Source organism: Pseudomonas sp. ok272 (assembly GCF_900109995.1).
In the GTDB taxonomy this organism is placed as follows: domain Bacteria; phylum Pseudomonadota; class Gammaproteobacteria; order Pseudomonadales; family Pseudomonadaceae; genus Aquipseudomonas.
The window spans coordinates 1-56,570 of record NZ_FOCB01000004.1; the positions used below are offsets into that span (position 1 = coordinate 1).

Below are 56,570 nucleotides of genomic sequence, written 5' to 3' on the forward strand. Positions count from 1 at the left end.
ATCTCTCGTCAGCGGGAGGCGAATTCTACAGCGTTACACGCTGCTGTCAACACCTCTTTCTCGCCGCTTTCGACCGAGAAGATCGAACCGTTGATAGTGTCAAACCAGCCGACCCTAACAACTCCTTCCAGGCCTCGATGAACCGAAGCAACCTGCTGCCGAAAACTGCATAACTCTTTGTTTACCAAGGAGTTTTCCGTTTCGACTGCGCCGGAAGTGGGGCGAATTATAGACTTCCAGGATCTGCCGTCAAGCATTGATTTGATTTATCTATCAGAAACCCAGAATCGCCCCAAAACCCTGCCTATATAGAAGCAGACGTGCGCGTCATGCAGCGCTGATAACGCTCATCGACTATATAGAAGGTGGCAGCCCACGCCTCGACTCTCCAGAAAGCGCCAGCGGTGCTGTTCTATCGTAAGCTTGGGCTCCGCCCACCCGACATCGCCATGGAGCGCCACGATGCTGACCCTGGACTTTTTGATGACTTCATTAATAGTCGTTCTGATCCCCGGCACAGGGGTGGTGTTCACCCTTTCGACTGCGATCACCGCAGGTAAACGCGCCAGCGTGTACGCCGCACTCGGTTGCACGACAGGCATCATCCCTCACCTGCTGGCTTCGACGCTCGGCCTATCGGCCATACTGCATGCCAGCGCGCTGGCCTTCCAAGGCCTGAAGTTCGCCGGGGTCGCCTATCTGCTCTATCTGGCCTACGCCACCTGGCGTGATCGCTCGGCATTTGCCATGGCGGATGTGCCTGTGCACCTGAGTGCAACACGCATCATGCTTCGCGCCTGCCTGCTGAATGTGCTCAACCCCAAGCTGACGATCTTCTTCCTGGCCTTCCTCCCACAGTTCATTACCGCGAACGGCCCGGCAACTTCTGTGCAGATGATCACACTTAGCTCGGTGTTCATGCTCATGACCTTTGCGGTGTTCGTGATCTATGGCTTACTGGCGAACATTTTTCGCACTGCCGTTGTTGAGTCCCCGCACGTCCAGAACTGGATGCGTAGAAGCTTTGCCGCTACGTTCGCAGCGCTGGGCCTGAACCTGGCATTTGCCCAACGCTAAGCTTCCCGCTGTCGCACCGCCCACTTTTCCGGCGGGGCTACGTGGCGTAACACCCACACATTCAAAAACGCGAGACCAAGAGATCCACAATGACAAGACTTTCGTTCGCGCCCCTGCCACTGACCCTTGCGTTGCTCAGTTGCAGCCCATTGGCACTGGCTACCGAGGGCAGTGTCGGACGGCCCATTACCGGCCAGATCATTTTCTCCAACGCCGGGATCATTCCCCCGGAGCCCGGCTGGGTCATTTCGACGACCAGCATCTACTACGACGGCAAGCTCAGCAAAAGCAAAGCCGCGCCGGTTCGTGGTGAAGTCGGTTCCGACCTGAAGATGAAAGTCTCCTACACCATGACCAACATCACCCGAGTCTGGGACACCGGCAAAGGCCCATGGAACTTCGCATCGGCCGTCGGCCTGCCCGTGCAGTACACCGATGCCAGTGCCAGCGTGACGGGCCCCCGCGGCAGAACGGTTGGAGAAAGCGACTACGGCACCCAGTTCGCCGACGCCTTGATCACCCCGATTGCCGCGGGTTACCACTTCAGCGCCACCGATCACATCTCGATGTCGCTGCCGATCTATGTCCCCACCGGTGGATACGACAAGGATCGCCTGGCCAACGCCGGGCAGAACACCTATACCTTCATGCCGACCCTGGCCTACACGCATCTCTATGAAAAAGGCGGTGAGTTCAGCCTGCTGGGGGCATTCGAGTTCTATACCCGCAACGATGCCACCGACTACCAGAACGGCAGCATCTTTCGCCTTGATGGCCTCTGGACCAAGGGGCTGGGGAACGGCTGGGCCGCGGGCGTGGTAGGTGGCGTAATCAAGCAAGTGACCAACGACACCGGTGATACCGCCGATAAGCTCAACGGGTTCCGCGGGCACTCGGCCGGCGTCGGTCCGTATGTCGGCTGGAGCGGCAAGTTCGCCGATGCCCAGGCGAGCGTCAGTGCTCGCTGGGTACCGGAGTTCGACTCCGTCAACCGCCCGGAAGGTGACGGGATCAGCGTGAACCTGACGCTGGCGTTCTTCTAGAGCACCGGCCAACGCTGCGCGGGACTCAGATCCCGCTCAGCGCCAGGTCCATCGCAAAGTACGTGAAGATCAGGTCGGCGCCCGCCCGCTTGATCGCCCCCAGGCTCTCGCGTACGACACGCTCTTCATCGATGGCGCCGGCCGCCGCGCCGAACTTGATCATCGCGTACTCGCCGCTGACCTGATACGCCGCCAATGGCAAGCGTGACGCCTCGCGGATATCGCGAATGATGTCCAGGTACGCACCGGCTGGCTTGACCATCAACGCATCAGCCCCTTCCTGCTCGTCCAGCAGCGATTCGCGCACCGCTTCTCGGCGATTCATCGGGTTCATTTGATAGCTCTTGCGGTCGCCCTTGAGCGCACTGCCGCCCGCCTGCGCGGCCGCCACGGCTTGCTTACCGAGGTTGATCAGGGTCTGGTCATTGTCGACCTCATGGTGATGCAGCACGCCGCAGTGGCCATGATCGGTGTACTCGCAAAAGCACGTGTCGGACATGACGATCATCTCCGGCACCGCGTCCTTGCAGATCCGCGCCATGCGCGACACCAGGCCGTTTTCCTTCCAAGTGTCGCTGCCGGCACCGTCCAGGTGATGGGACACACCGAAGGTCATGACCGACTTGATGCCCGCCCGGGCGTAACGCTCGATTTCACCGGCCAATTTCGACTCGGGTATCCGCCGCACACCGGGCATGCTGCTGATGGGCACGAAGTCGTCGATCTCTTCCTCGACAAAGATCGGCAGCACCAGGTCATTGAGGCTGAACTCGGTTTCCTGGAACAGGCTGCGCAATTGCGGGGTACGGCGCAAACGCCGTGGACGGACTTCGGGGAACTGGCTGGACATGGAGTTTCCTGGCAGGAGGCCAACGGCCTGGACAAGATGAAAGTCGCAAAGCGCAGGAGCTTATGCCCCCCGCCCCTCAGGAGACAAATCCGCGTTCGGCAAGAACCTGTTGCAGCCCCGGCAACAATCGGGTTTCCAGCGCAGAGCAAACGCCAGCGCAACGCCTTGCGCTGGCGTCGAGCACGATCTACCTGGGCACCTCCAACCCACGGATGACCGCCGGGCGCGCGACAAAGCGCTCCAGCACACGCAGTACATTGGGGAAGTGGTTGATCCCCACCAGATCCCCGGCCTCATAGAAGCCAATCAGGTTGCGCACCCAAGGAAAGATGGCGATGTCGGCGATGGTGTAGCGCTCGCCCATGATCCAGTCGCGGTCTTGCAGGCGATTTTCGAGCACGCCGAGCAAGCGCACACTTTCCGCGACATAGCGATCACGCGGGCGCTTGTCCTCGTACTCCCTGCCCGCAAACTTGTTGAAGAACCCCAGTTGGCCAAACATCGGCCCGATGCCGCCCATCTGGAACATCAACCACTGGATCGTCTCGTAGCGCGCCGCCGATTCCTGGGCCAGCAACTGCCCGCTCTTGTCCGCCAGGTAGATCAGGATCGCGCCGGACTCGAACAGCGCCAGTGGCTGATCACCCGGACCGTGGGGGTCGAGGATCGCCGGGATCTTGTTGTTGGGGTTGAGCGACAGGAACTCGGGCGACATCTGGTCCTGGGTCTCGAAACTCACACGGTGCGCCTCGTAGGGCAGGCCGATCTCTTCGAGCATGATCGACACCTTGACCCCATTGGGGGTGGGCAAGGAGTACAACTGAAGCCAGTCGGGGAACTGGGCGGGCCACTTAGCGGTAATCGCGAATGCAGACAAATCGGTCATGGTGAGCGTCCGGTGACAGGTGAACCACTGAAGGTCGGCCTGGATGACAGCACAGGCCAGATTCGATCTTTACGCCGGCCAGATTACAAGCGAGACCGCGCCCACTGCATCTTAAATCGGAAACATTCTGTCGCTATCCTTCCCCACACCCCAGCCAACGCCCCGGATAAAGTGCAGCCCGCAGATTCAGATGGAACCCATGGGCAGCAACGAACTCTGATACCTGCCCTGGCATCAGACGCATCACCCCACGACATGGAAACCCATCCGTAGCCACACACACGAGATGCAAAGGTTTGTCAGCCTTAACCACCTGCGCCGAAGACCTTATTTTCATGACAAACACCACCTACTTCACCCTGCGCCTGAAGCATCGCGCCTTGGTGTTCCTGCCCGCGCTGCTGGTGACCTGCGGCCTGTTCCTGTCACTGGAGTCCAGCGAGAGCCGTGCGACGCCGGCCGATGGCACCCAGACCCTGGTGTTCTTGCGCCATGCGGAAAAGCCCGCCGGCGGCCTCGGCCAGTTGAACTGCCAGGGCCTGAACCGGGCGCTGAACTTGGCGCAACTGCTGCCGGAGAAGTTCGGCAAGGCCAACTACGTGTTTGCCGCCAACCCGACCCGCAATGTCGAGGAAGGCGAGTTCGACAACTCCTACAGCTACATTCGCCCGCTGATGACCATCAGCCCCAGCGCCATCAAGCTCGGCCTGCCGGTCAATATCAACTTCTCGGCCAACGACACCAGCGACCTGGCTGACGAGTTACTCCACGACAAGTACCACGACTCAATCATCTACACCGCCTGGTCCCACGGCTACCTGCCGGAGCTGATCAACGAGGTGGCGCAGGACGCGGTGGGTGGCACACACACCATCACCGAAGACTGGCCATCCGGCGACTTCGACTCGCTGTATGTGCTGACCCTGACCTGGCACAACGGCAAGGCCACCTTGCAGAGCGAGCACGTCAAACAGGGATTGGACAACGGCAGCGACACCTGCCCGAGCTGATCCGCCCGGACATCTACGGCAACGGGCGAAACCGGGCTGGTCTATACTCCGCGCCTTGTCCTCATTGTCCGGAACCTTTCGATGTCCAACTCCCTGGCAGCCCCTATCCGGGGCTGGTCGTTCTGGTGGAAACCCGCCCTGTTCGTGCTGGTCGCCTGCGTCGGCCTCTACTACGTCAAGTGGTCGCCCTACTACCTCAAAGCCTTCGTCGCCGCTGACAACCACAGCATCGGCGCCTCGATTCTCAACGATGAACAGACCGCGCCCCTGGCGGCCGCACTGGCGTATGCCAAGGTGTACTTCCTGGCGATCTGGAAAGCCGCGGTGCTGGCGGTGATTCTTGGCTCCCTCCTGCAAGTGCTCATCCCGCGGGACTGGTTGCTGCGTTTGTTCGGACGTGCCGGATTCGCCTCGACCCTGCGTGGCGGCCTGTTCGCCCTGCCCGGCATGATGTGCAGTTGCTGCGCCGCGCCCGTGGCGGCCGGTATGCGTCGACAGAACGTGTCGGTAGGCGCGGCCCTCGCCTTCTGGATTGGCAACCCGGTACTGAACCCCGCCACGCTGGTGTTCATGGGCTTTGTCCTGGGCTGGGGCTTTACCGCGTTGCGGCTGGTGGCAGGGATTGTGCTGGTGTTCGGCGTATCGATGGTCGCCCAGCGCATTTCACGTCCCGAGCAAGTCCCGCAAGCGGCGCTGGAAGCCGTGGCCAACGCCAGCGTCGACAACGACCAGCCGTTCCTCGCCCGCTGGGGACGCACGTTGTGGCAACTGTTCTGGAGCACCATCCCGATCTACATCCTGGCGGTGCTGGTGCTGGGGGCTGCGCGGGTCTGGCTGTTCCCCCATGTCGACGGCGCCATGGCCAACAGCTTGGTGTGGCTGGTGCCGCTGGCCATCGTCGGCACGCTGTTCGTGATCCCCACGGCGGCAGAAATCCCCATCGTGCAGACCATGATGGCCCTGGGCATGGGCACCGGCCCGGCGGTCGCGTTGCTGATGACCCTGCCGAGCATCAGCCTGCCGTCGCTGCTGATGCTGCGCAAGGACTTCGACACCCGGGTGTTGGTGACCGTGGCCGTGCTGACCATGCTGATTGGCGTGGTGTGCGGGCTGATCGGCGCGCTGGTGTTGTAAGTACCCTTGCGCCAGGCCTGTCGGATTGCGTGGGCGCGAGCAGGCTCGCGCCCACCGCGTTAGCGGCCGGCGCGCTCGCGCAGGTACGCCAGCACGGCGGCCTGCTCACCGGCGAACTCGATGCGTGCGCCTTTCTTCTCCCGTTGAAAGGCGTACATCGGGTCGTAGTACTCGCACAACAACCCTTCGATCCAGCCACGGTGCAAGTCCACCGCACCGCTGCGTGCCTGTTCGGCCAGGGCCGCCTCCATCAACAGCAACAGCCGCCCATGGCGCTCGCCCCCCAGGCGTTTGCTGATGTTGTTCAGGCTGGCCAGCAAGCGCTCGGAGAACAGGGCAAATCCTGGCTCACCGTGCACGGCGATGAACTCGGCGCACAGGTCCACCACGTAGTCGCGCAAGATCCGCTCGACCCGCCCCTGCACGCTGTCTTCCAGCCACACCATGGGGAAACGCTGCATGCCCTGGTACAGCGGCAACGGGAGCGCACAGCTGCCGACCATGCGGCTTTCATCTTCCAACACGAACTGTTCGATCCCTCGGGCACGCTTCTTCAGCACGTCCACCGCCAGGGCGTTTTCGAAGTCGATGTTGCAGGGTTGCCCCGTCGCACGCTTGCCAAAGCTGGACCCGCGATGATTGGCGTGGCCTTCCAGGTCCAGGCCATTGTCGAGTTGGGCCAGCACCTCGGTCTTGCCGGTGCCGGTCATCCCGCCCAGCAAGACAAAGTCACACTGCGCGACGGCCTGGTCCGTTGTGTCTAGTAGGAAGGTACGCATTGCCTTGTAGCCACCACCGACCCTTGGGTAGTCGATGCCCGCCTCGTCCTTGAGCCATTGCTGGACGATCTGCGAGCGCAGCCCACCGCGAAAGCAATACAGCAACCCGTCGGGATGGGCCTGGGCAAACTCGGCCCAGGCCTGGACGCGCTCGGCCTTGATCGGCCCCGAGACCAACTGGTGCCCCAGGACAATCGCCGCCTGCTGCCCATGCTGCTTGTAGCAGGTGCCGATACGCTGGCGCTCGTTGTCGTTCATCAGCGGCAGGTTGACCACCCCTGGGAACGCGCCCTTGCTGAACTCGACCGGCGCCCGGGCATCCATCATCGGCCGGTCGTTGAGGAAAATGTCGCGGTAGTCGGTGACATCGATGGGCATCAGATCACCTCAACCGCGTGGCTCTGTCGCTCCACCAGTTCACCGATAGGCGCCAGGTTCAGGCCCAGCTCGGCGGCCACCGCGAGGAACGCCGCGTTGCCTTCGGGCGTGACGGCCACCAGCAGGCCACCGCTGGTCTGCGGATCGCACAACACCCGCTTGTGCAACTCCTGCACACGGCCCAACTTGCTGGCGTAGCTGTCATAGTTGCGCAGCGTCCCACCTGGCACACACCCCTGGTCGAGGTAGTACTCGACACCCGGCAAGCGTGGTACACGGTCATAGTGAATCTGCGCGGTCAGGCCGCTGCCGTCGGCCATTTCCACCAGATGCCCAAGCAGGCCGAAGCCGGTGACATCGGTCATGGCGGTCACGCCATCGAGCTTGCCGAAGCAGCTGCCGGGCTTGTTCAAGGTGCACATCCAGTCCCGCGCCAGGCCCACGTCGCTGTCGCGCAACTTGCCCTTCTTCTCGGCGGTGGTGAGGATGCCAATGCCCAGCGGCTTGGTCAGGTACAGCAAGCAACCGGCGGTGGCGGTGTCGTTGCGTTTCATGTGGCGCTTGTGCACCAGTCCGGTGACCGCCAGGCCGAAGATGGGCTCCGGGGCGTCGATCGAGTGACCGCCCGCCAGGGGAATACCCGCCTCGTCACACACTGAACGCCCACCGCGAATCACTTCGCGGGCGATTTCCGGGGCCAGTAGATTGACCGGCCAGCCGAGGATCGCAATCGCCACCAACGGGTCACCGCCCATGGCATAGATGTCGCTGATGGCATTGGTGGCGGCGATGCGGCCGAAGTCGAATGGGTCGTCGACGATTGGCATGAAGAAGTCGGTGGTCGAGACCACGCCACGCTCCTCGTCGATGGCGTACACCGCCGCATCATCGCGCGAAGCGTTGCCGACCCAGAGTTTCGGATCGAGGTTCTGCGCCCCGCTGCCGGCCAGAATCACCTCCAGCACCTGGGGCGAGATCTTGCAGCCACAACCTGCGCCGTGGCTGTACTGGGTCAGGCGGATCGGTTCGCTCATGGGGGGCACCTTGTCTAGTCAAGGTGGCGATTCTAACAGAGCAAACCGAAATATCTGACAGAGATAAAGCCATCACCCTACATGCGCAAGCATTGGTCAGGTGGCGCTCGGGGGGCCGCCGCTCGTGTCAGCGTCAACCATCGATCAAGGCATCAGAATGATCTTGCCGGTGCTCCCCTGGTTCACCTCGTCATAGCGCGCCAGCCCATCGGCCAGGGGTGATTCGATCAAGCCCTGGGGCAGCGGCAGCAGGCCCTGATCGAACCAGCCGCCGAACCGATCGAGCATTGCCGCGCAAGCCTGGACGCCGTACAGCAGCGTGTTGACCCCCACCACCGAGCCGCCTTTGCGATACAACCCCAGGGCCGGCAGTTGCACGTGACCGTCCACCGGGGCAGCGATGATGGCGATGCGCCCGAATGTCGCCAGGGCCGCGACCGAGGCTGGCAACCAGAAACCGCTGGTGTCGAAGATCACTTCGGCACCACCGGCATACACCGCGTCGACCTGGGCGCCGAGGTCCTCAGGCTGCTCCAGTAGCAGGGTGGGATAGCCCAGGGCTTGCAGCGCCTTGGCCTGCTCCGGGCGTCGAACGGCTGCCAGCAGTTGCGCACCTCGGACCTTGGCCAGCGCCAAGGCGGCCGTGGCAACCGCCCCGCCGCCAATCACCAGCAAACGCGTGCCGGCCTTGACCAGGCTGCGTTCCAGCGCATCCCAGGCCGTGGTGTAGGGCACGCCGAGGCTCGCCGCCTGGGCGAAACTCAGGTGGGTCGGCTTGAGCGCCACGCCACTGGCCGGCAACTTGACGAACTGTGCGTGGGAACCGTCAGCGAAAAAACCCAGCTCGCGCCCCGTCCCCCACACGTCCTGGCCGAGCAACGCTGGCGGGCCTTCGATCACCACCCCGGCGAAGTCCCGGCCGGGAATCCGTGGCAACGTGGTGTAGGGAAAACGCCCCAGCACGTTCTTCACATCGCTGGGGTTCAACCCGGCCGCCTTGATCTGCACCAGCACTTCGTTGGCGCCGGCCACCGGGGTCGGCACCTCCACATAGCGCAGGGACGAGAGGTCGCCGGTCTTATGGAACTGCAGTGCTTTCATCGGTACTTCCACCTGATCAATAGAGGGTTTCAAGAGCACCTGCCGGCGAGCAGGCCGACGACCCAATAATTGAGGTCGTTCCGGTTCGACGCCGCGCAAGGGACAGGGGCAGAGTGTAAGGAGCAGCAACCCAGGAGATCGGCCAAGTGCTTCAGGATTTCGGCCACTTTTTTTGGGGGGCTTCAGCCCATGGGGTCTTTTGCCTGGGCGAACTGCGACGGTGCAATCCCCAGCTCACGGCGGAACATGTCGCTGAAGCTGCTCGGCGAATACCCCAGCTCGCGGGCGATGGTGCTGACGGGGACTCCCTGGATCAGTTCGGCGGCGGCCACGGCCAACTGTACCTGGCGACGCCACTGCGCAAAGCCCATGCCCACGTCCTCCTTGAACAGGCGCGCGAGGGTGCGCACGCTGGCGCCGGCCTGTTCGGCGTGCTGCTCGAACGGGATGTCCAGTGATGGCGCGACCATCACCGCCTGGCACACATGCACCAAGCGCCGCTCAGTGGTGCCCGGCATGGGGATTTTCAACAGCGAACGCTTGGCTCGCTTGAGTTCCAGCAAGGCCAGGCCCACCAGCGCGTTGTAATACTCGGCAGGCTCCTGGTCGCCCTGCTCCACCAGCCCCAGGATCAGCTCACGCAACAGGCCACCGACCTCGATCACCTGGACATTGGGGTCCAGCGTCGCGGCCAACGCCGGGCGCAAGTAGATGTTGCGCATTTGCAGGTCCGAGACCACCCGAATGCCATGCGCCACCCCCGGTGGCAACCAGACCGCCCGTTGCGGCGGCACCACCAGGGCTTCGCCGGGCGTCTCGACCCACATCACCCCGCTCATCGCATACAGCAACTGCCCCCAAACGTGTTCATGGGGCTCGATGTACAAGCCACGCGGATAGGTGCGCGCCAGCGGTTGCACCGGGATGTCGGTGTCGCTCAGGTCAGGGGGAACGGCAAGGGCCATGGGCGAGGGTCATGTGTGGGGGGGCCTCATGGTATCGGGGCGTAGCGCGAACTGCCAACGGCTCGGGGCACGTGCGGAACGTGGACGCCAGGGCGCCACGCTCCGGGCATGTTGGTCAGGCATGCGCCCCCTTGGCGCACTTGCAGTCCGCCGAGGTGCAGGCTTCGCCGTGTTCGTGATGCTTGGCGCAACCCTCGCAGCAGTAGTGCTTGCCGTGACGGACAATCGAGTGCTCGCCCAGCTTGCAGTTGCAGTTGGGGCAGGCGCAGGTCGTTGCTTTCATCGGTTTGACTCCGTAAGTGAGGTCGTCCAGGTGCGACACCCATGCCGCACCTCAAGCAGTGACCGCGCCAGCGAACCTTCGCATGCACCACCCTGACTACGGCCCTCGCTCAAGGAAAGAGGTTAGACGATCCCGGACACCTCGCCCGGGCCGCTGCACAATCAACCAGGCATACGCGGTGCGGATCACCCAAGGCTCGGCCCCGCGGACCTAATGCTGTTCACTTATTTAAGGTCATCTCGACATGCAAACAGCCCGTGGCGAGCAAGCTCGCTCGCCACAGGTGCTCTTCGACGGTGGGATGACCTCACGTCGTCCTCGGTGACCCGAACCTGAAATCGCGCTGGAGTGAGCACCTCGGCCCATGGGATGATCGCCGCCACCGCGCGATTACCCCGGAGATGTGCATGTCGTTGCTCAAGAACAATCTGTTCAGTAAGAAAGCCGCTGTCCTGCTGCTGACCGCGCTCACTGCGTTTTCCACCGTCAACGTGAATGCCGCCAGCCAACCGGCGACCAAGACTGCACCGGCACAGAAAGTTTCCGTACTGGGCGGTAAATTCTCCTTCGCCCTGCCCGCCGGTTTCGTCGCCAACACCCTGCCGGGCGGCGACGCAGCCAATGGCACCTCCGGTGCTACGGGCACCATGTACGTCAATCCGCAAAGCAAAACGGTGCTGATCATCGCCGAAAACACCCTGCCCGACGGCCAGAAGGTCAAGGACAACGACCCGGCGTTCCTCGACACCTCGCTGTCCGGCTTTGTCACCCAGCAGCGCGCGGCCCTTCCCGACTTCAACAAGCAAAGCGAGAAAAGCCTGACGGTCAAGGGACTCGGCCTGCGCCAGATCGACAGCACCGCGACCCAGGGCGGCGGTCCGACCCTCAATACCAGCCTGCTGGCCGGTTCCGGCAGCCGCATGATGCTGATCCAGGTGATTTCCCGCATCGAAGACAGCAAAGGCCATGCGGCGCTGCTCAAGCAGATCCTGGGCCAGTAACAGGCCGGCGCCCGGGCCGAGGGTGAGACTTCACCACGGCCCGGGCGCCAACCTCGGTGATCAACCGCGCGCGGCGGTCCATCGATCACCCGTTCAGTCGTTGGTCAGCTTGCCCGCCCGGATCACTTCTCTCCCGGCGACTTTGGCTTGCCAGATCCCAGGCTCGGTGTACCGGCTGCGATCCAGGGCAAACAGCACGCCGCTGGTCCCGGCACGCACCACCGTCACCCGGTCGGTCAACGGATTCACCACTTCAAACAGCGCGTCCCCCCGCTCGACCCATTCGCCGACCTCACGCAGGAAACTCACCACCCCGTGATGGGGCGCAAACAGGTACTCGGTGCCCGCGAACGGCATCCCCTCACAGCATTCATCCGGCGCGGCCGGCCAGTGCCCGTCGATAAAGCCCTGCTCGGCGAGAAAGCCCAGAATCGCCTCGCAATTGGCCCGGGCCTGATCCACCCGCGTGTCGCCCATGCAGCCCAGTTCCAGGGTGGTTGCGCGGTTGGCCGGTGGAATCGCGGCGTGCGGGAACCGTTGGGCCAGGCGCAGCCAGGGCGATGAGCAGGACTCATCGAACGAACTGCCGCCGGAGTCCTCACACAACAACGCCACGCCCGCCTTCAGCCGCGCGGCCAACGACTGCCATTGCGGCCAGTGCTGCGGCAGCGCATACAGGTGGATCGAGGCCTCGAAATCACAGTGCAGGTCCAGCGTGAAGTCGGCCTCGCACGCATGCCGCAGCAACAGGCGGTGCATGGCTTGCAACTGGGACGTCGGCGCCGGCAGTTGGTCGAGCACCTGGCCCATGGCCTGGCGAATCAACGCCACGTTGGCCTCGGCATCGCTGCCCAGGCGCTCGCCTATCAACTCAGCCACCGGCGCGCTGAGTTCATGGAACGCGCGATTGAAGTTCTTGCCGCTGCCCAGCTCGAAACGCCCCATGTGCGCACTTTGCAGGTGTTGGTCCAGGCCAATCGGGTTGGCCACCGGCACCAGTTCGATCACCCCCTTGAGCTGGCCCTGGGCTTCGAGTTCGCCGAGGCGTTGCTTCAGTTCCCAGGCGGTGCGCATGCCCGGCAGCTCATCGGCGTGCAGGCTGGCCTGGATGTAGACCTTGCGCGAGCCTTGGCCAAAGCGAAACACACTCAGCGTGCGCTCGGTGCCCAGGTGACTCCAGGGCAGTGTGTGGTCGATGCGTTGCATGGGCTGACTCCTGAGGAATACGACGATGAAACCGCCTGTGGGAACGAGCAGGGTCGTTCCCACAGGCGGTGTCTCGTATCAATTGAAGCGCATAAAAAAGTGGCCACCGCGTCAACGGGGCCACTTCTTTTACGGCGTATTAATGGCCGTAGACGTCAAAGTCGAAGTACTTGTCCTGCACTTGCTTGTAGATGCCGTTGGCGCGGATCTCGTTGATCGCGGTGTTGAACTTGTCCGCCAGGGCCTGATCGCCCTTGCGCACGGCAATACCGGCACCACCGCCGAAGTACTTGGCGTCTTCATAGGTCGGGCCGACGAACGCGAAGCCTTTGCCGGCATCGGTCTTGAGGAAGCCGTCGCTGAGGGTGACCGAGTCGGCCAACATCGCGTCGAGGCGGCCGGAGACCATGTCCAGGTTGGCCTCTTGCTGCGAACCGTAGCGCACCAGCTCGACACCGGCTGGCACCAGCACTTCAGTGGCGAATCGGTCGTGGGTACTGGCACGCAGTACACCGACTTTCTTGCCCTTGAGCTCGGTCAGCGGGTCTTTGACCGCCGAGTCCGCCTTCATCACGAAGCCCGCAGGGGTGTGGTAGTACTTGATGGTGAAGTCGACGTTCTTCTTGCGGTCGTCGGTGATGGTCATGGACGACAGGATCGCGTCGATTTTCTTGACCTTGAGCGCCGGGATCAGGCCATCGAACTCTTGCTCGACCCACGTACACTTGACCTTCATCTGCTGGCACAGCGCATCGCCGATGTCCACGTCAAAACCGCTGAGCTTGCCTTCTGGCGTCTTGAACGAAAACGGCGGGTAGCCGGCTTCGATACCGATGCGGATAGGCTTGGCGTCTTCGGCCACGGCCGAAAGGGACAATACGGACAGTGCCAGGGCACCGAACATCACTCGCTTCTTCATTTATAACTCCTGTGTGCGGAGACTCTTATTGGCAGCATTCGACGGTCGGCTTTTGGCCAGGTTTTGTCGAAGTGGCCAGCAGTCTAGAGCCGCGCACAGGATGCTAATTATGCTTATGCGACAAATAGTTACATCGATTAGCAATCACAGCCAATGGCACTGCTGGTCGATTCCTCGACGGCACAGCTCAACTCAAACCCTTCATCCAGCCAACCCGTGACCCCGCCGAGCATTTCCTTGACCGGATACCCCAACGCCGCCAGCTTCACCGCGGCCTTGGTCGCACCATTGCAGTGGGGACCGGCGCAGTACACCACGAACAGCGTGGTGTTCGGGTAGGCCTGCAGCCATTCGGCGCTGATCAGCCGCCCGGGGATGTTGATCGCTCCCGGCACGTGGCCACGTTCATAGGTCTTTGGACCACGGACATCCACCAGGACAAAATCCACCTCGCCACTCGCCTGGCTGCTGAACACGTCAGAACAGTCGGTTTCAAAGGTCAGGCGATTGCTGAAGTGCATCAGGGCAACCGCCGCGGGCCCGAGAGTTGCTGGAAAGCACTGGCCACACCCACGACGCCATCGCAGAGCAAGGTGGCTATCGCTCGGTGGAAAGTTTTCGCGTCGCGTTTCGCACCGTGGTCGGGCTTTCCCCTTCGGCGTACCGCGAGCGGTTTGGTCGTGAGGCGAAGGCGTTGCTCCGTGATGGGCGCTTAAATGAAAAACCCGCCAATACAGGCCTGTATTGGCGGGTGGAAAACAGCGCCGGCGCTTAGTGACCGCTGCGCATCAGTTCCCGGGGCACGTACTTGCCGAGTTCGAACTTGCCGACGGCCGCACGGTGCACTTCGTCCGGACCATCGGCCAGGCGCAAGGTGCGTTGCATGGCGTACATGTAGGCCAGCGGGAAATCGTTGGAAACCCCGGCGCCGCCATGGATCTGGATCGCCCGGTCGATCACTTTCAACGCCACGTTCGGCGCCACGACCTTGATCTGGGCAATTTCGCTCTTCGCCACTTTGTTCCCCACGGTGTCCATCATGTAGGCCGCCTTGAGGGTCAGCAGGCGCGCCATGTCGATCTCCATCCGCGAGTCGGCGATCTTGTCGATGTTGCCGCCCAGGCGGGCCAACGGCTTGCCGAACGCAGTGCGGCTGACCGAACGCTTGCACATCAACTCCAAGGCGCGCTCGGCCATGCCGATGGAGCGCATGCAGTGGTGAATCCGCCCAGGGCCAAGGCGGCCCTGGGCGATTTCGAAACCGCGTCCTTCACCCAGCAGTACGTTTTCGTACGGCACACGCACATTCTCGAACAGCACTTCGGCGTGACCGTGGGGCGCATCGTCATAGCCGAACACGGGCAGCGGGCGCAGGATCTTCACGCCAGGTGTGTCCACCGGCACCAGGATCATCGAGTGCTGGGCATGACGCGGTGCATCGGGATCACTCAGGCCCATGAACACCAGGATCTTGCAGCGCGGGTCACAGGCGCCGGAGGTCCACCACTTCTTGCCGTTGATCACCCACTCGTCGCCATCACGCACCGCGCGGGCGGCCATGTTGGTGGCGTCGGAGGATGCGACGTCCGGCTCGGTCATGGCGAACGCCGAACGGATCTCGCCGCGCAACAGCGGTTCGAGCCAGCGCGTCTTCTGCTCTTCATTGGCGTAGCGCACCAGCACTTCCATGTTGCCGGTGTCGGGAGCCGAGCAGTTGAACGGCTCCGGCCCCAGCAACGAACGGCCCATGATCTCCGCCAAAGGCGCGTACTCCAGGTTCGTCAGGCCGGCACCCATGTCGGACTCGGGTAAAAACAGGTTCCACAGGCCTTCGGCCTTGGCCTTGCTTTTGAGCTCTTCCATGATCGCCGTCGGCTGCCAGCGATCACCTTCGGCGACCTGGCGCTCGAACACCGCTTCGGCTGGGTAAACGTACGCATCCATGAACGCAGTCACGCGCTCACGCAATTCCTGAACCTTGGGCGAATAAGCGAAATCCATGGGCAGCTACCTTTTTTGACGAGGTGGTGGAGACGTTGTTGAGGTCATGAATCGATGCTAGTTCAGGGCTGATAATTTACCTAGCCTATTCTCGGCGTGTATAAACATTCATCACCGATATATGATCGACGAATCGCCCGCCCCATAATAAGAGACTCGCGCAATGAATCTGAGCAAGGTCGACCTCAACCTGTTCATCGTCTTCGACGCTATCTACACCGAAGCCAACCTGACGCGCGCCGGGCAGATCGTCGGCATTACCCAGCCGGCCGTTTCGAACGCCCTGGCGCGTCTGCGCGAGACCTTCAACGATCCGCTGTTCGTGCGTACCGCCCAGGGCATGGTGCCCACGCCCATGGCGCAGAACATCATCGGGCCGGTGCGCAACGCCCTGTCGCTGCTGCGGGTCTCGGTGCAGGAAAGCCGGATCTTCAACCCCTCGCAAGCGGCCAAGACCTACCGCATCAGCATGACCGACCTCACCGAAGCGGTGATTCTGCCGCCGCTGTTCCAGCGTCTGCGGCGCCTGGCGCCGACGGTGGTGATCGAGAGCTTCCTGTCCAAACGCCGGGAGACCACCAAGGAACTCGCCGCCGGGCGCCTGGACTTTGCCGTCGACGCGCCGCTCAACACTGACCCGCAAGTGCGTCACGTCAAGTTGATGGAAGACCGCTACGTGTGCGCCATGCGCAAGGGCCATCCGCTGGCGGCCAAGGAAAAATTCACCCTGGATGACTACCTGTCGCTGACCCACATTCACATTTCCAGCCGGCGCAACGGCTTGGGCCACGTCGACCTGGCCTTGGGCAAAATGGGCATCCAGCGCAAAATCGCCCTGCGCTCCCAGCACTACCTGATGGCGTCCCAGGTGCTGCACAAAACCGACATGGTGATGACCGTGCCGGAACGGTTTGCACGTCGCCATGACCTGCACGCGTTCAACCTGCCGATCAATGACGTTCCTGCGGTTGAAACCCATCTTTATTGGCATGAAAGCACCGACCAGGACCCCGCCAATCGCTGGATGCGTGAACAGATCATCGAGTTGTGCCAACAGGTGGCGGCACAAGAGAAGGCACTGGACAAGGGGTAATGCCCGGGCGAGCTTGACGTTTACGTCAACCAGACATTAGCTTAGCGCCAAGCCCCCTTTTCGAGCGCGCCCATGAGCAGCCAGACCTACAGCATTTCCGACCTCGCCCGCGAGCTCGACATCACCACCCGCGCCATTCGCTTCTACGAGGAGCAAGGGCTGCTGAGCCCCGAACGGCGCGGCCAGGAACGCGTCTACTCGCCACGGGACAAGGTCAGCCTGAAGCTGATCCTGCGGGGCAAGCGCATCGGCTTTTCCCTGGCCGAATGCCGTGAATTGATCGAACTCTACGATCCCACCAGCGGTAACACCAAGCAGTTGCACAGCATGTTGGCGAAGATCACCGAACGCCGCGAACAGCTTGAACAGCAACTGCTGGACATCGAGCAAATGAAACTGGAACTCGACACCGCAGAAGAACGTTGCGTGCAGGCGCTGGAGCAGACACTCAAGAGTCAGCAGGCGGTCTAACAGACAAAAGCCCTGTGGGAGCGAGCCCGCTCGCGAAAGCGCTGGCACCGTCAACCTCACTATTGACTGACCTACCGCGTTCGCGAGCGGGCTCGCTCCCACAGGTTCTTCACCACATTCAGACAACTACAACAGGTCAACGCCCATGTCCCTCCCCACCCACGTACGCCTGATCGAAGTCGGCCCCCGCGACGGCCTGCAAAACGAAGCCCAGCCCATCAGCGTCGCGGACAAAGTGCAGTTGGTCGATGCCCTCAGCGCGGCCGGCCTTGGCTATATCGAAGTCGGTAGTTTTGTGTCCCCTAAATGGGTGCCGCAGATGGCCGGTTCCGGCGACGTGTTCGCGCAGATCCAGCGCAAGCCCGGGGTGACGTACGCCGCCCTCGCGCCCAACCTGCGTGGCTTCGAGGACGCCGTCGCGGCGGGCGTCAAGGAAGTGGCCGTGTTCGCCGCCGCATCCGAAGCGTTTTCTCAACGCAACATCAACTGCTCGATCAGCGAAAGCCTGGCGCGCTTCGTCCCCATCATGGACGCCGCCAAGCAACACGGTGTCAACGTGCGCGGCTATGTGTCCTGTGTGCTCGGCTGCCCTTACGAGGGAGCGGTGGCACCCGAACAGGTCGCGTTCGTGGCGCGTGAGCTGTACGCCATGGGCTGTTACGAAGTGTCCTTGGGCGACACCATCGGTGCCGGCACTGCCGGCGCGACACGCCGGATGTTCGAGGTGGTGGGCGCCGACGTCCCCCGGAACAAATTGGCCGGGCACTTCCATGACACCTACGGTCAGGCAATGGCCAATATCTACGCCAGCCTGCTGGAAGGGATCGAGGTGTTCGACAGCTCCATCGCCGGCCTGGGTGGCTGCCCCTATGCCAAGGGCGCCAGCGGCAACGTGGCCACTGAAGACGTGCTGTACCTGCTCAATGGCCTGGGTATCGAGACCGGCATCGATATGGAGCAATTGCTGTTGGCCGGCGAACAAATCTGCACCGTATTGGGGCGGCCAACCGGCTCACGGGTCGCAAAGGCCCGCAGCGCAAAATGATGGGCCGGGGGTGTTACCGCCCCCACAACAAAACGAGTAACACGGAAACAACCTGACCATATTTTTACTGCAGCCTTATGCGCCATAAATACTAAGTTGTTGTTTTTTAAAGGATTTTAAAAGTTGGCACGGGTTCTGCTATCTCTATGGCATAACAAGAATAAAAACAGCGACAAACCTAATAAAAATAAGACGTAACGACTCTGACATAACAAAAACAACACGACAGAGACGCAGCTAACAGATTTTTTTGGAGAAGGTGTACTTCCAGGGTGCTGCGCGCAGTAACCCGCAACCGGGCAGAGAACAATAAAACTACCTCTAGGTAGCTCCCGAACTGGTTGGATCGCTTGTCGAGAAGTCATCAGCGCTCAAAAAAATACGTTTGCTCTTGACCCTGAATGGGGGTCGCACAAAACAGCAGTAAAGGGCCACGGTTGCCAAAAACAACAATAGACCGCCCCTTAATAATAAAAAAAGAGCACGCAACGACAAATTAAAGGGGAGCCTCGGCTCCCCTTTGTGCTGTCTGGCGTTTGTGTTTGCGTACGCCCCCCATGCGCGAGCGTGCGGCTCGCGCTTGGGGTCGTGGTTAGCCCTTGCCGACGTTCAGCTCCTCGATACTGATCTCACGCATCTTGAACTTTTGGATCTTGCCGGTCACGGTCATCGGGAACTCCTCGACGAACTTGAAGTGACGTGGCGTCTTGAAGTGCGCAATGCGCTCCTTGCACCAGGCTTGCAGCTCCAGTTCATTGGCCGTGTGACCCGGGTGAAACTTGATCCAGGCAACGATCTCCTCGCCGTACCGCGCACACGGGATGCCGATGACTTGCACATCCGCCACCGCCGGGTGAGTGAAGAAGAACTCTTCCAGCTCACGCGGGTAAACGTTCTCGCCACCGCGAATGATCATGTCCTTGTTGCGTCCGGCAATGCAGACGTAGCCTTCATCATTCATGGAGGCCAGGTCGCCGGTGTGCATCCAGCCCGCCTGATCGATGGCTTCTGCCGTGCCCTGCGGGTTGTTCCAATAGCCAAGCATCACGCTGTAGCCCCGAGTACAGAGCTCGCCGATGGTGCCTCGCGGAACCAGGTTGCCGGCCTCATCGATGATTTTGCTTTCCAGTTGTGGCTGGGTGCGGCCGACCGTGGTGACCCGCAGCTCCAGATTGTCTGACGGACCGGTCTGCAACGACACCGGACTTGTTTCAGTCATGCCGTAGGCAATCTGCACCTCGCTCATGTGCATTTCGTTGATCACCCGTCGCATGATTTCGATCGGACACGTAGCGCCCGCCATGATCCCGGTGCGCAGCGTCGACAGGTCGAACTCGGCGCGCCGCGGCTGATCGAGCATGGCAATGAACATCGTGGGCACGCCGTACAGGCCTGTAGCCTTTTCCTGTGCCACGGCTTCCAGGGTCAACAGTGGGTCGAAAGCATCATTGGGATAAATCATCGTGGCGCCATGGGTGACGCAGCCCAGGTTACCCATGACCATGCCAAAACAGTGATACAGCGGCACCGGGATCACCAGCCGATCATTGGCCGTCAGCCCCAGGCTTTCGCCGACCATGTAACCGTTGTTGAGGATGTTGTAGTGACTGAGGGTCGCGCCCTTGGGGAAGCCCGTGGTGCCGGAGGTGTACTGGATGTTCACCGCCTGGTCGAAATGCAGGCTGTCTTGCCGGGTCTTGAGCTGCTCGCTCGAGACGCTGGCAGCGAGATCCGCCAGTTGCGACCACGGCAGGAAACCCGACGGTGGCTGGGGATCGAGACTGACCACGCCACGCAGTTGCGGCAGGCGTTCGGCCTGCAACTGGCCGATGGTTTGTTCGGCCAACTCCGGCACCAGCCCTTGCAGCATTGCGTGGTAGTCGGAGCTCTTGAACGCGCCGGCACACACCAGCCACTGGCACCCGGACTGCTGGAGCACGTACTCAAGCTCCGAACTGCGATAGGCGGGATTGATGTTGACCAGGATGACCCCGATCTTGGCGCTGGCAAACTGGCTGATGCACCACTGCGCGCAGTTCGGCGCCCAGATACCCAAACGATCCCCCACCTGCAATCCAAGCGCCAGAAAAGCCCGGGCGTGTTGATCGACGGCATCGGCCAACTGTGCCCAGCTGTAGCGCCGTTGCTGATGGCGCACCACCAGCGCTTCGCCTTCTGGATACAGGGCGACCGTGCGATCAAAGGCCTGCCCGATAGTCATCGCCAGCAAGGCTTTGTCCTGCGAGCCACAGCTGTAGCTGTGCTGTGGAGGAGCACTGTGTTGATCCATGACGACCCCTATTGTCTTTATTAGTAGGTGGTTGGAGCGGAGCACTGGGTCGCCCCGATCATTCAGAACTGGCCATACTCTCGCTCAAGTTGACGTTAACGTAAAGGGTGATTGACAGCCATTCGTCACAGGCTTACGTTAACGTAAAGGTGAGAACCAAGTCGTGCCCCTCCCTACCCTACAAAAATGCCAAAAGGTGCCCCATGAGCTATCCATCCCTGAACTTTGCCCTCGGTGAAACCATCGACATGTTGCGCGATCAGGTGCAGTCCTTCGTCGCCAAAGAGATCGCTCCGCGCGCCGCTCAAATCGACATCGACAACCTGTTTCCCGCCGACCTGTGGCGCAAGTTCGGCGACATGGGTCTGCTCGGGATTACGGTGGCAGAAGAATACGGCGGCGCAGGCCTGGGGTACCTGGCACACGTGGTTGCCATGGAAGAAATCAGCCGCGGCTCGGCCTCGGTCGCGCTGTCCTACGGCGCCCACTCCAATCTGTGCGTCAACCAGATCAACCGCAACGGCACCCATGAGCAGAAAGAAAAGTACCTGCCCAAGCTGATCAGTGGCGAACACATCGGCGCCCTGGCCATGAGCGAACCGAATGCCGGTTCAGACGTCGTCTCGATGAAACTGCGTGCCGACAAACGTGGCGAACACTACGTGCTCAATGGCAGCAAGACCTGGATCACCAACGGCCCCGACGCCAATACCTATGTGATCTACGCCAAGACCGACCTGGAAAAAGGCCCCCACGGCATCACCGCCTTCATCGTCGAGCGCGACTGGAAGGGTTTCAGCCGCAGCAGCAAGTTCGACAAGCTCGGCATGCGTGGCTCCAACACCTGCGAGTTGTTCTTCGATGACGTTGAAGTCCCGCAGGAAAACATCCTCGGCGTGCTCAACGGTGGCGTGAAGGTGCTGATGAGCGGCCTGGACTACGAGCGTGTGGTGCTGTCCGGCGGCCCGACCGGGATCATGCAAGCGTGCATGGACCTGATCGTGCCCTACATCCACGACCGTAAACAGTTCGGCCAGAGCATCGGTGAGTTCCAACTGATCCAGGGCAAAGTGGCTGATATGTACACCCAGCTCAACGCCAGCCGCGCCTACCTGTATGCCGTGGCCCAGGCCTGTGAGCGTGGTGAGACCACCCGCAAGGACGCCGCCGGCGTGATCCTCTACAGCGCCGAACGCGCCACGCAAATGGCCCTCGATGCAATCCAGATCCTGGGGGGCAACGGCTACATCAATGAATTCCCGGCAGGTCGCCTGCTGCGTGACGCCAAGCTGTATGAAATCGGCGCAGGCACCAGTGAGATCCGTCGCATGCTGATTGGCCGCGAACTGTTCAACGAAACCCGCTAACGGAGCTGTCCATGGCCACCTTGCACACCCAGCTCAATCCACGCTCCGCGGAGTTCGCCGCCAACAGCGCGGCGATGCTCGCCCAGGTCGACGCCCTGCACACCCTGCTCGCCCACGTCCAGCAAGGCGGCGGTGCCAAGGCCCAGGAGCGGCACACTTCGCGCGGCAAGCTGCTGCCCCGCGAACGGATCAATCGCTTGCTCGACCCTGGTTCACCGTTCCTGGAAATCAGCCCACTCGCCGCCTACGAAGTCTATGGCGAAGACGTTCCGGCCGCGGGCGTGATAGCCGGGATCGGCCGGATCGAAGGCGTCGAGTGCATGATTGTCGCCAACGATGCCACGGTAAAAGGTGGCTCGTACTACCCGCTAACGGTCAAGAAACACCTGCGCGCCCAGACCATCGCCCAGCAAAATCGCCTGCCGTGCATCTATCTGGTGGACTCCGGCGGCGCCAACCTGCCGCGCCAGGATGAAGTGTTCCCCGACCGCGAGCACTTCGGGCGGATCTTCTTCAACCAGGCCAACATGAGCGCCATGGGCATCCCGCAGATCGCCGTGGTCATGGGCTCCTGCACGGCCGGTGGTGCCTACGTGCCTGCCATGGCGGACGAAGCCATCATGGTGCGCCAGCAGGCGACCATTTTTCTCGCCGGCCCACCGCTGGTGAAAGCCGCCACCGGCGAAGTGGTCAGCGCTGAAGACCTCGGCGGGGCCGATGTGCACTGCAAGATCTCCGGGGTCGCCGACCACTATGCCGACAGCGACGAGCATGCCCTGGAATTGGCACGACGCTGTGTCGCCCACCTCAACTGGCGCAAGCTCGGCGAGGTGCAGCAACGCACGCCGATCGCCCCGCTGTATGCCCGTGATGAGTTGTACGGCGTGGTGCCGGCCGACGCCAAGCAGCCATTCGATGTCCGCGAAGTGATCGCCCGGCTGGTGGACGGCTCGGTGTTCGATGAGTTCAAGGCCTTGTTCGGCACCACGCTGGTGTGCGGCTTTGCTCATCTGCATGGCTATCCGATCGCGATCCTCGCCAACAACGGCATCCTCTTCGCCGAAGCCGCGCAAAAGGGCGCGCACTTCATCGAACTGGCGTGCCAGCGCGGGATTCCCCTGCTGTTCCTACAGAACATCACCGGCTTCATGGTCGGCCAGAAATACGAGGCCGGTGGCATCGCCAAGCACGGCGCCAAACTGGTGACTGCCGTGGCCTGCGCCAAGGTGCCGAAATTCACGGTCATCATCGGCGGCAGCTTCGGCGCCGGTAACTATGGCATGTGCGGACGCGCCTACGACCCACGGTTTCTGTGGATGTGGCCAAATGCGCGCATTGGCGTCATGGGCGCCGAGCAGGCCGCCGGCGTGCTGGTGCAAGTCAAGCGCGAGCAAGCCGAGCGCAGCGGCCAGGCGTTCAGCGCCGAGCAAGAAGCCCAGATCAAGCAGCCCATCCTCGACCAATACGAAGCACAGGGCCATCCCTACTATTCCAGCGCCCGCTTGTGGGATGACGGCGTCATCGACCCGGCACAAACCCGTGACGTACTGGCGCTGGCGCTGTCTGCCTCGCTCAATGCACCTGTCGAACCGACCCGCTTCGGCGTGTTCCGGATGTGATGTGGAGAACACCATGAACGACTTCAATACCCTGGAACTGCTGGTCGATCCCCGTGGATTCGCCACGTTGTGGCTCAATCGCCAAGACAAGAACAACGCTTTCAATGCCGAAATGATTCGCGAGCTGATCCTCGCCCTCGACAAGGTGCAAGCCGACGCCAGCCTGCGCTTCCTGCTGCTGCGCGGGCGTGGCAAGCACTTCAGCGCCGGCGCGGACTTGGCCTGGATGCAGCAATCGGCCGAACTCGACTACCACACCAACCTCGACGACGCCCGCGAGCTGGCGGAACTGATGTACAACCTGGCCAAGTTGAAGATCCCCACCCTGGCCGTGGTCCAAGGTGCGGCGTTCGGTGGCGCCGTAGGCCTGGTCAGTTGCTGCGACATGGCGATTGGCAGCGATGACGCCCAGTTTTGCCTGTCGGAAGTGCGCATCGGCCTGGCGCCAGCGGTGATCAGCCCCTTCGTCGTACAAGCCATTGGCGAGCGCGCGGCACGGCGCTATGCGTTGACCGCCGAACGCTTCAGCGGCCAACGCGCCCAGGCACTCGGTCTGCTCAGCGAGAGCTTTGCGGCCGATGAACTGGAGGCCCAGGTCGAACGCTGGATCAACAACCTGCTGCTCAACAGCCCGCACGCCATGCGCTCAAGCAAGGAGCTACTGCGTGAAGTCGGCAGCGGCACGCTGAACCCGGCGCTGCGTCGCTACTGCGAAAACGCCATTGCCCGCATTCGTGTCAGCCCGGAAGGCCAGGAAGGCTTGCGTGCGTTCCTACACAAGCGTCCACCAAGCTGGCAGGCCGAATCCACCCCCAAGGAGCCGCGTTGATGAGCGCACCTGTTCTCACTACCCTGCTGGTGGCCAACCGTGGCGAAATCGCCTGCCGGGTGATGCGCACCGCCAAAGCGCTGGGCCTGACCACCGTGGCCGTGCACAGCGCCACTGATCGCGAGGCCCGGCACAGTCGCGAAGCCGATATCCGCGTCGACCTGGGGGGTAGCAAGGCCGCTGACAGCTACCTGCAAATCGACAAGTTGCTGGCGGCCGCCAAGGCCAGCGGCGCCCAGGCCATTCACCCGGGCTATGGCTTTCTCTCGGAGAATGCCGGTTTTGCCCGGGCCATTGAAGCGGCCGGCCTGATTTTCCTCGGCCCGCCGGCGTCGGCCATCGACGCGATGGGCAGCAAATCCGCGGCCAAGGCCTTGATGGAAACCGCAGGCGTGCCGTTGGTGCCGGGTTACCACGGCGAAGCCCAGGACCTGGAGACCTTCCGTGATGCCGCCGAACGCATCGGTTACCCGGTGCTGCTCAAGGCCACCGCGGGAGGTGGCGGTAAGGGCATGAAAGTGGTCGAGGACATCAGCCAACTGGCAGAGGCCCTGGCGTCTGCGCAGCGTGAAGCCCTGTCGTCGTTCGGCGACTCACGCATGCTGGTGGAGAAGTACCTGCTCAAGCCACGCCACGTGGAAATCCAGGTGTTCGCCGACCAGCATGGCCACTGCCTGTACCTCAACGAACGTGACTGCTCGATTCAGCGCCGGCACCAGAAAGTCGTCGAGGAGGCCCCCGCCCCCGGCTTGAGCCCCGAATCACGCAAGGCCATGGGCGAGGCCGCCGTGCGTGCCGCGCAAGCCATTGGCTATGTGGGTGCAGGCACCGTGGAGTTTCTCCTGGATTCACGCGGCGAGTTCTTCTTCATGGAAATGAACACCCGCCTGCAAGTCGAACACCCGGTCACCGAAGCCATCACCGGCCTCGACCTGGTGGCCTGGCAGATTCGCGTCGCCCAAGGTGAGCCGCTGCCAATGACCCAGGCGCAGGTGCCGCTGATCGGGCACGCCATCGAAGTACGCCTGTACGCGGAGGACCCGGGCAATGACTTCCTGCCCGCTACCGGTCACCTGGCGCTGTACCGCGAGTCCGCTGCGGGTCCCGGGCGCCGGGTGGACAGTGGCGTCGAGGAAGGTGACGAAATCTCGCCGTTCTACGATCCGATGCTCGGCAAGCTGATTGCCTGGGGCGAGGACCGTGAGCAGGCACGACTGCGGCTGCTGAGCATGCTGGATGAGTTCGCCATTGGCGGATTGAAGACCAACATCGGGTTTCTGCGCAGAATCGTCGCTCATCCGGCGTTCGCTGCGGCTGAACTGGATACCGGATTTATCCCACGCCACCACGAGCAATTGCTGCCGGCGCCCACAGAACTCAGCGATGAGTTCTGGAACGTCGCCGCCCAGGCGCTTGCGCTCAGCCAGAAACCCACCGTGCGCCGTGACGACCCCGGGTCGCCATGGGCAATGGGCAACGGGTTCCGCGCCGGGCTGCCCGCTGAAACGACGCAGCACTTGAGTTGCGAGGGGCAAGACCGCGCGATCACCCTGACAGCCACCGACACCCGTAACACCCAACTCAACGGTGAGCAGTTGCTGGTCGAGCACCACGGCCTGCGCCGTCAACTTCGTGCGATCCGCCAAGACCACAGTCTCTATCTGCACTGGCAAGGTGAACTGCGCTGCATCAAGCGCTACGACCCGATTGCCGCCGTCGAGGCCAGCCAGCACCCTCAAGGTGGGCTGAGCGCGCCGATGAATGGAAGCATCGTCCGGGTGTTGGTGATACCCGGCCAGGTGGTCGAAGCCGGGGCACAGTTGGTGGTCCTGGAAGCGATGAAAATGGAGCACAGCATTCGTGCGCCTCACGCGGGCACGATCAAGGCGCTGTATTGCCAGGAAGGCGAGATGGTCAACGAAGGGAGCGCACTGGTGGAACTGGAATAGTCCGCGCGGACAAAAAAGACCGGTCCTAAGAGGTAGGACCGGTCTGACTAGAACTTGGCCGTTGCCTGCACCACAACGCCAATGATCCGACATTCGTCGGTGAGCAAGGCTTTCGGGTAAGTCGGGTTCAGCGGTACGAGGTATCGCTGCCCTCCCTCTTCGATCAACTTGCGAAATGTCGCTTCGGCACTCTCGGCCCACTGAGCGATCACCAGCTTGCCCGGTACCGCCTCCACGGCCGGGTCAACCAGGATCAGCATGTCTTGCGCAATGCTGATACCGCTGGGGGCCGTCATCGCATCGCCCACCACCACCAACCAGAATGCCGAGCCCTGGGCGTGATAGTCGCTGGTTTCATAACGCTGCGTGCCATAGGCGAGTGGCTCGCCATCGCGAACCTGGCCCACGCCCCGCCATTCCCCCACCGGGTAGCGGAAGTACGGGTTGTATGTGTGCGCAAGAGCGGCCTGGTAGTCACTCGCTTCAGCCGTACCCTGCGCGGCCTCCGGCTCCCTGATCACCAGGGCGACTTCGAGAAAGCCCAACCCCAGCTCCTGAAGCACCCGGTTCATGTCCTCCAGGCTCGGCTGGCGACGCTTGTTCAGCCAATGACCGACGCCCCCTTGGGACATTGCGAGGCGCTCTGCGAGCTTTTCCTGAGTGAGCTTGAGCTCACGCATCTTGGCTTTGACCAACTCAATCCATTTATCCATGGGGCGGAACGATACTTCGCGGGGATAGACCCTCAATACACATATTGTAGTATTAAACGACTCGTCATAACTACAAATGGTACTAATCTTTGACTGACCCCCTCGCCCTACCCACGGAGCCCTAGCCACCATGGACATCACTCGCAAAAACGCACCCGAGCAGGAACCCGACACTGACTTCACCTCGCCCGAAGGCTGTGCAGCCGCTCAGCGCGCGCTGGACTATTACTTGAAACCAAGTGTTTCAGCGCTCGACATCGAAGCAGCTTTTTTCGAGATCAACCCTAACATCAGCCGGGAAGAAGCCCTGGTTCATGCGTCGGACTTGCTGCGCTGTGCAGCCGCAACAGCCTATGAGTCAGCGAACAACCGACTCGGTACCAGCCGTGATCTGGCTTTATCGGTGGTGCACATGATCGATATGGCCAAGACCATGGTGGACGGGTCCCTGGACAGGGATCAAAACGCTTGAGTGAACATCGAAGGGAGCGCCAGGGTTCGAGTGAACCCGTGGTGTTGGCAACGTAGCAGGGAAGTATTTTCTTATCGGAGAGATAAAAACGTTTGACTTGCAAATGATAATGATTATTATTGCAAGCACTGGTCGCGAGATCAGTGATAGACCAAGAGACCTTAGGTCGGACTCTTGGAATATCTCCTCATCAGGCTAATCACGGTTTTTGACCCGGCTTTTTGCCGGGTCTTTTTTTTGCCAGTTATTCTGGCTTGGTCTTCAGGCTAATGAAGAGGGGTGCTGCTGAATTCGATAGGCGAATGATATCAAAATGGCATCTTTTTGCAACGCAACGGTTACGTAGTGTCACGCCATCGAAAAATAGCGCTTGAGAATCAATCTCAAAACCACTAAGCTGCTACCGCGTCAAGGAGGACGCCCCCCTTCGACTGCCCCCCGCAAATTGCCCTCCATTTCCCCCCACCCTTGTGTGTAAAGTAGCGCCATAAAATCATATTCAGGAACAGACTATGACCGTGGCTCAACGCTCCTTTGATATCTCTGCCAATTTCGACAGCGGCAACATTGAGGTGCTGGACCTCAGCAACCCGTTGCAGGCCTTGTTGGCCATCAAGCCCGATACCCGTAGCCAACACTTTCAGTGGTTCCACTTCAAGGCCAGTGGGCTGCATGTGGGTCAGGAACATTGGTTTCGCCTCAGCAACGCCAGCAAATCCTCCTACAACAAGGCCTGGGACGGCTACCAGGCCGTCGCGTCCTATGATCATGTCAACTGGTTCCGTGTGCCGACCATCTTTGAGGGCGACTGCCTGCGTTTCAGCCTGGAGGCCGCGGAGACTCACGCCTGGTTCGCCTACTTCGAACCCTACAGCCGCGCTCGTCATGACTGGCTGATCGAACAGGCCCTGAGCAAGGCTGGCACGGAGTTGCTGGCCACCGGCAAAAGCGTCGAAGGTCGCGATATTCAGTTGCTGCGCAAAGGCAGTGGCGCCGAAGGCCAGCGCAAGGTCTGGATCATTGCCCAGCAGCATCCTGGCGAACACATGGCCGAGTGGTTCATGGAAGGCATCATCGAACGCCTGCAACAGCATGACGACGCCGAGTTGAACGCGCTGCTGGCCAGCGCCGACCTGTACCTGGTGCCCAACATGAACCCGGACGGCGCCTTCCACGGTCACCTGCGCACCAATGCCATGGGCCAGGACCTGAACCGCGCCTGGCAAAGCGCCAGCCAGGAGATCAGCCCGGAAGTCCTGTTCGTCCAGCAGCAGATGGAAACGTACGGCGTCGACCTGTTCCTGGATATCCACGGCGACGAAGAAATCCCCTACGTGTTCACCGCAGGCTGCGAAGGCAACCCGGGCTACACGGCGCGGATCGAAAAACTCGAAGCACATTTCCGCAATCACCTGAAACACAAGACCCGCGACTTCCAGACGACCCACGGCTACACCCGTGACGCGCCAGGGCAAGCCAACATGACCCTGGCCTGCAACAGCGTCGGCGAAAAGTTCGACTGCCTGTCACTGACCCTGGAGATGCCGTTCAAGGACAACAACGACGCACCGAACCCAATCACCGGCTGGTCCGGCAAGCGCTCGATGAAACTGGGCAAGGATGTGTTGTCGACCGTCGCGGATATGGTCGACACCCTGCGTTGATCCTCCCAATGGCTGCACCTCTGACCGGGTTGCAGCCATTGTTCATTGCGCGGCTGGAATGCGCCGACAATCCTCTGGCCCCAGCAAACGCCCGTCCTGCGAACGCAGTTCCAACGGCCTGATGGGCTGCCCCGTCGCACGGTCGACCACCCGTGAATGTGCCTCCCTACCTCGAAGAAGAACGCCTCGCCCCCAGGGGGAGCAGCCCCTTGCCCTTCTCGGTCAGCACGTACTCCTGATAGGCACTACCGTCGGACGCGGCAACGCCCTGCCCAATCAGTGATCCTTGCCAAACAACATGCTCTGCAACACCCCATCGCGCCGCACCCAACCATGAAACAACGCCGCCGCCAGATGCAGCAGCACGGTGAGAAACAGCAGGTACGCCAGGTAGCCATGGGCCTTGCGCAGGAAGGCAAACAACGCGGCATTGGCCGGAACGATCGACGGCAGTTGCAGCGCACTGCCGAGCATCACCGGGTCGCCTGCCGCCGAGATCATTGCCCATCCCAGTAACGGCAACGTCAGCATCAAGGCATACAACAACACATGGGACGCCTTGGCCGCCAGCACCTGCCAGCCTGGCAAATCCACCGGCAGCGGCGGTTGACGGGACGAGAAGCGCACGAACAGGCGGACCATCACCAGCAGCAGAATCGCGATGCCCAGGGGCTTGTGCAGATGGATCAACCACGCATGGCGCTCAGAAACCGAGGCGACCATGCCCACGCCAATAAACAACATCGCGATGATCATCAGCGCCATCAGCCAGTGCAACAGGCGAGCCAGGGGTGCAAAGTGCTTCGATGGGACGCTCATTGTGGCGACTCCTGTTTGGCCGCGGGCAGTTGACCCACTTCGCTGGTACGGCGCAGGTAGGAACTGGCGTAGGCCGCCGAGCGCGCCGCCAGTAACGGATCGTTGGAGCCTTCGATACCGCTTGGCAGAATCAGCGGGTCGTAGTTGATGTCACGGCATTCGCCGCTGTTCTGCGCTTGAGCACGCTCCAGCACCAGGGTCCCGGCATTGAGCACCGTGTGCTCACCCTGCCATTGCTTGCTGGCATCGTTGATCGGATCCGCGGGGCCGGCCAGGATGATGTTCATCTGCCAACGCAACGGCCCGGCCTGCAACCGCTGGAGCAGGTCCTTTTCCAGGAAGTCCGTACTGTCCGGCAGACCGGCGACGGCATCGCTGGCGTCCACCGGCACCACGCCCCAACGCACCGCCTGGCGCTGACCCGCGGCGTTCACCAAATAAAACGCATTGATGCTGTTGTAGTGCTCGGTCGCATAGCTGGCCGACGGTTTGGCGGTCTTGACCCATTGCAGGAACGGCAGCGTTTCCGGGTGCGCGGCGAAAAATGCCGATACGCTCACCGGGTTGGGCTTGCCAGTGGCCGGGGCCGGCGACTGCGCCTGCTGCAACTGATAGAACGCCTCGGGCGTGCCCACCGGGAACACTGGCATGCTGTTCATACCGGTGCGCCACTGCTGGCCGTTGGCCTGTTTGAAGCGCAGCGCCAGGCTGCGGATCGGCACGCTGGTGTCCGCCGCGTAGGGGTTGCCACTGGGCAATGCAAAACGCCCCACCACCGGCGTCCTTGCGGCACTGAAGACTTGGGCGCTGGAATACGGGCGCACCTCGGCGCTGCTTTCGAAGTAACCGATCACACAGACTCCCTTGGCGTGATTGCGGCGAAAGCCCGGGTAAACCCCGTTGTTCTTTTCCAGAACGTTGACCAGCGCCTTGGGGGTCAGGCGATGTGGGTCGAACGTGCCCTGGACGTAGGCAAAAGCCCCCGCCGCCGCGGCAACCACCCCACCAATCCCGGCCAGGCGCAGCATCAGTTGGGTAGCGCTCAGGGGTGATTTTCCAGAGGGTAAAGGATCAGCCATGAAAACTCCGGGCCCAGGGGCCTGTGGAAAGGGTCAAGCCAGGGCGCACCATCCACCCGCCGATAACGTGGTTTGCTCAGTGTAGATCGTCAGGTTGACGTTGAAGGCTCGAGCGTCAACGACAATCCAGGGTACGTCTTCATGTCGGCCCGCCCGGTTTTGCCGGTATCATGGCGGCGGCTTTTTCCGGCAGCTCGCTGCTCTCTTCTCATTGGTTGGATCTGTTCATGCATACCCTTGCACAACTGCGAGCCGGCGAGCTGGCCGGGCTTAAACGCCTGGATCTGTCCTGCGGGTTGACCCAGTTCCCAGAGGAAATCTTCACCCTGGCGGACACCCTGGAGGTGCTCAACCTCAGCGGCAACGCCTTGAGCAGCCTGCCGCATGACCTGCATCGCCTGACCCGCCTGCGGGTGCTGTTCTGCTCGGACAATCAGTTCAAGGAACTGCCGCCGAGCCTGGGCCAATGCCGGCAACTGACGATGATCGGCTTCAAGTCCAACGGCCTGGAACGTGTCCCGGCACGCGCCCTGCCGCCGCTCTTGCGCTGGCTGATCCTGACGGACAACTGCATCAGCGAGTTGCCGAGCGAACTGGGCGAACGCCCGCACCTGCAAAAGCTGATGCTCGCCGGCAATCAACTGACCCAACTGCCCGCCAGCCTGAGCCAATGCCATCGCCTGGAACTGCTGCGCATCGCCGCCAACCGCCTGACCGAGCTGCCGCAATGGCTGTTGACGCTACCCGGGCTGGCCTGGCTGGCGTACGCCGGCAACCCGCTGGAAACCGAAGCCGACGCCAGCGCGCTTGAAGCCACACCGACCATCGCCTGGTCGCAGTTGCAGCTCCAGCAACAGTTAGGGGAAGGTGCGTCCGGGGTGATACACCAAGCCTTGTGGGAACAACCCTCATCGCCTGCGCGAAAGGTCGCGGTGAAGCTCTACAAAGGACACATGACCAGCGATGGTTCGCCACTGCATGAAATGAACGCCTGCATCACCGCCGGCACCCACCCCAACCTGATCCGGGTACTGGGGCGGATCGTCGACCATCCCCAAGGCCAGGCCGGGCTGGTGATGCAGTTGATCGAGCCGCAGTTTCGCAACCTGGCAGCGCTGCCGAGCCTGGACTCATGCAGTCGCGATGTGTACCACGCAGACACCCGGTTCAGCGCCGCCGTGGCACTGGCGATCGCCAGCGGCATTGCTGCCGCCGCCGCCCACCTGCATGAGCAGGGCATTACCCACGGCGACCTCTACGGCCACAACACGCTGTGGAACGAGCACGGTGAATGCTTGCTGGGGGATTTTGGCGCCGCGTCGTTCCATGCCACCGCCGACACCATGGAAACCCGCGCACTGCAACGCATCGAAGTGCGCGCCTTCGGGATACTGCTGGGGGAGTTGTTGGAGCGGATCGAATCAGGCCTGAACGACGAGCGTCGTGAGCGCTTGCTCACGTTGCAGCGCCATTGCTGCCAACCGGATGTGCTGGGGCGGCCGGGGTTCAACGACATTGCACGCGCATTAGGCGAGGCCTGAACGCACGCGGACATCGTTGCGATGCCCGCGTGCTACGCCTGGGACGACGACAGTCGCTGTCGAATCAGCCCGCCAGCCCGACGAACATGTCCTGCACGTCATCGTGGTTATCCAGGCCTTCAAGGAAGGCCTCGACTTCTTCCATCTGCGCGTCGCTCAAGCCACTGACCGGGTTCTTCGGCTTGTAGCCCAGTTTCGCCGACAGCACGGTGAAACCCTGCCCCGGCAAGGCTTTTTGTACCGCGTCCAGATCGGTGGCTTCGGTGATGAACAGGGTGGCGCCCTCTTCGCCCGGCTCAAAATCCTGGGCGCCAGCTTCGATGGCGGCCATTTCCGGATCGGCATCCGGGGTGTCCGGGGACGCCTCGATCAAGCCAACGTGATCGAAATCCCAGGCCACGGAGCCCGAGGCGCCCAACTGGCCCTTACGGAATGCCACGCGGATTTCCGCCACGGTGCGGTTGATGTTGTCGGTCACGCATTCAACGATCAGCGGCACCTGGTGCGGGGCGAAACCTTCGTAGGTCACGCGGTGATACTGAACGGTCTCACCCAGTTGGCCCGAACCTTTCTTGATCGCACGCTCCAGGGTTTCACGGGGCATCGACGCTTTCTTCGCCTGCTCCACCACCAGGCGCAGGTGGGCGTTGGTCGCAATATCAGCGCCGTTGCGTGCAGCAATGGTGATTTCCTTCACCAGTTTGCCGAAGATCTTGCCCTTGGCATTGGATGCCGCTTCTTTGTGTTTAACCTTCCACTGTGCGCCCATTACTCACCCTCTTGATCTGTGACGCCGAGACATCTATTGGCCGGCGCTTTGCGCAAGTTTATACGGCAAAAAGTGGGCAATCGACCAAAAAATGCAGTGAGTGATCGACATCCTCACAAGCCGTTGTAGGACGATTCTGAAAAGCCGGTTTGGGGGTGACGATCAACCACCGGTGCTGCGTAACCTCTGTGCTCCGAACTTCATGGTAGAAGCGTGTTCGATGCATAACCATCAGGAAAGCCCCTTCACCCTGACACTCACCCAGCCCGCCTTGAGCTTTGCCGTCCGCCAGTTCAGCGGCCAAGAAGCCCTCAACCAGCTGTTTCGAGTCGACATCGAGGTCTGCGGCCCGTTTCCCGCACTCAACCCCGAACACTGGTTGCGCCAGCCTGCGTTCCTCAACCTGGGCGACCATGGTGGCATGCACGGCATTATCCACAGCGCCAGCCTGTGCCATGACGATACGCAGCAGGTCGGCTATCGCCTGACGCTCGTGCCGCACCTGCTCGCCCTGGAGCGCACCGTCCGACGCCGAATATGGCGCCAACTGAGCGTGCCCCAGCTGTTGCGTCGCTTGCTGTGCGAACACCGGCTACCGCCTGACAGCTACCGTTTCGAGTTGCCTCACGGTGAATACCCGCCCCGCGAACTGTGCGTCCAATACGATGAGAGCGACCTGCACCTGCTGCAACGGCTGTGCGAGGAAGAAGGCATCCACTATCGCTTCGTCCACCAGCACGAACGCCATGTCCTGGTGTTTGCCGAGGACAGCGCCAGCTTTGCCCAGCCGGCCCTGGCGACGTTCTATCATCTCGCCGTGCCGCACGCCGGGCAGCCGGTGATCCGCCAACTGTCGCTGCACCACCGCCAGCCACTGCCCGGACCACGCCCCCGATGGCAGGCGCAGAGTCGCAGCCAACCTTGTCCCTCCCCGGTTGAACACGCGGCCAACCACGCCTCAGCAGACCCCCAACCGGCGCTGGGGCGACCCCTTCCAACGCAACGGTACCAAGACCAACTTACCCGCCGCGAACTGGAGCGCCTGCGTTGCCGGCAACAGGTGGTCTGTGGCGCCAGTACCGAACCGCAACTACGCAGCGGGGAAATCGTGCAGGTGTGCGGACACCCGATTGCCAGCCTCAACGACCAATGGCTCGTCTGCGAGGTCCAACACCACTACCTTGCGCCGGAGGGGTACCACAACGCCTTCAGCGCCATTCCCTGGTCAACCGAATTTCGCCCCGCGCTTGAGCATGACAAACCATGCATCAGCGGCCAACAGCTCGGACATATCGTGGGGCCATCACCGGATGCCCAGGGGCGGATTGAGATCACCCTATGGTCGCAGCCCGACAACCCGGAAGCAGAAAGCGTTCACCTGCCCGTCGCCCATCGCACCGGCGACCACCTGCCGCTGCCCTTGGCCGGGAGTGAGGTGCTGCTCAGCTTTCTCGACGGCGATCCCGACCGCCCCGTACTGTGCGCCAGTTCTGCGCCCGCAACGCCGCACGACATCGCCACCCGCCCAGCCCATCCGTCATTGAGCCTGAGTGCCAATGGCAATCTGCTGACACTCAGTGCGGCAAGCATCACCTTGACCGGGCCAATGCTCGCGCCAGTCACCGCCCCCGGCAATCGAGCCCCTGAGCACGAAGAGACGGTCGATGAGCAGCACCCGCCACCCAGCCCTTGGAGCGGCAAGATCCATTTGTTTGAACAGCCTCCGGCCACCCATGGGCGCCTGGGCGATACCCGCTGGTACATCGTGCGCATGCCCCGCCCCGGCCTCAAGGACTTGGGGGCCCTGAGCCACAAGGATGTGGTGATGGATGGCACCAGCCTGGCATCGGGAGAACTGGCGCTGACCATGGCACAGAAACAACAACTGGCCCGCGAGTACGCCCGCACGCCCGAACAGCTCTACCTGATGTACCCCAAGCAATGTGTGGCACTGGCCGACTACTTCCAGCAACACTGGAGCAGCGAACAGCGCCTGGCGTTCATCGACAGTGCCCTGTGCGCCAGCCATCACCATCGAACCGACGACAACCACCTGCTGTTCGACTGGCTGATCAATCATCCGGGCATCCCACGGTGAGTCCGGATCAGCCCTTGTCTGCCTTGCCCGCCGCCGCGGCGAACTTCGCCAGGCGCACATCCAGGTGGCGGGGCCGGCGGCCATGGTCCTCGGCGCGTTCCTTGCGCCGGATCGCATTGCGTACCATCAATGAGCCCAGGTAGCGGATCGGCTCCGGCGGGAAGTAACCCAGCGGCCCATTGACCAGCGGCGAACGCGTCCAGGGATTGTCCAGCCCCAGCACCATCGATGAGAGGATCTGCCCCCCCATGTGACAAGGGCCCACCCCGCTGCCGGAGTAACCGAAGCCATAAAACACATTGCCGCTGGCCGCCATCTGGCCGAAGAACGGCAAGCCGGTCACCGAGCGATCCGAGGGGCCATTCCACGTCGCCTCGACCGGCACCTGGGCGAACGCCGGGAAAAACTCCGCGAGGCTTTTATGCAGCAACTGCGCATAAGGCGACGGCTGATCAAACACCGGCGACATGCGCCCGCCATAGGCGAAGGTGTTCCCGCCCTTACCGAGCATGATTCGACCGTCCGGGGTGTTGTGGTAGTAGTGCACGAAAATCCGCGAGTCGAGCACCGTCACGCCGCTCGTCAGACCGATGGACGCGAGCAACTCCGGACGCGGTTCGGTGATCAGCATGTCGCTGGAGACAATCGCCACACTGCGCTCGAACTGGCTAAAGGCGCGGGCCATCCAGGCGTTCATGCCCAGCACCACGTTGGCCGCGCGAATCCGTCCACCGGGGGTTTGGATCACCGCCGGCCGGCCTTCCTCCAGGCCGGTCATGGCGGTGTTCTCGTGGATGCGCACGCCCAACTGCAGCGCGACCCGACGCAGGCCACGCACCAGCTTGGCGGGCTGGACACTGGCGGCGGCCGGGGAAAACCAGCCTTCAAGGTGTTTGCTGGAACCGGCCATGCGCTGCACGTCGGCCACCGGGCGCTTGCTGAACGAGTTGATGCCGTTGCGTTCCAGTGCCGCAATGACACCGTCGGTAGCACCGCACTGCGCACGGTTGGTGGCAGTGTAGAGCGTGCCGTCGAGCCGATAGTCAGCCTCCACCGCGTACCGCTCACAGAAGGCACCGATGGCATAGATGCTCTGCTCCGACTCCTTGACCAGGCGCACGGCTTCTTCAACCCCGAACAAGCGCTCCAGCGTGAAGTACTTGGCCGACCACGATAACGCGCAGCCGCCATTGCGCCCGCTGGCGCCGGCACCACAGATGTCAGCCTCGATCAGCACCACATCCAGCGCCGGGTTTTGCTCCTTGAGCATGATCGCCGTCCACAAACCGGTGTAGCCACCGCCGACAATGCACACGTCGGCATCGGTGTCACCGGCCAGGGGTTCGCAAGGTTCACACGTCTCGGCGTCCAACGCCTGGGCAAGCCAAAAGGGTCTCATGGGCCAATCTCCATTTAAACAAACCACGGCCCCGCTGGCGCCCACAGGATGGGCGTCAACGGGGTCTGTTGGGAAAGCGGGTCAGGTGCGCAGCGGCTTGATCGCCATGGGTGAATTGGGCACGAACGCGCAGTAGGGTTTGAGGCCGGCCGGGCGGCTGTTCCAGTGCGGAATCAGCACCAGGGCCGAGAACATCGCGCAGCCGGCGAAGACGATGAACACCGTCACGGTGTCAAAGTAGCCCGGCAACAAGCCCCCCAGGATCGCCCCGACCGAGCCGCAGCCGTTGACGAAACCTGCCGCCGTCGCGCCGGCCTTGGCGGTGCCGAAATCAATCGCCGCCGCGCCGCTGATCATCGAGTCCGGCCCGTACAGGGTCAGGCCCATGACAAACAACAGCAGCACCACCAGCAACACACTGCCGGTCTGCAGGGCGCCCATGAACAACGCCAGGGAAACGGTCAAGGCCAGCAGGCTCAAGACACAGGCAGGCATGCGCCGCGCACCGAACAGTTTGTCGGAAGCCAGGCCAATCATGATCGGCCCCAACAGCCCCGCCAATTCGAACGCCGTGGGGATGATCGCGGCACCGACCTTGCCCACCGATGGCATCTGTTCGAAAACGATGACCGGCCCCCACAACAGAATCGCGTAGCGCGCCGGTTTCAACATGAAGTACGCCAGGCCCAGCACCAACACCGTACGGTTGCGCATGATCTCGCGCAGCGGCTCCCACACGCTGACGCGCCGTTGCGCCTCGGTCTCCTCGGCGGAGAGTTCCGGCTCGGGCTCCACCGCTGGCAAGCCGACATCTTCCGGCTTGTTGCGCTGAAAGATAAAGAACAGCACCGCCACCACCGCCACCACGGCGGCGCTGGAAACAAACGCGGCGTGCCAGGTGCCGATCAGCGTGTAGGCCCACCAACCGGCAAAGGGCGACGCCACCAGGCCACCGAAGGCGTAGCACGAACTCCACAACCCCAGCACCCGGCCGCGTTGCTCGGCCGGATAAAAACTACCGATGTTCTTGCACAGCCCCGACCACCCGGTGGACTGCGCCAGGCCTTGGATCAGCATGCACGTGGCAAAGATCGGTAACGTGGCGAAGTTACCCATGACCAGCGCCGCCGCCGCTGAAATCACCAGCCCGCCCAGCACCACCACCCGGGGCCCGAAACGGTCGGCAAGGATGCCCCAGGTGAATTGGCCGACGGCATAGGCGGCCAGGTAGATCGCGTCGAGGTTGGCCATCGCCATCTTGTCGAGGTGGAAGGTGGGGTCTTCGGCGATCCCCAGTTTGGCGACGGAAAACGCTTTACGGGTGAAGTAGAAGGCCGCGTAGGCCAGCCAGGTGATGGCGAAGATTTGCACGCGCCAACGCTTGATGGTGCCGATATGCTTATTCATTGTGGTTCTGACCTCAGGGTGTGAGTGTGCCGGCAGAATTCTTTAACAAAGACGCCTGTGTTTTTATTGTTGAGCACTGCAATAACGCCGATTTTCAAAGGCGTTACCGGTCAGATGAGTCCTGTTCCATCCCTATCTCGAGATTTCCTTGCGCACCAGGATCATGGCCACGGCTGCCGTTCGACCGAACGGTCAGCGGGGTTGCGGCGATAGAAACAATTACTGATTAATAAGTGAAATCGATTTATCGTATTTCAAATATAAGCCTAGCTTGTAAGAGGTAATTCGATGTCGGTCTCTCACTCCCAACTCAAAGCGTTCCACGCCGTGGCCGTGCATGGCAGCTTTACCAAAGCCGCCGAACGCTTGTTCCTGACGCAGCCGGCGATTTCCGACCAAGTGCGCAAGCTCGAAGAGCGTTTTGGCGTGTTGCTGTTTCACCGCAACAAACGCTCGGTGCGCCTGACCGACCTGGGCGAGCGCCTGCTGAGCATCACCCAGCGCCTGTTCGTGATCGAGGCCCAGGCCCACGAGTTGCTGCAGGACTCGCAGGCGTTGCAGACCGGCACCCTGATCCTGGCCGTCGATGCCCCGGTGCACGTGCTGCCGCAGATCGCTCGGTTCTGTGAGCGTTACCCCGGCATCCGCGTCAAGATCGAAACCGGCAACACCGATGAATCGCTGTTTCGCCTGTTCAACTATCAGGCGGACCTGGCGCTACTGGGCCGTGATGTCAATGATGAGCGCCTGCTGTCGTTACCCTTGCGCAACGACCCCATGGTCGCCTTCGTCGCCCGCAGCCATCCGTGGGCCGAGCGCGAGTCGATCTCCCTCGCGGACCTGGATGACACGCCGTTGGTGCTGCGCGAAGTAGGTTCGGTGACCCGCCAGACGCTGGAAGAAGAAATGGCCCGCGCCGGTTTACGCATCCGCCCGGCGATCCAGGTCGAAGGCCGCGAGGCGGCACGTGAAGCGGTGGTGGGGATTGGCGTGGGGGTGGTGTCAGCCGCCGAGTTCGGTGCCGACTCGCGGGTCTGTGCGCTGCCGATTATCGACTGCACCCGCCGCCTGACCGAGACCCTGGTGTGCCTGCGCGAGCAAAGTTCACGGCGGGTGGTGGCGACGTTTCTGCAGATGGTGCGCGAGAGTCTTGAGTAGGTGGGCCGGGCTCCTTCGCGAGCAGGCTCGCTCCCACGGTTTTGCGGTGGATGCACGATGGATGAACACCTCAAGTCCCCTGCTCGCGAAGGCCGCACCACGCTCTGTCAGCGCGGGGCCAGGGCCAGAAATGCCTGGATCAAGCGCAAATCCCGGCGCCGCTCCAAGCAGCCAATCATGTGCCGGTTCACCAGCCCTTCACCCATGATCGGCACCGCCCGCACCCGAGGATCGGGGCTGACTTCCACCGACGACACCACGCCCACCCCCAACTCGGCCGCGACCGCCTCGGTCACGGCCTCGCGGCTGTCCAGCTCCAACAGCACCCGTGGATGCACCTTGGCGTGAGCGCAGGCATCATCGAAGGTGCGGCGGGTAATCGAACTGGGCTCGCGCAGCACCATGATCACGTGATCCAGTTGCTGCAACTCAACCCCTTGCGACAACGCTGACCACGGGTGCCCCGCCGGCACCAGCGCGCAGATCCGCGATTCGCTCAACGCTTGCAGGTGCAGGCCCTTGCGCGGTTCCACACCGGTGAGCACCGCCACGTCAGCGTGCTCGGACAACAGCGCCGCCAGGGTTTCCTGGGCATTGCCCAACCGCAGGTTGACGGTGATCCCCGGGTAGCGCGCCCGCAGGCTGGCGAGCATCGGCATGACCATGTGCGGGCCGTCCGCCGCCACCTCCAGGCGCCCCGTGAGCAATTGCCGATTGGCTTCGAGCATCACCTGCGCCTCTTCGGCCAGGCCAAACATCGCCCGGGTGATGGCCGCCAGCTTGGTGCCCTCCTCCGTCAGTTCGACCCGGCGCGCCGTACGCCGCAACAGGGTGATCTGATAGTGCTCCTCCAGCGCCTTGATGTGCCCGGTCACCGCCGGCTGGCTGATAAACAAGCGGGCGGCGGCCCGGGTGAAGCTGCCTTCGCGGGCCACGGCATCGAACGCACGGAGCTGGAACAAGTTCATGAATAACTCTCACTGATGGCTGGAATAACAACAAACAATTTGATTGATAGCACATCAAATTGCAATTTATGCCCCGTAGCTTCATCCCATCGATTGCGAGGACACGAGAATGAGTACTGCCGAACCCATCCTGCTCACCCCCGGCCCACTGACCACATCGGCCCGCACCCGTCAGGCGATGATGGTCGATTGGGGTTCATGGGATGAGCGCTTCAATCAGTTGACCGCCAGCCTCTGCGAGCAACTGCTGGCCATCATCAACGGTGCCGACAGCCATCATTGCGTACCGTTGCAGGGCAGCGGCACCTTCGCCGTCGAAGCGGCCATCGGCACCCTGGTGCCACGCGACGGCAAGGTCCTGGTGCTGATCAATGGCGCCTACGGCAAGCGCCTGGCAAAAATCTGCGAGGTACTGGGGCGCTCGTACAGCACCTTCGAAACCGCTGAAGACGAACCGACGACCGCTGCCGACGTCGACCGCTTGCTACAGGCCGACAGCAGCCTCACCCACGTGGCGCTGATCCACTGCGAAACCAGCACCGGCATCCTCAATCCGCTGCCTGAGATCGCCCAGGTCATTGCCCGCCATGGCAAGCGCTTGATCATCGATGCCATGAGTTCCTTCGGGGCCTTGCCGATCGACGCCCAACAGGTGCCTTTCGACGCCCTGATCGCCGCCAGCGGCAAGTGCCTGGAAGGTGTGCCCGGGATGGGCTTCGTCTTTGCCAACAAGACGTCCCTGGCCAACGCCGCCGGCAACTCGCACTCCCTGGCGATGGACCTGTTCGACCAGCACGCCTACATGGCCAAGACCGGTCAATGGCGTTTCACCCCGCCGACACACGTGGTCGCCGCCCTGCACGAAGCCTTGCTGCAGTACAACGAAGAAGGTGGTTTGCCCGCTCGGCACCAGCGTTACGCCAACAACTGCCAGACCCTGCTCGATGAGATGGCTAAGCTGGGCTTGCGTAGCTTCCTGCCTGCGAACATCCAGGCACCGATCATCATCACCTTCCACGCGCCGAAGGACCCTCGCTATGCGTTCAAGGCGTTCTACGAGCGGGTCAAGGCCAAGGGTTTCATTCTCTATCCCGGCAAGTTGACCCAGGTCGAAACCTTCCGCGTCGGCTGCATCGGCCACGTCAACCAGGCCGAGATGAAAGCCGCAGTGACCGCCATCGCCGAGGCACTGCTGGAAATGGAAGTGCTCGAGATCTGAACCACCCCACCACTTCCACCCAAAGCAGCTCCCTTTATTAACCAGTTGCCACAGGATTCTAATCACCATGAACTACACCCACCCAAGCAAGCTGCAAGCCGCCATCCTCGACTGGGCCGGCACCGTGGTCGATTTCGGCTCGTTCGCGCCGACCCAGATCTTTGTCGAGGCCTTCGCCGAGTTCGACGTCCAGGTCTCCATCGAAGAAGCCCGTGGACCGATGGGCATGGGCAAGTGGGACCACATCCGCACCCTGTGCGATCAACCGCAAGTGGCCGAGCGCTATCGCAAGGTTTTCGGCCGCACCCCCACCGATGACGACGTGACCGCCATCTACCAACGCTTCATGCCACTGCAAATCGAGAAGATCGCCGAGCATTCGGCATTGATTCCGGGCGCCCTGGACACGATCGCCCAGCTGCGCCAGCAAGGGATCAAGATTGGTTCGTGCTCCGGCTATCCCAAGCAGGTCATGGACAAAGTCGTGGAACTGGCCGCCACCAACGGCTACGTGGCCGACCATGTGGTCGCCACCGACGAAGTCCCGAACGGCCGCCCATGGCCGGCCCAGGCCCTGGCCAACGTGATTGCCCTGGGCATCGACGACGTCGCCGCCTGCGTGAAGATCGACGACACCGTGCCGGGCATCCTCGAAGGTCGCCGCGCGGGCATGTGGACCGTGGCGCTGGTCTGCTCCGGCAACGCCCTGGGCCTGACCTATGCCGGTTATCGCGCCCTGGCCAGCGACACACTGGCCAGCGAACGCAAGCGGATCCACGCGCTGTTCGAAGGCTCGCGCCCGCACTACCTGATCGACACCATCACCGATTTGCCCGAAGTCATCGCCGACATCAACAAGCGCCTGGCCAACGGTGAGATGCCTCAAGGCCAATAACTAAGAAGGCCGCCGTACTCTAAAAGTACGGCGGCCTTTTAAACCGATGAGTTACAGCACGATCAACTATCGCTCGCCCACTTCAGCGTCAGGAAACGACTCAACATCATCCACCTCTTCTGGAGTGGCTTTGGCGCTTTCATCCAGAACTTCTTGTGTTGCGCCATCCGCCACACCTTCGAGTTCAACCTGCTCGTTACCCGCGCCTACCGACGATAGACCGCCTTCGACCTCGGTCTCATCAGCGTCTGTCACATCCAGCTCTGCGCCCTGTTGTTCCAGCAGGCCAACCCGCTGGCCCGTTGCATCAATGACCAGGCCATCGGGATAGAACGTTAAACCGTCAAACTCCAGGGTGCCGTCGGCGTATTGCAGCGCCCCGTTATTGAACTGTTTCGTACCATCCCACCACAACTGACCCCAGGTGTACTCTTTCACTTCGCCGCGAACTCCATCCATAGCGTTAATCATCTTCATTCCTTTAGCTGCATATCAAAGTGGTTATCAACAATACCTCTGCCACGCTTATTATTTGGCAGGCCAGACGTATAATAATTAACGCTTCGGGCCATTCAAGTACAAACACACCAAAACAACATAAACAGAAACCCCCTACGCCTTGGCGGCGCTTTACAGGCAGCCGTCGATTACTTCGCCGCCTAAAGTTCGGTCGCTGCTCGACGGTGCAACGGTCATCATCAATCTGCGTACCGTTCGTGCCTGATTTGCGCCACCTCAACCACCGCGCACGGCACAAAAGCCTGACACACCTCAGGCAAAGCCACGCAAACAGGATTACAGTTAACCCACTCCGACACTCAAGAACGGAGGTTTGTGACCTGACTGTGAGGATTACCGTATGCCCTGGAAGAACTCCGAATCACGCTACAGCACCGTATCAATCACCTTGCACTGGTTGATGCTGGTCCTGCTGGCGGTGGTTTTTGCCTGCATCGAACTGCGCGGGATCTTTCCCAAAGGCAGTGGCGGCCGGACCCTGATCAAGGAAGCGCACTTCATGCTCGGCCTCACGGTGTTTGTGCTGGTGTGGCTGCGCCTGTTTGCCCGCAGCCTGGGCAAGGCGCCGAAGATCTTCCCGGCCTCGCCCGCCTGGCAAACCGTGCTGGCGCGCCTGATGCACTGGGCCTTGTACCTTTTCATGATCATCATGCCGATTCTCGGCTGGCTGATCACCAGCGCCGAAGGTCACCAGGTGATGTTCTACGGCATCGACCTGCCGCTGCTGATCGACGAAAACAAAGAGCTGGCCAAGCAACTCGAAGGCTGGCACGTCCTGGGCGGTACGATCGGCTACTGGCTGATTGGCCTGCACGCCCTGGCCGGGCTGTATCACCACTATGTGGTGCGCGATAACACCCTGCTGCGGATGATGCCCAAGCGCATCAGCCCTGACTGATCGCGGGAAAGCCCCGGCGGCCCTGTAGGCCGCCGGTGTGGACAAAGATCAAGCGCGAGCCCCGGGCAAAGCGTCCGGCCTCGACCTGCTGCTTGAGCATCAGCAGCGCCTTGGCGGTGTACAGCGGTTCCAGCGGCACGCCAGCGGCGTGCTCGGTCCTGTCGATGAACGCCTGCAATGCCGGATCAACCTTGGCAAAGCCACCGCGGCTGCCATCGAACAGCTCGAAGCCGACGTTGGGCTGCCCGCCTTGCGCCAGAATCCCTTCTACCTGCTGCATCACCCCGTGATCCTCAGGCACGGCCAACACCCCATACAGCGGATGCCGTCCCGCCTCAGCCAGCACCAGCCCTGCCAGGGTGGTACCGGTGCCGCAGGCCAACCACCAGCCATCGTGATCACTCCAGCCCAAGGCGCTCAGTTGACCCGCGGCCAGCGCTAGCAATTGCCCGCAGCCGCGCGCGCCCAACACGCCGCCACCGCCCTCCGGCACCGGGTACAAATGCGGGTAGTGTTCGCGCCAGGGCAACCAGAAACCCGGCGCGTGCCGGGCCCGATAACCGCCGTAACCCAACCAGTGCAGGCGCATGCCAAATGCCTGCAAGTCGGCCACGGTCGCGGTGTCCTGGGGATGGCCGCGCAGCAGGCCCACCGTGGGAAACCCAAAGCGCTTGCCGGCCGCCGCCACCGCGTGCAGATGATTGGACCAGGCACCGCCCAAGGTGATCACCCCTTCGGCCCCGGCTTCGCCAGCAGCGTTGAGATGCTCGACAAGCTTGAACCACTTGTTGCCGGAGATCAGCGGGTCGATCAGGTCCAGGCGCAGCACGGCCACCTCGACGCCGGCACGTTCGAGCCAGTCGAGGTGCAGACGCTGGAGCGGTGGCCGGGGTAGCTCGTTGACGGGAGGGAAGGACATTGGCGCCTGGATATGCGGGAAGAATCCCGCATTCTAGACGCTTGAGATCCCGTGTGGGAACGAGACCGGCTTGCCGGCCTCGCTCCCACACGGGGGGCTATGTGGCTTACAACTCAGCCGCCAGGCGCGAACCCTGATTGATGGCGCGCTTGGCATCCAACTCTGCCGCCACGTCCGCGCCACCGATCAAGTGCACGTTCTGCCCGGCAGCCACCAGGCCGTCGTACAGCTCGCGCAGCGGATCCTGGCCGGCGCAGATCACGATGTTGTCCACCGGCAGGAGCTGCGGCTCGCCGGCTTCGCCAATGCGAATGTGCAGGCCGGCATCATCGATCTTCAGGTACTCGACGCTGTTGAGCATCTGCACCTGCTTGTTCTTCAGACCCGTGCGGTGGATCCAGCCGGTGGTCTTGCCCAGGCCGTCGCCGACCTTGGTTTTCTTACGCTGCAGCAGGAACACTTCCCGGGCCGGCGCGTGGGGCGCAGCCTTGATCCCGGTCACACCGCCGCGCGCCTCAAGGTGGGTATCGATGCCCCACTCCTTCCAGAACGCATCACGATCTTGACTGGTGGCGACGCCTTCGTGCACGAGGAACTCCGACACATCGAAGCCAATCCCCCCCGCGCCAATCACCGCGACTTTCTTGCCCACCGGCTTGCGCTCCAGGATCACGTCCAGGTAGCTCAAGACCTTGGCATTGTCGATGCCCGGAATGGCCGGCAACCGTGGCGCAATACCCGTGGCCAGGATCACTTCGTCGTAGCCGCCAGCCACCAGTTGGGCCACATCGACCCGGGTGTTCAGGCACACCTCGACATGGCTCGTCTGCAACTTGCGCTTGAAGTAACGCAGGGTTTCAAAGAACTCTTCCTTGCCCGGCACGCGCTTGGCGATGTTGAACTGGCCGCCGATCTCACTGGCCGAATCGAACAGCGTCACCTGGTGGCCGCGCTCGGCAGCCACGGTGGCCGCGGACAGCCCGGCGGGACCTGCACCGACCACCGCGATCTTCTTGATCTGCTGCACCGGCAGGTAGTTGAGTTCGGTTTCGTGGCACGCCCGCGGGTTGACCAGGCATGAGGTCAGCTTGCCGCCGAAAGTGTGGTCCAGGCACGCCTGGTTGCAGCCGATGCAGGTGTTGATTTCGTCGCTACGGCCTTCGGCCGCCTTGTTGACGAACTCCGGATCGGCCAGGAACGGCCGCGCCATGGAGACCATGTCCGCGTCGCCCTCGGCCAGAATCCGCTCGGCCACCTCCGGGGTATTGATACGGTTGGTGGTGATCAACGGGATACCCACCGAACCGCGCAACTTGGCGGTGACTTTACTGAACGCCCCGCGCGGTACCTTGGTGGCGATGGTCGGAATCCGCGCCTCGTGCCAACCAATCCCGGTGTTGATGATCGTGGCACCCGCCTGTTCGATGGCCTTGGCCAACTGCACGATCTCTTCCCAGGTGCTGCCGCCTTCCACCAGGTCGAGCATCGACAGGCGGAAGATAATAATGAAGTTCGGGCCTACGGCTTCACGCACGCGGCGCACGATCTCTACCGGCAGGCGCATCCGGTTTTCATAGCTGCCACCCCAGCGGTCAGTACGGTGGTTGGTGTGGGCGGCGAGGAACTGGTTAATGAAATAACCTTCCGAGCCCATGATCTCCACGCCGTCGTACTCGGCCTTCTGAGCCAGGGCGGAGCAGGTGACAAAGTCGCTGATCTGTTTCTCGATACCTTCCTCGTCCAGCTCCTTGGGCTTGAACGGATTGATCGGGGCCTGGATCGCACTCGGGGCGACCTGCTTGGGGCTGTAGGCATAACGCCCGGCATGGAGGATCTGCATGCAGATCTTGCCACCCGCCTCGTGCACCGCACGGGTCACGATCTGGTGCTTGAGCGCTTCGTCCTCGGTGGTCAGCTTGGCCGCACCGGAATACACCCCACCCTCTTCATTCGGGCCGATACCACCGGTCACCATCAAGCCAACCCCACCGCGAGCCCGTTCGGCGAAATATGCCGCCATGCGTTCGAAGCCACCGGGCTTCTCTTCCAGACCGGTGTGCATCGAGCCCATCAGGGTGCGGTTGCGCAGCGTGGTAAAACCCAGGTCCAGCGGGGCCAACAGGTGCGGGTAGTGAGCGGCGGCCATCGGTAACTCCACAACGAACAATCACGGAAAAAGTGCGGGCGCTCTTGGGCGCCCATCGGTTATGCCCACAGACTAAGAGCAGGCCCACCAGCGCTCAATGACCGTAACTGACAAGTTATTGATCCAAATGTGCAGCACCTCTTGGCATTCTCTGGCTCGGGGCCTACCCTAGTGCTCTGCATACGACCGCCGACTGTTCCCCCATGCGCAAACTTCTGTACCTGACCTTTTCCATGGCCTTGCTCGCCACCCTGACAACCTACGCGATGTGGACCATCGATCGGCCGCTGGGCTACTACCTGTCCGACCTGCGCATCAAGCTGGCCGTCGACCAAGGGGTACCCGCAGGGCGCGGCAACCTGCTGGGTATCCAGCCCGAGCTGTTTCCCACCGACTACCAAAGCCCGGAACGCCTGCATCGCAAGCTCGCCGCGTATTTGCAGCAGGCGCGCGACCAGCACCTGCTCAACGAAAAAACCATCGTCGTGCTGCCGGAACATATCGGTACCTGGTTGATGGTCAGTGGCGAGAAAGACCAGCTGTATCAGGCCGCCAGCCTGAACGAAGCCATGAACTGGCTGGCGGTGAGCAATCCCCTGGCATTCTTGCGCGCCTTGATCGGTGCCAAAGGCAGCAACCGCGTAGACGATGCCCACCTGCGCATGAAAGCCAAAGACATGGCAGAGCAGTACCAGGCCCTGTTCGGCGGGCTGGCCAAGGAATTCAACGTCACCCTGGTGGCCGGCACCATCGTGCTGCCCACGCCTCGGGTCAACGATGGCGCCCTGAAAACCGGGCGCGGGTCGCTGTACAACACCAGTGTCGTGTTTGGTCGCGATGGCCTGCCAATCGGCCAGCCCCAACGTCAACTGAGCCCCCGCGTGGACGAGTTTGGCGTCCTGCGGCCAAGTACTGACAGTGCAATCAATGTCATCGACACGCCTGCCGGACGCCTGGGGATTCTCATCGGCAGCGACAGCTGGTCCCCCGAGAACTACCACAAGCTCAACGAACAGGGCGCACAGTTGATTGCCGTACCCGCGTTCATCCCGGGCCACAGCACCTGGGACAAACCGTGGCGCGGTTACCTGGGATCCATCACCCCGAGTGAAATCGGCCTCAAGCCAGGTGAACTCAGCGAGGGCCAGGCCTGGCAGCACCTGACATTGACCGGCCAGGCCCCCATAAGCCAGGCCACAGCCGGCGTCAGCGTGTTCCTGCGCGGGCAATTTTGGGATCGCAGCAGTGCCGGCCAGAGTTTTATAAGCCGCAACGGCCAGCACTTTGCCGACAGCTCCGAGCGCGGTGCACGCTTGCTGAACATCTGGTTGTAACCCATGAAACCATTACCGATGCGCCTGGGTGATCTGTCCGTTGGCTTCGTCCACAGCCTGGCGGACGCGGTACGCAGCCACGGCCTGGACCCACAACCCTTGCTCGAACAATACGGCCTGGATGCCGCCCGGCTGGGGCAAGCGGGTGCCCGATTGTCGATCCCACGCTACATGCGCCTGGGGCATGCGGCGATCCAACTGACCGGCAACCCGGCACTGGGCGTGCGCATGGGCCAACTCAGCCGCCTCAGCCAACTGGGACTTGCCGGTGTCACCGCCGCCCAAGCACCCACCGTGCGCGAAGCCGCCCGTTGCCTGATTCGGTTTGAGGCCTTGTATGGCTCCAACTACCGGGGCCAATCAAGCCTGCATGAAGACGCCCAAGGCGCCTGGCTGCGCTTCTATTCCATCAGCCCTTACAACGCCTATAACCGCTTCGTGGTGGACTCGATCATCGCTGGCTGGCTAACGCACTTATCCAGCCTCAGCCCGCAACCGCTGCGGGCCGAACGCATCGAGATCGAGTTCACCGAGCCGGAGTATCGTGACAGCTATCTGCACCTGAGTGATTGTTCGATCCAGTTCGGCGCCGAACACAATCAGTTGCGCCTGGATCAATCCAGCCTGGCACAACGCAACCCTGAGCATTGCCCAAGTACCTGGCAGCTGCTGCTGGCGCTGTGTGAACGAGAGCTGGAGCAGTTGACCCGCACCCGCAGCCTGCGCGAACGCATCACCGCCCTGCTGGGGCCCTTGCTCAATGGTGGTCGGGAGCCCGACCTGGAAGAAGTGGCGGCCCGCTTGAAACTGCCGACCTGGACCTTGCGACGCAAGCTGACTGAAGAAGGCACGCAATTTCGCGCCATCCTCAACGACACCCGCCGCGACCTGGCCATGACCTATATCCGTGACACGGAACTGGCCTTTGGCGAAATCGCCTACCTGCTGGGCTTTGCTTCGGCCGAAGCCTTTCAACGCGCCTTCAAACGCTGGAACAGCCAGACACCGGGTGAATTCCGCCGCACTCACCGTCAATCGGCCTAGTGCCCGGTTACAGCTCGGTGGCGTCCTCGGCGGGCTCCGGTGGGTCTAGCTCAAAGGCCTGGTACTCAAGCAGTTCTTCTTGATAATCGTCCATCAGCAAATCCCTGTCAGTAAAGTTGAATGCCGTTGCACCCATCGCTTTGGCAACAGCATAGAGTCCCCGCATGAAGGAAAAATGACGCGGGCAGACACTCACGCGCCTGCTTATAAAACGTAGCAGGCGGTCAGGAATTTATCACGGGACTTGCCCAGAGGATGTTGACGAGAATCAACGAGCGTCTGGACGGGGGAACGTGTACACGAGCACTGGGCGACGCGATGCAGCGCCCAGCACTCAGCTCCAGTTATTGACCGGCCGTTGGCAGTGCCGGGATCGCCTCGGTCGGAGGTGGCAGGGAACTTGGATTGACCGCCGGCGTGATGACATCCTGCGCAGGCGTGGCGGCGGCCTCATCGACGTGTGCCGGTGTGATCGGCGCAGTCTCGGACACGGGCACTGGCTGTTGCGGGGCGGCGGGCTCCGAGACGGCAGGCACGGTCTGGGCCGGCTCGACGGTGACTGGCTCGTGTGCCGCCGGGAGTTGTTCCGGAACCGCAGGCGTTGTCGCAGGTTCAGGTGCCGGTGCCGGTGCTGCCGGAGCAACCTTGGGTTCGGGTACGCCAAGGTCCGTCTTGGGCTTGTCGGTGATATGCGCCGCTTTCTTCGCTTCCGGGGGCAGGAACGATTCCACCAGTGCAAAGAAGCGCTCGTAGAACTTCCCGGAGGAAACGGTTTCACTGGCGACCTTGACCATCGAATCATCGGAAGAGCCAATGGGCATCGACACCGACCCCAGCACGCCTACACCCAGGCTGGCGGAGTTGTTGGTTTTCTTCAGCGCATAACGATCCAACAAGGCATTGGCAAACATCGTCGCGTGATGGCTGCTGTCCTCAGCACACACCACGTTGAAGCTGATCTCCATGTGGGTTTCGCCCGTTTGCTGGAAACTCTTGTGACCACTGATCAGCTTCGGATCGGAACTGGTGATGATGTAGCCCTGGCTCAGCAATGCCCGGCGGGCAGCCTCGCAGGAGCCGATATCGGTGACCGGGTACTTGCGTGAAAACATCCCGGAGTCGTCGAAATTTTCATGCTCGTAAATGGCCTGGTCTTTCGAACAACCGGCTATGGCAGCCAGCACCACTACCAGCCCGACGGCACGTACAGGGAATGATTTGAACATTGAACATCCTGAAGAAAACGATCCGGGGCGTATTGTGCAACAGATCAGCCCACAACCGCGCATGGATTAATCTCAGCCAAGCCGTACAGTCTACTGACCATCGTTTACCGGAAAAAGTCGCACACCGGTGATCAACGTTTCTGCTGTGCGGCCAGAGCACACCCTAATGGCCTAGGCTCAAGCGGCACAAAACAAAAGACCCCAGCCTTGCGGCCGGGGTCTCTATTGGTTGCTTGGCAAGTCAATCAGGCATCAATAACGCTTGATGTCTGCCTCGCTTTCCAACTGCTTGCGGAAGGCAGCAAAGTCTTGCTGGCCGACACGCGAAGCGAGGAAGCGACGGTACTGGGCCTTCTCTTCATCCGTTGGCGCAGCCGCTTCGTTGACGCTGTCCAGGCGCACGATCACCAGGCTGCCATCCGGCAGGGTGACGTTGCTGAAGGTCGGCTTGTCCTTGGCGGCCGGCTTAGGCATGCGGAACAGGGCCTGCAGCACGGCGGGGTCGATACCTTCATGGGAGCGGGTTGCCCCCTCGGTGGCTTTCCAGCTCAGGCTGTTGATCGCAGTCTTGCCGTCACGCAGGTTGGCAATCAGCTCTTCAGCCTTGGTCTTGGCGGCCGCACTGGCGTGTTCCTTGACCAACTGAGCACGAATGGCGGTCTCGACACTGGCCAGCGGCAGTTGCTCAGGCTTGTGGTGCTCTTTGGCACGCAGCACGATCACGGTTTCCGGGTCGAGTTCGATGGCGGTGCTGTTGGCACCCTCATCCAACACTTCCTGACTGAACGCTGCCGTGATCACCGCGCGGTTGGCGGCAACACCGTCGCCACCTTCACGGCCAAATGGCGCGGAGGTGTGAACGGTGAGCTTCAAGTCCGCTGCCGGCTGGGCCAGATCAGAGGCCTCGAACGACGAGTCTTCCAGTTGCTTGGTCGCCTCGACGAAACGCTGCTCAACCTGCTGGGTTTTCAGCTCACGGGTCAACTTGTCTTTCAGGCTGGCAAAGCTTGGCACCTCGGGTGCCTCTACGCCCAGCAGCTTGATCAAGTGGTAACCGAAGGTGGAACGAACCGGTGCCGACACCTGGTCTTTGCCCAGCGCGTACAGTGCTGTTTCAAAGGTCGGGTCGTAGACGCCAGGGCCTGCATAACCCAGATCACCGCCGTTGGCGGCAGAACCCGGATCCTGCGAGAACTCCTTGGCCAGCGCTTCGAAACTCTCACCCTTGGCCAAGCGTGCCTGGATCTCTTCGATCTTGGTCTTGGCCTGGGCATCGGTCATCTTGTCGTTGACTTCGATCAGAATGTGCGCGGCCCGACGCTGTTCGGCCAGGTTCGCGATTTCCTTCTGATAGGCCGCCTGCAGGTCTTCATCCTTGACGGCAACCTGATCAAAGAAGGAAGCCTTCTTCAATTCCAGGTAATCGATGACCACCTGATCAGGTGTCATGAATTCCTTGGCGTGCTCGTCGTAGTAAGCCTTGACCTCTTCATCGGTCAGCTTGACCGACGCCGGGTCGGCCTTGACGCCGAGGGTGGCGAAGTCGCGAGTCTGTTTTTCCAGGCGGGCGAAAGCCAATACCTGGGCATCGGTGACAAAACCGCTGCCGGCAAGGCCTGCACGCAGTTGGCCGATCAACATTTCCTGGGCCAGCATCTGGCGGAACTGCAGACGGCTGTAACCCAACTGACGGACCACCTGATCAAAACGCTCAGGACTGAACTTGCCATCCACCTGAAACTCGGGCGTGAGCAGGATCACCTGGTCCAAAGACGCTTCAGAGAAAGCGAATTTCGATTTATCAGCGCCTTGCAGCAACAGCTTGCGATCGATCAGCCCTTTGAGAGCGGCGTCACGCAACATGGTTTCATCCAGCAAGGAGGCGTCGAAATCCTTGCCCAACTGTTGCATGAGCTGACGGCGTTGCATATCGACCGCCTGGCTCAGCTCATTCTGAGTGATCTCTTCGCCGTTAACCTTGGCCACGTCATTTTTATGAGTGGTGGCCTGGAAGATAGCGTCGAAACCGGTCAAAGCCATCAGAGCAACGATGACCCCGATGATGGTCTTGGCAATCCAGCCTTGTGAATTGTCCCTGATATTCTGCAGCATGCGTCCCCCAGAAACGGTTGAACTTCAAAATTAGGCAACCGTGGAGCGTGGGTAGAATCCGGATAGAAGAAAGGCGCATCCGAGGATGCGCCTTCTCGTAACTGGCGGAGCGGACCGATGACTCGAATGTGTGAGCCTCGGCGTCTCTAATCGACATGTTGCCGAGTGGACTACCGCTCCGCTGCCAGGTCAGGCATGACCCCGACCCGGATGAGCAAAGAACCGAGTGAGGCTTAGTTGACAGCTTCTTTCAGTGCTTTACCGGCTTTGAAGCCTGGTTTTTTGGCTGCTGCGATCTGCAGAGCGTCACCGGTCTGTGGGTTACGGCCAACGCGAGCTGGACGATCGGTCACGGAGAACGTGCCGAAACCAACCAGAACTACAGAGTCGCCGGCCTTGAGAGCACCAGTGACGGATTCGATAACTGCGTCCAGCGCACGGCCAGCAGCGGCTTTCGGGATATCAGCGGATGCAGCGATAGCATCAATCAGTTCCGACTTGTTCACTCTAAGTCCCCTTATATCTATTTTGAGATGATTCTAAGTTTTTTGGTAAAAGCAAAAACTAATGCTGAATGGCCTACAGACACTTATGAGCCGCTTTATAACAAGGGCTCTAAAAAGCTGTCAAGGAAGCCCCTCAGGCTAATGCGTACTAATGCGTGCTAATTCTTTCCTTAGAGTCAGACTCGCGTTTTTCATCCTTTGCAACTATCTCGGGAACCACATCCGGCAAGGGCTCCGGCGCGTATTGCAGCGCAATTTGCAGGACCTCGTCAATCCATTTAACTGGTTTAATCTGAAGATCTTGCTTGATGTTGTCAGGAATTTCCTTCAAATCGCGCACGTTCTCCTCAGGAATGATCACTGTCTTGATCCCGCCACGGTGTGCGGCCAGCAGTTTTTCCTTCAGGCCACCGATCGCCAGGACCTGGCCGCGCAAGGTGATTTCACCGGTCATGGCGACATCCGCCCGCACTGGGATCCCGGTCAGTGCCGACACCAGTGCCGTGCACATGCCTACACCGGCGCTAGGACCGTCTTTGGGCGTAGCCCCTTCAGGCATATGGATATGGGTGTCGCGCTTCTCATGGAAGTCCACCGGGATCCCCAGGCTCTTCGCGCGACTGCGTACGACCGTCAACGCCGCCGTGATCGATTCGACCATGACATCGCCCAGCGAACCCGTCTTGATCAGTTGCCCCTTGCCCGGCACCACTGCCGCCTCAATCGTCAGCAACTCGCCGCCCACTTGCGTCCAGGCCAGCCCCGTCACTTGACCGACCTGATCCTGCTGCTCGGCCAGGCCGTAGCGGAACTTACGCACACCCAGGAAGTGCTCGAGCATGTCAGCCGTCACGGTCACCGAGAAGCGTTTTTCCAACGCATGCTCCTTGACCGTCTTGCGGCAAACCTTGGCAATCTGGCGCTCCAGGCCACGTACGCCCGCTTCGCGGGTGTAGTAGCGGATGATGTCGCGAATCGCTTCAGCCTCGAATTCCAGCTCGCCCTTTTTCAAACCGTTGGCCTGAATCTGCTTAGGCGAAAGGTACTTCACGGCGATGTTGATTTTCTCGTCTTCGGTATAGCCCGGCAGCCGGATCACTTCCATCCGGTCCAGTAGCGCCGGCGGAATATTCATCGAGTTCGAGGTGCAGAGGAACATCACATCGGACAAGTCGTAGTCGACTTCCAGATAGTGATCGTTGAAATTGTGATTCTGCTCGGGGTCGAGGACCTCAAGCAACGCCGACGCGGGATCGCCGCGCATGTCGCTGCCCATTTTGTCGATCTCGTCGAGCAGGAACAGCGGGTTGCGCACGCCAACCTTTGTCATCTTTTGAATCAATCTTCCTGGCATCGAACCGATGTACGTCCGGCGATGACCACGAATTTCCGCTTCATCACGCACACCACCCAGGGCCATGCGTACAAATTTACGGTTAGTTGCATGGGCAATCGACTCGGCCAGGGAGGTTTTACCCACGCCTGGAGGGCCGACCAGGCACAAAACCGGCCCGCGGATCTTCTTGACGCGCTTTTGCACGGCGAGGTATTCGAGAATCCGCTCTTTGACCTCTTCCAGGCCATAGTGGTCGGCGTCGAGAATGTCTTCTGCGCGCGCAAGGTCCAGTCGAACCTTGCTCTGGGCCTTCCACGGCACCTGGACCAGCCAGTCGATGTAGGTGCGCACAACGGTCGCCTCGGCGGACATTGGCGACATTTGCTTGAGCTTGTTCAACTCCGACGTGGCCTTGGCCAGCGCATCCTTTGGCAGGCCAGCGGCATCGATGCGCTTCTTCAGCTCCTCGACTTCGTTGTGGCCTTCTTCGCTGTCGCCCAATTCTTTCTGAATAGCCTTCATCTGCTCATTCAGGTAGTACTCGCGCTGGCTGCGTTCCATCTGCTTTTTAACGCGACCGCGAATACGTTTTTCAACTTGAAGCAGATCGATTTCGGCATCGAGCAACGCCAGGACGTGCTCGACCCGAGCCGACAGCTCGAGGATCTCGAGGATCTCCTGCTTCTGCTCGATCTTCAGCGCCATATGCGCTGCCATGGTATCGACCAGGCGGCCAGGCTCATCGATGCTATTGAGCGAGGACAGGACTTCGGCAGGCACCTTCTTGCCCAGTTGAACGTATTGCTCGAACTGCGACAGCAAGCTGCGTACAAACACCTCGGACTCGCGCTCTGGTGCGTCGACTTCTTCAATCAACGACACTTCGGCGCGGCAATGGCCGTCAACCTCAATAAAGCGCTCGACAGCACCGCGCTGCTCGCCCTCGACCAGCACCTTGACCGTGCCATCAGGTAGTTTGAGCAGTTGCAGGACCGTAGCGATCGTACCGACTCGATACAGGGCATCTTCACCGGGATCGTCGTCGGCAGGGTTTCTCTGGGCCAGCAGAAGGATCTGCTTGTCGCCCGTCATCGCGGCCTCGAGGGCTTCGATAGATTTCTCGCGCCCCACGAACAGCGGGATAACCATGTGCGGATAAACCACAACATCACGCAATGGCAGGAGAGGCAATTCGATGGTTGTCTTCATGATTTCGCCTCTACGGCGGCCATAAGGCCGTAAACAGATGGAAGTAAGCTTGAAACCAAGATGGGGGCTACTTTGGAAAAAAACAAGCTGATTAAAAAACCGCTTGAACGACCGTAACCTACCGCCGGTCCTACAAAAGCAAAGGGGCCCGAAGGCCCCTTCTTTAATCCAGCAGTGCGACGCTTACGCGTCTGGCGCTGCCTTGGCAGCCGGCTCACTGTTTTCGTAGATATACAGTGGCTTGGACTTGCCTTCTATGACGCTTTCGTCGATCACGACTTTACTCACCTCGGACTGCGAGGGGATTTCGTACATCGTGTCGAGCAGTACGCCTTCGAGGATCGAGCGCAGTCCACGAGCACCGGTTTTGCGTTCCAGTGCGCGCTTGGCGACCGACTTGAGGGCGTCGGCGCGGAACTCCAAATCGACACCTTCCATTTCGAACAGCTTGGCATACTGTTTGGTCAGAGCATTTTTTGGCTCGGTAAGGATCTGCATCAACGCAGCCTCGTCGAGCTCGTCCAGCGTCGCCAGCACGGGTAGACGACCGACGAATTCCGGGATCAAACCGAACTTGACCAGATCGTCAGGCTCGACTTCACGCAGGGATTCACCCACCTTCTTGCCTTCTTCCTTGCTGCGAACTTCTGCGTTGAAACCGATGCCGCCCTTGGTGGAACGGTTTTGAATCACCTTTTCCAGACCGGAGAACGCACCACCACAGATGAACAGGATGTTACGGGTGTCGACCTGAAGGAATTCCTGCTGCGGGTGCTTGCGACCACCTTGA

50 protein-coding genes, 1 tRNA gene and 2 pseudogenes (1 of these 53 running past the window's edge) are annotated in these 56,570 nt (G+C 61.5%); 23 read left to right on the top strand and 30 right to left on the bottom strand.

The genetic code is table 11. From position 1 onward, the window contains the following. The first annotated feature begins 462 nt into the window (after positions 1-462). Together BMW74_RS07825 and BMW74_RS07830 are read left to right on the top strand one after the other, a co-directional pair. Complete coding sequence (locus BMW74_RS07825) at positions 463-1,077, top strand: LysE family translocator (RefSeq protein ID WP_093416109.1); 615 nt, start codon at positions 463-465, stop codon at positions 1,075-1,077. 89 nt (positions 1,078-1,166) lie between these two features. Beyond that, positions 1,167-2,120 (top strand): SphA family protein, encoded by a 954-nt coding sequence (locus BMW74_RS07830; protein ID WP_093416115.1) that lies wholly within the window; start codon positions 1,167-1,169, stop codon positions 2,118-2,120. A 25-nt stretch (positions 2,121-2,145) separates the two neighbouring features. Here BMW74_RS07830 and BMW74_RS07835 read toward each other — a convergent pair whose 3' ends face one another. Beyond that, a complete protein-coding gene (locus tag BMW74_RS07835) occupies positions 2,146-2,970 on the bottom strand; it encodes a delta-aminolevulinic acid dehydratase (protein WP_093416119.1) in 825 nt (274 codons plus the stop codon). A 187-nt stretch (positions 2,971-3,157) separates the two neighbouring features. Next, entirely contained in the window at positions 3,158-3,856 is a 699-nt protein-coding gene (locus tag BMW74_RS07840; protein ID WP_093416122.1) for a glutathione binding-like protein, read from the bottom strand. 335 nt (positions 3,857-4,191) lie between these two features. Between BMW74_RS07840 and BMW74_RS07845 the strand changes: the two genes are divergently transcribed. After that, complete coding sequence (locus BMW74_RS07845; RefSeq protein ID WP_093416125.1) at positions 4,192-4,866, top strand: histidine phosphatase family protein; 675 nt, start codon at positions 4,192-4,194, stop codon at positions 4,864-4,866. 81 nt (positions 4,867-4,947) lie between these two features. Then, positions 4,948-6,000 carry a permease gene (locus BMW74_RS07850; RefSeq protein ID WP_093416128.1) on the top strand — a complete coding sequence of 351 codons (1,053 nt, stop codon included), beginning with the start codon at positions 4,948-4,950 and terminating at the stop codon, positions 5,998-6,000. Positions 6,001-6,059: 59 nt separating this feature from the next. Here BMW74_RS07850 and mnmH read toward each other — a convergent pair whose 3' ends face one another. The 5 genes from mnmH to BMW74_RS07875 form a co-directional block, all read right to left on the bottom strand. Further along, the gene (gene mnmH / locus BMW74_RS07855; RefSeq protein ID WP_093416131.1) at positions 6,060-7,157 is read right to left on the bottom strand and encodes a tRNA 2-selenouridine(34) synthase MnmH; all 1,098 of its coding nucleotides are present in this window, start codon (positions 7,155-7,157) and stop codon (positions 6,060-6,062) included. Then, positions 7,157-8,191 (bottom strand): selenide, water dikinase SelD, encoded by a 1,035-nt coding sequence (selD, locus tag BMW74_RS07860; protein WP_093416134.1) that lies wholly within the window; start codon positions 8,189-8,191, stop codon positions 7,157-7,159. Before selD ends, mnmH begins: the two co-directional genes overlap by 1 nt. Positions 8,192-8,335: 144 nt before the next feature. Beyond that, entirely contained in the window at positions 8,336-9,292 is a 957-nt protein-coding gene (locus BMW74_RS07865; protein ID WP_093416137.1) for a quinone oxidoreductase family protein, read from the bottom strand. 182 nt (positions 9,293-9,474) lie between these two features. Beyond that, complete coding sequence (locus tag BMW74_RS07870) at positions 9,475-10,257, bottom strand: AraC family transcriptional regulator (RefSeq protein ID WP_093416142.1); 783 nt, start codon at positions 10,255-10,257, stop codon at positions 9,475-9,477. Positions 10,258-10,372: 115 nt separating this feature from the next. Then, complete coding sequence (locus BMW74_RS07875) at positions 10,373-10,540, bottom strand: metallothionein (RefSeq protein WP_093416148.1); 168 nt, start codon at positions 10,538-10,540, stop codon at positions 10,373-10,375. A 407-nt stretch (positions 10,541-10,947) separates the two neighbouring features. Between BMW74_RS07875 and BMW74_RS07880 the strand changes: the two genes are divergently transcribed. Further along, entirely contained in the window at positions 10,948-11,541 is a 594-nt protein-coding gene (locus tag BMW74_RS07880; RefSeq protein WP_093416153.1) for a DcrB/PsbP domain-containing protein, read from the top strand. A gap of 93 nt (positions 11,542-11,634) precedes the next feature. On the opposite strand, the gene BMW74_RS07885 is transcribed toward BMW74_RS07880, so the two are convergent. From BMW74_RS07885 to BMW74_RS07895, 3 genes are all read right to left on the bottom strand, one after another. Continuing rightward, the gene (locus BMW74_RS07885; protein ID WP_093416158.1) at positions 11,635-12,747 is read right to left on the bottom strand and encodes a succinylglutamate desuccinylase/aspartoacylase family protein; all 1,113 of its coding nucleotides are present in this window, start codon (positions 12,745-12,747) and stop codon (positions 11,635-11,637) included. Between the two features lie 139 nt (positions 12,748-12,886). Then, positions 12,887-13,666, bottom strand: coding sequence for an ABC transporter substrate-binding protein (locus tag BMW74_RS07890; RefSeq protein WP_093416162.1), 780 nt, complete (start codon positions 13,664-13,666; stop codon positions 12,887-12,889). Positions 13,667-13,803: 137 nt separating this feature from the next. Then, positions 13,804-14,187 (bottom strand): rhodanese-like domain-containing protein, encoded by a 384-nt coding sequence (locus tag BMW74_RS07895; protein ID WP_093416168.1) that lies wholly within the window; start codon positions 14,185-14,187, stop codon positions 13,804-13,806. Here BMW74_RS07895 and BMW74_RS07900 point away from each other — a divergent pair. Then, positions 14,184-14,363: pseudogene (locus BMW74_RS07900) on the top strand (helix-turn-helix domain-containing protein); the annotation flags it as partial. The gene BMW74_RS07895 and the pseudogene BMW74_RS07900 overlap by 4 nt on opposite strands. A 74-nt stretch (positions 14,364-14,437) precedes the next feature. Here BMW74_RS07900 and BMW74_RS07905 read toward each other — a convergent pair. Beyond that, positions 14,438-15,667, bottom strand: coding sequence for an acyl-CoA dehydrogenase (locus BMW74_RS07905; protein WP_093416175.1), 1,230 nt, complete (start codon positions 15,665-15,667; stop codon positions 14,438-14,440). A 163-nt stretch (positions 15,668-15,830) separates the two neighbouring features. Here BMW74_RS07905 and BMW74_RS07910 point away from each other — a divergent pair, with 163 nt between their 5' ends. The 3 genes from BMW74_RS07910 to BMW74_RS07920 all read left to right on the top strand — a co-directional run bounded on the left by BMW74_RS07910 (position 15,831) and on the right by BMW74_RS07920 (position 18,276). Then, a complete protein-coding gene (locus tag BMW74_RS07910) occupies positions 15,831-16,760 on the top strand; it encodes a LysR family transcriptional regulator (protein WP_093416180.1) in 930 nt (309 codons plus the stop codon). A 72-nt stretch (positions 16,761-16,832) separates the two neighbouring features. Further along, entirely contained in the window at positions 16,833-17,231 is a 399-nt protein-coding gene (locus BMW74_RS07915) for a MerR family transcriptional regulator (protein ID WP_093416185.1), read from the top strand. A gap of 145 nt (positions 17,232-17,376) precedes the next feature. Beyond that, positions 17,377-18,276, top strand: a complete 900-nt coding sequence (locus BMW74_RS07920) for a hydroxymethylglutaryl-CoA lyase (RefSeq protein WP_093416189.1) — start codon at positions 17,377-17,379, stop codon at positions 18,274-18,276. A gap of 592 nt (positions 18,277-18,868) precedes the next feature. Here the strand turns inward: BMW74_RS07920 and BMW74_RS07925 are convergent. Further along, positions 18,869-20,566 (bottom strand): AMP-binding protein, encoded by a 1,698-nt coding sequence (locus BMW74_RS07925; RefSeq protein WP_093416194.1) that lies wholly within the window; start codon positions 20,564-20,566, stop codon positions 18,869-18,871. A gap of 203 nt (positions 20,567-20,769) precedes the next feature. Here BMW74_RS07925 and BMW74_RS07930 point away from each other — a divergent pair, with 203 nt between their 5' ends. The 4 genes from BMW74_RS07930 to BMW74_RS07945 are packed head-to-tail and all read left to right on the top strand — an operon-like array spanning position 20,770 to position 26,330. Next, complete coding sequence (locus BMW74_RS07930; RefSeq protein ID WP_093416197.1) at positions 20,770-21,933, top strand: isovaleryl-CoA dehydrogenase; 1,164 nt, start codon at positions 20,770-20,772, stop codon at positions 21,931-21,933. An 11-nt stretch (positions 21,934-21,944) separates the two neighbouring features. Continuing rightward, on the top strand, positions 21,945-23,552 hold the full coding sequence (locus BMW74_RS07935) for a carboxyl transferase domain-containing protein (RefSeq protein WP_093416202.1): 1,608 nt from the start codon (positions 21,945-21,947) through the stop codon (positions 23,550-23,552). Between the two features lie 13 nt (positions 23,553-23,565). Continuing rightward, positions 23,566-24,381, top strand: a complete 816-nt coding sequence (locus tag BMW74_RS07940; protein WP_093416206.1) for a gamma-carboxygeranoyl-CoA hydratase — start codon at positions 23,566-23,568, stop codon at positions 24,379-24,381. After that, positions 24,381-26,330, top strand: a complete 1,950-nt coding sequence (locus BMW74_RS07945; protein WP_093416211.1) for an acetyl/propionyl/methylcrotonyl-CoA carboxylase subunit alpha — start codon at positions 24,381-24,383, stop codon at positions 26,328-26,330. The genes BMW74_RS07940 and BMW74_RS07945 overlap by 1 nt, the downstream gene beginning before the upstream one ends. Positions 26,331-26,377: 47 nt before the next feature. Here the strand turns inward: BMW74_RS07945 and BMW74_RS07950 are convergent, their stop codons facing one another. Beyond that, positions 26,378-27,043, bottom strand: a complete 666-nt coding sequence (locus tag BMW74_RS07950) for a LexA family protein (protein WP_093416216.1) — start codon at positions 27,041-27,043, stop codon at positions 26,378-26,380. A 130-nt stretch (positions 27,044-27,173) separates the two neighbouring features. Here BMW74_RS07950 and BMW74_RS07955 point away from each other — a divergent pair, with 130 nt between their 5' ends. Together BMW74_RS07955 and BMW74_RS07960 are read left to right on the top strand one after the other, a co-directional pair. After that, on the top strand, positions 27,174-27,515 hold the full coding sequence (locus BMW74_RS07955; protein WP_093416220.1) for a DUF6124 family protein: 342 nt from the start codon (positions 27,174-27,176) through the stop codon (positions 27,513-27,515). Between the two features lie 512 nt (positions 27,516-28,027). After that, positions 28,028-29,179, top strand: a complete 1,152-nt coding sequence (locus BMW74_RS07960; RefSeq protein ID WP_093416223.1) for a M14 family metallopeptidase — start codon at positions 28,028-28,030, stop codon at positions 29,177-29,179. A 42-nt stretch (positions 29,180-29,221) separates the two neighbouring features. Here the strand turns inward: BMW74_RS07960 and BMW74_RS25455 are convergent. The 3 genes and pseudogenes from BMW74_RS25455 to BMW74_RS07975 form a co-directional block, all read right to left on the bottom strand. After that, positions 29,222-29,444 (bottom strand): annotated as a pseudogene (locus tag BMW74_RS25455) (transcriptional regulator); the annotation flags it as partial. Positions 29,445-29,455: 11 nt separating this feature from the next. Further along, the gene (locus BMW74_RS07970) at positions 29,456-29,998 is read right to left on the bottom strand and encodes a cytochrome b (RefSeq protein WP_093416226.1); all 543 of its coding nucleotides are present in this window, start codon (positions 29,996-29,998) and stop codon (positions 29,456-29,458) included. Next, positions 29,995-31,077: a catalase family peroxidase gene (locus BMW74_RS07975; protein WP_093416230.1), complete on the bottom strand. Its 1,083-nt coding sequence runs from the start codon at positions 31,075-31,077 to the stop codon at positions 29,995-29,997. Before BMW74_RS07975 ends, BMW74_RS07970 begins: the two co-directional genes overlap by 4 nt. Before the next feature lie 227 nt (positions 31,078-31,304). Between BMW74_RS07975 and BMW74_RS07980 the strand changes: the two genes are divergently transcribed. Then, the gene (locus BMW74_RS07980; RefSeq protein WP_093416235.1) at positions 31,305-32,618 is read left to right on the top strand and encodes a leucine-rich repeat-containing protein kinase family protein; all 1,314 of its coding nucleotides are present in this window, start codon (positions 31,305-31,307) and stop codon (positions 32,616-32,618) included. A 64-nt stretch (positions 32,619-32,682) separates the two neighbouring features. Here BMW74_RS07980 and BMW74_RS07985 read toward each other — a convergent pair whose 3' ends face one another. Further along, the gene (locus BMW74_RS07985) at positions 32,683-33,387 is read right to left on the bottom strand and encodes a YebC/PmpR family DNA-binding transcriptional regulator (RefSeq protein WP_093416239.1); all 705 of its coding nucleotides are present in this window, start codon (positions 33,385-33,387) and stop codon (positions 32,683-32,685) included. A 220-nt stretch (positions 33,388-33,607) separates the two neighbouring features. Here BMW74_RS07985 and BMW74_RS07990 point away from each other — a divergent pair, with 220 nt between their 5' ends. Further along, positions 33,608-35,485, top strand: coding sequence for a type VI secretion system Vgr family protein (locus tag BMW74_RS07990; RefSeq protein ID WP_175479174.1), 1,878 nt, complete (start codon positions 33,608-33,610; stop codon positions 35,483-35,485). Positions 35,486-35,492: 7 nt separating this feature from the next. Here BMW74_RS07990 and BMW74_RS07995 read toward each other — a convergent pair whose 3' ends face one another. Next, on the bottom strand, positions 35,493-36,884 hold the full coding sequence (locus BMW74_RS07995) for an FAD-dependent oxidoreductase (RefSeq protein WP_093416248.1): 1,392 nt from the start codon (positions 36,882-36,884) through the stop codon (positions 35,493-35,495). A gap of 81 nt (positions 36,885-36,965) precedes the next feature. Then, complete coding sequence (locus tag BMW74_RS08000; protein WP_093416252.1) at positions 36,966-38,291, bottom strand: MFS transporter; 1,326 nt, start codon at positions 38,289-38,291, stop codon at positions 36,966-36,968. Between the two features lie 288 nt (positions 38,292-38,579). Between BMW74_RS08000 and BMW74_RS08005 the strand changes: the two genes are divergently transcribed. After that, positions 38,580-39,449 carry a LysR family transcriptional regulator gene (locus BMW74_RS08005; RefSeq protein ID WP_093416257.1) on the top strand — a complete coding sequence of 290 codons (870 nt, stop codon included), beginning with the start codon at positions 38,580-38,582 and terminating at the stop codon, positions 39,447-39,449. Positions 39,450-39,556: 107 nt separating this feature from the next. Here the strand turns inward: BMW74_RS08005 and BMW74_RS08010 are convergent, their stop codons facing one another. Continuing rightward, positions 39,557-40,417 (bottom strand): LysR substrate-binding domain-containing protein, encoded by an 861-nt coding sequence (locus tag BMW74_RS08010; protein WP_093416262.1) that lies wholly within the window; start codon positions 40,415-40,417, stop codon positions 39,557-39,559. Between the two features lie 109 nt (positions 40,418-40,526). Between BMW74_RS08010 and BMW74_RS08015 the strand changes: the two genes are divergently transcribed. Together BMW74_RS08015 and phnX are read left to right on the top strand one after the other, a co-directional pair. Next, positions 40,527-41,636, top strand: coding sequence for a 2-aminoethylphosphonate--pyruvate transaminase (locus tag BMW74_RS08015; protein WP_093416267.1), 1,110 nt, complete (start codon positions 40,527-40,529; stop codon positions 41,634-41,636). Between the two features lie 67 nt (positions 41,637-41,703). Then, the gene (gene phnX, locus BMW74_RS08020; protein WP_093416272.1) at positions 41,704-42,531 is read left to right on the top strand and encodes a phosphonoacetaldehyde hydrolase; all 828 of its coding nucleotides are present in this window, start codon (positions 41,704-41,706) and stop codon (positions 42,529-42,531) included. Positions 42,532-42,597: 66 nt separating this feature from the next. Here phnX and BMW74_RS08025 read toward each other — a convergent pair whose 3' ends face one another. After that, positions 42,598-43,002 (bottom strand): hypothetical protein, encoded by a 405-nt coding sequence (locus BMW74_RS08025; protein ID WP_093416276.1) that lies wholly within the window; start codon positions 43,000-43,002, stop codon positions 42,598-42,600. 388 nt (positions 43,003-43,390) lie between these two features. Here BMW74_RS08025 and BMW74_RS08030 point away from each other — a divergent pair, with 388 nt between their 5' ends. Continuing rightward, positions 43,391-43,948 carry a cytochrome b gene (locus BMW74_RS08030; protein WP_093416281.1) on the top strand — a complete coding sequence of 186 codons (558 nt, stop codon included), beginning with the start codon at positions 43,391-43,393 and terminating at the stop codon, positions 43,946-43,948. Here the strand turns inward: BMW74_RS08030 and BMW74_RS08035 are convergent. Next, positions 43,935-44,867, bottom strand: a complete 933-nt coding sequence (locus BMW74_RS08035; RefSeq protein WP_093416285.1) for a 1-aminocyclopropane-1-carboxylate deaminase/D-cysteine desulfhydrase — start codon at positions 44,865-44,867, stop codon at positions 43,935-43,937. The genes BMW74_RS08030 and BMW74_RS08035 overlap by 14 nt on opposite strands. Before the next feature lie 106 nt (positions 44,868-44,973). Next, positions 44,974-47,013: an NADPH-dependent 2,4-dienoyl-CoA reductase gene (locus BMW74_RS08040; RefSeq protein ID WP_093416290.1), complete on the bottom strand. Its 2,040-nt coding sequence runs from the start codon at positions 47,011-47,013 to the stop codon at positions 44,974-44,976. A gap of 203 nt (positions 47,014-47,216) precedes the next feature. Here BMW74_RS08040 and BMW74_RS08045 point away from each other — a divergent pair, with 203 nt between their 5' ends. Next, a complete protein-coding gene (locus BMW74_RS08045; protein WP_093416295.1) occupies positions 47,217-48,347 on the top strand; it encodes a nitrilase-related carbon-nitrogen hydrolase in 1,131 nt (376 codons plus the stop codon). Positions 48,348-48,350: 3 nt separating this feature from the next. After that, positions 48,351-49,391 (top strand): AraC family transcriptional regulator, encoded by a 1,041-nt coding sequence (locus BMW74_RS08050; RefSeq protein WP_093416300.1) that lies wholly within the window; start codon positions 48,351-48,353, stop codon positions 49,389-49,391. A gap of 7 nt (positions 49,392-49,398) precedes the next feature. On the opposite strand, the gene BMW74_RS24680 is transcribed toward BMW74_RS08050, so the two are convergent. The 7 genes from BMW74_RS24680 to clpX form a co-directional block, all read right to left on the bottom strand. Next, positions 49,399-49,587, bottom strand: coding sequence for a hypothetical protein (locus BMW74_RS24680; protein ID WP_139208380.1), 189 nt, complete (start codon positions 49,585-49,587; stop codon positions 49,399-49,401). 148 nt (positions 49,588-49,735) lie between these two features. Beyond that, on the bottom strand, positions 49,736-50,617 hold the full coding sequence (locus BMW74_RS08055) for a DUF2242 domain-containing protein (protein ID WP_093416303.1): 882 nt from the start codon (positions 50,615-50,617) through the stop codon (positions 49,736-49,738). 252 nt (positions 50,618-50,869) lie between these two features. Further along, positions 50,870-52,729, bottom strand: coding sequence for a SurA N-terminal domain-containing protein (locus BMW74_RS08060; protein ID WP_093416306.1), 1,860 nt, complete (start codon positions 52,727-52,729; stop codon positions 50,870-50,872). 102 nt (positions 52,730-52,831) lie between these two features. Beyond that, positions 52,832-52,909, bottom strand: a tRNA-OTHER gene (locus BMW74_RS25190). A gap of 53 nt (positions 52,910-52,962) precedes the next feature. Next, a complete protein-coding gene (locus tag BMW74_RS08065) occupies positions 52,963-53,235 on the bottom strand; it encodes an HU family DNA-binding protein (protein ID WP_093416309.1) in 273 nt (90 codons plus the stop codon). Positions 53,236-53,383: 148 nt separating this feature from the next. Beyond that, complete coding sequence (gene lon, locus BMW74_RS08070; RefSeq protein ID WP_093416312.1) at positions 53,384-55,780, bottom strand: endopeptidase La; 2,397 nt, start codon at positions 55,778-55,780, stop codon at positions 53,384-53,386. Between the two features lie 183 nt (positions 55,781-55,963). Further along, positions 55,964-56,570, bottom strand: partial view of an ATP-dependent Clp protease ATP-binding subunit ClpX gene (gene clpX / locus BMW74_RS08075; protein ID WP_007946893.1) — the end only. 677 nt of this gene lie beyond the right edge of the window; only the last 607 of its 1,284 coding nucleotides appear in the window; its start codon lies beyond the right edge, outside the window; its stop codon occupies positions 55,964-55,966.

What these genes read in the sequence shown, in the direction of transcription:
- BMW74_RS07995 (WP_093416248.1), bottom strand. Translation starts at nt 36,884, where the DNA reads ATGAGACCCTTTTGGCTTGCCCAGGCGTTGGACGCCGAGACGTGTGAA.
- BMW74_RS08035 (WP_093416285.1), bottom strand. Translation starts at nt 44,867, where the DNA reads ATGTCCTTCCCTCCCGTCAACGAGCTACCCCGGCCACCGCTCCAGCGT.
- BMW74_RS07975 (WP_093416230.1), bottom strand. Translation starts at nt 31,077, where the DNA reads ATGGCTGATCCTTTACCCTCTGGAAAATCACCCCTGAGCGCTACCCAA.
- BMW74_RS08055 (WP_093416303.1), bottom strand. Translation starts at nt 50,617, where the DNA reads ATGTTCAAATCATTCCCTGTACGTGCCGTCGGGCTGGTAGTGGTGCTG.
- BMW74_RS07840 (WP_093416122.1), bottom strand. Translation starts at nt 3,856, where the DNA reads ATGACCGATTTGTCTGCATTCGCGATTACCGCTAAGTGGCCCGCCCAG.
- BMW74_RS07845 (WP_093416125.1), top strand. Translation starts at nt 4,192, where the DNA reads ATGACAAACACCACCTACTTCACCCTGCGCCTGAAGCATCGCGCCTTG.
- BMW74_RS07875 (WP_093416148.1), bottom strand. Translation starts at nt 10,540, where the DNA reads ATGAAAGCAACGACCTGCGCCTGCCCCAACTGCAACTGCAAGCTGGGC.
- BMW74_RS07905 (WP_093416175.1), bottom strand. Translation starts at nt 15,667, where the DNA reads ATGGATTTCGCTTATTCGCCCAAGGTTCAGGAATTGCGTGAGCGCGTG.
- BMW74_RS07990 (WP_175479174.1), top strand. Translation starts at nt 33,608, where the DNA reads ATGCATAACCATCAGGAAAGCCCCTTCACCCTGACACTCACCCAGCCC.
- BMW74_RS08045 (WP_093416295.1), top strand. Translation starts at nt 47,217, where the DNA reads ATGCGCAAACTTCTGTACCTGACCTTTTCCATGGCCTTGCTCGCCACC.
- BMW74_RS08015 (WP_093416267.1), top strand. Translation starts at nt 40,527, where the DNA reads ATGAGTACTGCCGAACCCATCCTGCTCACCCCCGGCCCACTGACCACA.
- BMW74_RS07945 (WP_093416211.1), top strand. Translation starts at nt 24,381, where the DNA reads ATGAGCGCACCTGTTCTCACTACCCTGCTGGTGGCCAACCGTGGCGAA.
- BMW74_RS07980 (WP_093416235.1), top strand. Translation starts at nt 31,305, where the DNA reads ATGCATACCCTTGCACAACTGCGAGCCGGCGAGCTGGCCGGGCTTAAA.
- BMW74_RS07935 (WP_093416202.1), top strand. Translation starts at nt 21,945, where the DNA reads ATGGCCACCTTGCACACCCAGCTCAATCCACGCTCCGCGGAGTTCGCC.
- phnX (WP_093416272.1), top strand. Translation starts at nt 41,704, where the DNA reads ATGAACTACACCCACCCAAGCAAGCTGCAAGCCGCCATCCTCGACTGG.
- BMW74_RS07870 (WP_093416142.1), bottom strand. Translation starts at nt 10,257, where the DNA reads ATGGCCCTTGCCGTTCCCCCTGACCTGAGCGACACCGACATCCCGGTG.
- BMW74_RS08030 (WP_093416281.1), top strand. Translation starts at nt 43,391, where the DNA reads ATGCCCTGGAAGAACTCCGAATCACGCTACAGCACCGTATCAATCACC.
- BMW74_RS08060 (WP_093416306.1), bottom strand. Translation starts at nt 52,729, where the DNA reads ATGCTGCAGAATATCAGGGACAATTCACAAGGCTGGATTGCCAAGACC.
- BMW74_RS08050 (WP_093416300.1), top strand. Translation starts at nt 48,351, where the DNA reads ATGAAACCATTACCGATGCGCCTGGGTGATCTGTCCGTTGGCTTCGTC.
- BMW74_RS07950 (WP_093416216.1), bottom strand. Translation starts at nt 27,043, where the DNA reads ATGGATAAATGGATTGAGTTGGTCAAAGCCAAGATGCGTGAGCTCAAG.
- BMW74_RS07830 (WP_093416115.1), top strand. Translation starts at nt 1,167, where the DNA reads ATGACAAGACTTTCGTTCGCGCCCCTGCCACTGACCCTTGCGTTGCTC.
- BMW74_RS07985 (WP_093416239.1), bottom strand. Translation starts at nt 33,387, where the DNA reads ATGGGCGCACAGTGGAAGGTTAAACACAAAGAAGCGGCATCCAATGCC.
- BMW74_RS07890 (WP_093416162.1), bottom strand. Translation starts at nt 13,666, where the DNA reads ATGAAGAAGCGAGTGATGTTCGGTGCCCTGGCACTGTCCGTATTGTCC.
- BMW74_RS07880 (WP_093416153.1), top strand. Translation starts at nt 10,948, where the DNA reads ATGTCGTTGCTCAAGAACAATCTGTTCAGTAAGAAAGCCGCTGTCCTG.
- BMW74_RS07835 (WP_093416119.1), bottom strand. Translation starts at nt 2,970, where the DNA reads ATGTCCAGCCAGTTCCCCGAAGTCCGTCCACGGCGTTTGCGCCGTACC.
- BMW74_RS08025 (WP_093416276.1), bottom strand. Translation starts at nt 43,002, where the DNA reads ATGATTAACGCTATGGATGGAGTTCGCGGCGAAGTGAAAGAGTACACC.
- BMW74_RS07920 (WP_093416189.1), top strand. Translation starts at nt 17,377, where the DNA reads ATGTCCCTCCCCACCCACGTACGCCTGATCGAAGTCGGCCCCCGCGAC.
- mnmH (WP_093416131.1), bottom strand. Translation starts at nt 7,157, where the DNA reads ATGCCCATCGATGTCACCGACTACCGCGACATTTTCCTCAACGACCGG.
- lon (WP_093416312.1), bottom strand. Translation starts at nt 55,780, where the DNA reads ATGAAGACAACCATCGAATTGCCTCTCCTGCCATTGCGTGATGTTGTG.
- BMW74_RS07885 (WP_093416158.1), bottom strand. Translation starts at nt 12,747, where the DNA reads ATGCAACGCATCGACCACACACTGCCCTGGAGTCACCTGGGCACCGAG.
- BMW74_RS07955 (WP_093416220.1), top strand. Translation starts at nt 27,174, where the DNA reads ATGGACATCACTCGCAAAAACGCACCCGAGCAGGAACCCGACACTGAC.
- BMW74_RS08040 (WP_093416290.1), bottom strand. Translation starts at nt 47,013, where the DNA reads ATGGCCGCCGCTCACTACCCGCACCTGTTGGCCCCGCTGGACCTGGGT.
- BMW74_RS07895 (WP_093416168.1), bottom strand. Translation starts at nt 14,187, where the DNA reads ATGCACTTCAGCAATCGCCTGACCTTTGAAACCGACTGTTCTGACGTG.
- BMW74_RS08005 (WP_093416257.1), top strand. Translation starts at nt 38,580, where the DNA reads ATGTCGGTCTCTCACTCCCAACTCAAAGCGTTCCACGCCGTGGCCGTG.
- BMW74_RS07930 (WP_093416197.1), top strand. Translation starts at nt 20,770, where the DNA reads ATGAGCTATCCATCCCTGAACTTTGCCCTCGGTGAAACCATCGACATG.
- BMW74_RS07910 (WP_093416180.1), top strand. Translation starts at nt 15,831, where the DNA reads ATGAATCTGAGCAAGGTCGACCTCAACCTGTTCATCGTCTTCGACGCT.
- BMW74_RS07865 (WP_093416137.1), bottom strand. Translation starts at nt 9,292, where the DNA reads ATGAAAGCACTGCAGTTCCATAAGACCGGCGACCTCTCGTCCCTGCGC.
- BMW74_RS07970 (WP_093416226.1), bottom strand. Translation starts at nt 29,998, where the DNA reads ATGAGCGTCCCATCGAAGCACTTTGCACCCCTGGCTCGCCTGTTGCAC.
- selD (WP_093416134.1), bottom strand. Translation starts at nt 8,191, where the DNA reads ATGAGCGAACCGATCCGCCTGACCCAGTACAGCCACGGCGCAGGTTGT.
- BMW74_RS07960 (WP_093416223.1), top strand. Translation starts at nt 28,028, where the DNA reads ATGACCGTGGCTCAACGCTCCTTTGATATCTCTGCCAATTTCGACAGC.
- BMW74_RS07825 (WP_093416109.1), top strand. Translation starts at nt 463, where the DNA reads ATGCTGACCCTGGACTTTTTGATGACTTCATTAATAGTCGTTCTGATC.
- BMW74_RS07915 (WP_093416185.1), top strand. Translation starts at nt 16,833, where the DNA reads ATGAGCAGCCAGACCTACAGCATTTCCGACCTCGCCCGCGAGCTCGAC.
- BMW74_RS08000 (WP_093416252.1), bottom strand. Translation starts at nt 38,291, where the DNA reads ATGAATAAGCATATCGGCACCATCAAGCGTTGGCGCGTGCAAATCTTC.
- BMW74_RS07940 (WP_093416206.1), top strand. Translation starts at nt 23,566, where the DNA reads ATGAACGACTTCAATACCCTGGAACTGCTGGTCGATCCCCGTGGATTC.
- BMW74_RS07925 (WP_093416194.1), bottom strand. Translation starts at nt 20,566, where the DNA reads ATGGATCAACACAGTGCTCCTCCACAGCACAGCTACAGCTGTGGCTCG.
- BMW74_RS08010 (WP_093416262.1), bottom strand. Translation starts at nt 40,417, where the DNA reads ATGAACTTGTTCCAGCTCCGTGCGTTCGATGCCGTGGCCCGCGAAGGC.
- BMW74_RS07850 (WP_093416128.1), top strand. Translation starts at nt 4,948, where the DNA reads ATGTCCAACTCCCTGGCAGCCCCTATCCGGGGCTGGTCGTTCTGGTGG.